Source organism: Porphyromonas sp. COT-290 OH860, assembly GCF_000768935.1.
Taxonomy (GTDB): domain Bacteria; phylum Bacteroidota; class Bacteroidia; order Bacteroidales; family Porphyromonadaceae; genus Porphyromonas.
Map to the genome: position 1 here is coordinate 1 of NZ_JRAR01000031.1, position 48,343 is coordinate 48,343.

Annotated in this window: 28 protein-coding genes; 12 read left to right on the forward strand and 16 right to left on the reverse strand. The window is 48.6% G+C overall.

The features are described from left to right. Positions 1 to 180: 180 nt before the first annotated feature. The 7 genes from mutL to HQ41_RS03175 form a co-directional block, all read right to left on the reverse strand. Positions 181 to 2,070 carry a DNA mismatch repair endonuclease MutL gene (gene mutL, locus HQ41_RS03145; RefSeq protein WP_044187816.1) on the reverse strand — a complete coding sequence of 630 codons (1,890 nt, stop codon included), beginning with the start codon at positions 2,068 to 2,070 and terminating at the stop codon, positions 181 to 183. 211 nt (positions 2,071 to 2,281) lie between these two features. Continuing rightward, complete coding sequence (locus HQ41_RS03150; RefSeq protein WP_081964737.1) at positions 2,282 to 4,360, reverse strand: OstA-like protein; 2,079 nt, start codon at positions 4,358 to 4,360, stop codon at positions 2,282 to 2,284. Beyond that, the gene (locus HQ41_RS03155; RefSeq protein WP_044187818.1) at positions 4,361 to 5,746 is read right to left on the reverse strand and encodes a peptidylprolyl isomerase; all 1,386 of its coding nucleotides are present in this window, start codon (positions 5,744 to 5,746) and stop codon (positions 4,361 to 4,363) included. Positions 5,747 to 5,819: 73 nt separating this feature from the next. Further along, a complete protein-coding gene (recQ, locus tag HQ41_RS03160) occupies positions 5,820 to 8,009 on the reverse strand; it encodes a DNA helicase RecQ (RefSeq protein ID WP_044187821.1) in 2,190 nt (729 codons plus the stop codon). Between the two features lie 72 nt (positions 8,010 to 8,081). Beyond that, complete coding sequence (clpX, locus tag HQ41_RS03165) at positions 8,082 to 9,293, reverse strand: ATP-dependent Clp protease ATP-binding subunit ClpX (protein WP_044187822.1); 1,212 nt, start codon at positions 9,291 to 9,293, stop codon at positions 8,082 to 8,084. After that, positions 9,286 to 9,963 (reverse strand): ATP-dependent Clp endopeptidase proteolytic subunit ClpP, encoded by a 678-nt coding sequence (clpP, locus tag HQ41_RS03170; protein ID WP_044187825.1) that lies wholly within the window; start codon positions 9,961 to 9,963, stop codon positions 9,286 to 9,288. Before clpP ends, clpX begins: the two co-directional genes overlap by 8 nt. A 363-nt stretch (positions 9,964 to 10,326) precedes the next feature. Next, positions 10,327 to 12,900 (reverse strand): zinc-dependent metalloprotease, encoded by a 2,574-nt coding sequence (locus tag HQ41_RS03175; RefSeq protein WP_044187829.1) that lies wholly within the window; start codon positions 12,898 to 12,900, stop codon positions 10,327 to 10,329. Between the two features lie 848 nt (positions 12,901 to 13,748). Between HQ41_RS03175 and mutA the strand changes: the two genes are divergently transcribed. From mutA to HQ41_RS03230, 12 genes are all read left to right on the forward strand, one after another. Continuing rightward, positions 13,749 to 15,608, forward strand: coding sequence for a methylmalonyl-CoA mutase small subunit (mutA, locus tag HQ41_RS03180; protein WP_044187832.1), 1,860 nt, complete (start codon positions 13,749 to 13,751; stop codon positions 15,606 to 15,608). A gap of 15 nt (positions 15,609 to 15,623) precedes the next feature. Continuing rightward, a complete protein-coding gene (scpA, locus tag HQ41_RS03185; RefSeq protein ID WP_044187835.1) occupies positions 15,624 to 17,777 on the forward strand; it encodes a methylmalonyl-CoA mutase in 2,154 nt (717 codons plus the stop codon). Between the two features lie 100 nt (positions 17,778 to 17,877). Then, positions 17,878 to 18,510, forward strand: a complete 633-nt coding sequence (locus HQ41_RS03190; RefSeq protein WP_044187838.1) for an L-threonylcarbamoyladenylate synthase — start codon at positions 17,878 to 17,880, stop codon at positions 18,508 to 18,510. A 23-nt stretch (positions 18,511 to 18,533) separates the two neighbouring features. After that, positions 18,534 to 19,766 (forward strand): nucleoside recognition domain-containing protein, encoded by a 1,233-nt coding sequence (locus HQ41_RS03195; RefSeq protein ID WP_044187884.1) that lies wholly within the window; start codon positions 18,534 to 18,536, stop codon positions 19,764 to 19,766. A 300-nt stretch (positions 19,767 to 20,066) separates the two neighbouring features. Further along, complete coding sequence (locus HQ41_RS03200) at positions 20,067 to 21,539, forward strand: monomeric [FeFe] hydrogenase (RefSeq protein WP_044187841.1); 1,473 nt, start codon at positions 20,067 to 20,069, stop codon at positions 21,537 to 21,539. Between the two features lie 26 nt (positions 21,540 to 21,565). Then, on the forward strand, positions 21,566 to 22,603 hold the full coding sequence (gene hydE / locus HQ41_RS03205; protein ID WP_044187844.1) for a [FeFe] hydrogenase H-cluster radical SAM maturase HydE: 1,038 nt from the start codon (positions 21,566 to 21,568) through the stop codon (positions 22,601 to 22,603). A gap of 52 nt (positions 22,604 to 22,655) precedes the next feature. Continuing rightward, complete coding sequence (locus HQ41_RS03210; RefSeq protein WP_044187848.1) at positions 22,656 to 23,705, forward strand: DUF4837 family protein; 1,050 nt, start codon at positions 22,656 to 22,658, stop codon at positions 23,703 to 23,705. A 20-nt stretch (positions 23,706 to 23,725) separates the two neighbouring features. After that, the gene (gene pdxA / locus HQ41_RS03215) at positions 23,726 to 24,829 is read left to right on the forward strand and encodes a 4-hydroxythreonine-4-phosphate dehydrogenase PdxA (RefSeq protein WP_044187850.1); all 1,104 of its coding nucleotides are present in this window, start codon (positions 23,726 to 23,728) and stop codon (positions 24,827 to 24,829) included. A gap of 43 nt (positions 24,830 to 24,872) precedes the next feature. Further along, complete coding sequence (locus tag HQ41_RS03220; protein ID WP_044187852.1) at positions 24,873 to 28,226, forward strand: exodeoxyribonuclease V subunit beta; 3,354 nt, start codon at positions 24,873 to 24,875, stop codon at positions 28,224 to 28,226. Between the two features lie 19 nt (positions 28,227 to 28,245). Further along, positions 28,246 to 28,380 (forward strand): hypothetical protein, encoded by a 135-nt coding sequence (locus HQ41_RS09930; protein WP_255327514.1) that lies wholly within the window; start codon positions 28,246 to 28,248, stop codon positions 28,378 to 28,380. A 499-nt stretch (positions 28,381 to 28,879) separates the two neighbouring features. Continuing rightward, positions 28,880 to 29,500, forward strand: a complete 621-nt coding sequence (locus HQ41_RS03225) for an HU family DNA-binding protein (RefSeq protein ID WP_052405259.1) — start codon at positions 28,880 to 28,882, stop codon at positions 29,498 to 29,500. 170 nt (positions 29,501 to 29,670) lie between these two features. Further along, positions 29,671 to 31,230 carry a T9SS type A sorting domain-containing protein gene (locus tag HQ41_RS03230; protein WP_081964738.1) on the forward strand — a complete coding sequence of 520 codons (1,560 nt, stop codon included), beginning with the start codon at positions 29,671 to 29,673 and terminating at the stop codon, positions 31,228 to 31,230. Positions 31,231 to 31,322: 92 nt separating this feature from the next. Here HQ41_RS03230 and HQ41_RS03235 read toward each other — a convergent pair whose 3' ends face one another. From HQ41_RS03235 to HQ41_RS03280, 9 genes are all read right to left on the reverse strand, one after another. Next, a complete protein-coding gene (locus HQ41_RS03235; RefSeq protein WP_044187889.1) occupies positions 31,323 to 31,808 on the reverse strand; it encodes a CinA family protein in 486 nt (161 codons plus the stop codon). A 14-nt stretch (positions 31,809 to 31,822) separates the two neighbouring features. Next, a complete protein-coding gene (gene tsaD / locus HQ41_RS03240; protein ID WP_044187855.1) occupies positions 31,823 to 32,869 on the reverse strand; it encodes a tRNA (adenosine(37)-N6)-threonylcarbamoyltransferase complex transferase subunit TsaD in 1,047 nt (348 codons plus the stop codon). A gap of 16 nt (positions 32,870 to 32,885) precedes the next feature. Next, positions 32,886 to 34,130: a 3-deoxy-D-manno-octulosonic acid transferase gene (locus HQ41_RS03245; protein ID WP_044187857.1), complete on the reverse strand. Its 1,245-nt coding sequence runs from the start codon at positions 34,128 to 34,130 to the stop codon at positions 32,886 to 32,888. Next, positions 34,130 to 35,653: a glutamate--tRNA ligase gene (gene gltX, locus HQ41_RS03250; protein ID WP_044187860.1), complete on the reverse strand. Its 1,524-nt coding sequence runs from the start codon at positions 35,651 to 35,653 to the stop codon at positions 34,130 to 34,132. Before gltX ends, HQ41_RS03245 begins: the two co-directional genes overlap by 1 nt. A gap of 394 nt (positions 35,654 to 36,047) precedes the next feature. Further along, entirely contained in the window at positions 36,048 to 38,678 is a 2,631-nt protein-coding gene (gene alaS / locus HQ41_RS03260; RefSeq protein ID WP_044187866.1) for an alanine--tRNA ligase, read from the reverse strand. Positions 38,679 to 38,778: 100 nt separating this feature from the next. After that, positions 38,779 to 41,109, reverse strand: coding sequence for an ATP-dependent helicase (locus tag HQ41_RS03265; protein WP_044187868.1), 2,331 nt, complete (start codon positions 41,107 to 41,109; stop codon positions 38,779 to 38,781). Positions 41,110 to 41,114: 5 nt separating this feature from the next. Continuing rightward, complete coding sequence (locus HQ41_RS03270; protein WP_044187870.1) at positions 41,115 to 42,497, reverse strand: SWIM zinc finger family protein; 1,383 nt, start codon at positions 42,495 to 42,497, stop codon at positions 41,115 to 41,117. A 40-nt stretch (positions 42,498 to 42,537) separates the two neighbouring features. Then, entirely contained in the window at positions 42,538 to 45,360 is a 2,823-nt protein-coding gene (uvrA, locus tag HQ41_RS03275; RefSeq protein WP_044187873.1) for an excinuclease ABC subunit UvrA, read from the reverse strand. Between the two features lie 37 nt (positions 45,361 to 45,397). After that, positions 45,398 to 46,732 carry a gliding motility-associated C-terminal domain-containing protein gene (locus HQ41_RS03280; protein WP_044187876.1) on the reverse strand — a complete coding sequence of 445 codons (1,335 nt, stop codon included), beginning with the start codon at positions 46,730 to 46,732 and terminating at the stop codon, positions 45,398 to 45,400. Positions 46,733 to 48,343 lie beyond the last annotated feature (1,611 nt).

Below are 48,343 nucleotides of genomic sequence, written 5' to 3' on the forward strand. Positions count from 1 at the left end.
GTGCGGATACCTCGCCAATCAACGCAAGCATTGATTTGGCGGAGAAAGGAGTGCTTCATACGGTCGCGACGAACCTGAGTATATACTTGTAGGAAGCTTGGAGCTGGTTCGGTTGGTTTGGTTGCCATGTCGATACAGTTAATTACATACTAAAGATAGTAATTATAGTTAGAGGCTTGATTATCGAAACTTTAGGTCGAGGTCGGACTCAGAGAGTGTGACGATAATTCGGTCGCCTAGGGGAGTTAGGTTGGGATCCGTTGTGGCAAAAAGCTTCGCCAATAAGTCGTCTACCTCCTTGCGATCTTGGGGGATTGTACTCTGGTGAGCATTCGCTTGAGCCATCAAGATAGCTAAGTGTTCGGTTAGATATTCACTTCCTGCTTGTCCAGTTTCAAGGCAGTCCGAGAGCAGCAGCCTTAGTATTTCTGTTGCTTCATTGACAATACAGCTTGGTGCGGCTGTGATGGTGTATTCGCCTGCCTCAGTTTCTTCGAGGGCAAACCCTAGGGTAGCTAGATCGTCTATAATCTCTTGTGCCAATGTATATTCCTGCTGAGTTAGAGTGAGAGCCTCTGGGAACATAACTTGCTGAACTTCTAGACTCGAGCAGGTGAGATCTTGTGTATACCTCTCGTACAGCACCCGCACTTGTGCTCTGCGGTAGTCTATTAGAGCAAGATTTCGTCTTAGGGAGGTAACGATGTAGCGACCTTTGTAGATGAAGTAGCCTGAGGAGGTAGTCTCTTGGGTTGTACTCATCTCTTTGTGTGTGAATAGTTCCTGTGTGTGGTCACCTTGCGATGTATGTCCTTGGAGTGGAGCTGTAGTACTGGCTTCGAAGCTAGCACTTAGGTCAGCCCAATCAATGTCGTAGGAGTTGGGCTGTGGATTCGGATTGGGAGAAGGTATTGGAGGAACGGAGTTGTTGGGGCCGATGAAAACACGTCGCCCGTAGCTGGTCGCAGTATTAGAGGTATAGTTAGAGCCTGAAGATGTTGGTGGTACTTGATCTTTGCGACCTGTGTAAGTTGGGATCTCAACAATAGACGGATTGTCGAAGTCGATGATGGGGACTGCAGCATGGGCACTGAGAGCCTCACGGACTAAGCTCTTGATCATTTGCCAGATGAACTGCTCATCAACGAAGCGTATCTCTGTTTTAGTCGGATTGATATTGACGTCGATATTCTCCGGTGGGAGCGTGAAGTAGATGAAGTAATTGGGCTGATGACCTACGGGTACGAGATTTTCGTAGGCAAGACTTATAGCCTTGTGGAAGTAGGGGTGCTTCATAAAGCGATTGTTCACGAAGAAGAATTGCTGTGCTCCAGACTTCCTTGCTCCAGCTGGCTTGCCTACATAGCCTTGTATCGTGAGAGTCCTACTCTCATAGTTGATTGGGAGCAGATCTTTCTCTAGTCGTTTGCCCCCGAGCCTAAGGATGCGATCCTTTAGCCCGGAAGCGGGAAGGTCGATACTTAGGTTGCCGTCTTTGTATAGCGACATGGCTACTTGCGGATTGACCAAAGCCACGCGCTCAAACTCCGTAATGATTGCCTTGTGCTCTCTGTCGCTAGACTTGAGGAAGCGTCTGCGAGCGGGCGTGTTGAAGAAAATATCTTTGACCCTAATAGAAGTGCCAGAGGGTGTGACGCAGGGCTGTACGGACTGCACTTGAGAGCCAGAGATAAAGAGCTCTGTCCCTAGGTCGCTATCGGCCGTACGGGTCCGGAGCTCCACTTGGGCGATTGCTGCGATTGCCGCGAGGGCTTCTCCACGGAAGCCCATGGTTATGAGCCGACCGAGGTCGTCGGCGGTACTAATCTTAGAGGTCGCATGCTTCTCAAAAGCCATACGAGCATCAGTAGGGCTCATGCCTCGCCCATTGTCTATCACGTGAATGTAGGCCTTGCCTCCGTCGGCTACTTCTAGTTGTATAGAAGTAGAGCCAGCATCAATAGAGTTCTCTAGCAACTCTTTGACAACATAGGAAGGAGCCGGAGCCACCTCGCCAGCCGCTATTTGGTTGGCAATTGTTTCGGGAAGTAGTCTTATGATGTCACTCATCGCAGGAAGTACCAGAGAACAAAACCTAAACCGAGGAGTACAAGCATGAGCTTAATCATACGCCTAGCACGTTCCTCGGAGTCTATTCCTCTCTGATGTTGGCGCATCAGATGCTCTGTGCCGTGGTGGAAAGCTCCACGTATTCGCTCCTCTCTAGCCTCGCTATGTGTGGCCAGAGGGAGCTCGTCTTGAGTTTCCGTTGTGGCTTCCTCTAGTTCTCCTTCAATTTCTCCGTTGGCAATGAGCTCACGTTTGATGCGCTCGACTCGTTTGTTGAGCTCCTCCTTACGAGGATCCCAGTAGATGGGCTTATGCTCAAATCCTCGGGGGCGTCTTTGCTTGTAAAAGGATTGTATAGCCATGATAGATTCGTCCAGTTTTGAGATTTATCTGTTTGAGCTATGCCCTCATCTTCTTCCTTGGGGCGTAGGACATATTCGTAGGTGGGAGGAGTACCCTGATTGGATTCTTTTTGTTTGGTACGAGCCTCCTCTTGTTGCTTTAGTCGGTCAGCTTCTTTTTGTTCATATTCTTCGTAGGCTCTCAGTGCAGCCTTGGCTCCGCTGAAGCGTTTAAGACTAGCTAGTGTATAGCCTCTACTAGTATCTATAGAAGTCGTGTCCTTGGGTTGAGTGATCACATTTAGTGGCGATTTTGGGCGTCGTTCATCTGCCCAGTCGAATCCTTCAAGGCGATTGACCTCTGCCCCTTGAGCCATAGACATTGGGTAGAGTTTGCCGTGTGCCTCTCCTTGCCAATGTGCCTTTTGGAGTACGCCAGAGTCAAGAAATACTTGCATTTGCTTACTTGTTATTCGATTGAGACCGTTGTACTGGTTGGTCTTATCGTCTTTCATGTAGAAAATCGACTCAACATCACCCGTAACATTAATTTGCTTGAGTGTAGAGTCTACAATGTAGGCCCTGAGGTTGGATCCTCGTAGCTGGTTGTAGTACTCAGGTGCATCGGGCATCTGCTCTATCGAGAATGTGTTACCGATCACATCAACGTAGTCAAACTGTTGGTTTGATAGATGGAATAGGATTGTGTCGCCCGAGAGCTGGCGTGACCCGCTCCACATGATAGGCTTTCGGTAGAACGCTAGTATTGAGTCTATCGATACATAGGTCATAGAGTCAGCCAGAGCTTGCACGTCGGTTTTGTAGATGCGTACATTGTGATAGGCTCTGATAAGTCTGGTCAGAGAGTCTGGCTGCTGATCTATCTCTTCGCTTCTGCGTTGCAGTTGGTTGGCTCTGATACTATCTGGTAGAGGAGTGCTTATAAGCTCTAGGGTATCTGCGCCGATATAGAGGCTATCTTTTTGGGAATAATCCAAAATATAGGATCGAGATGTGGCGAAAGCATAGTTGCGCTTATTCTCAAAGTATCCGTAGTCCCCGTATAGGTTTGCCTTTTGTAGAGTGTCCATAAGTTCCATTTTGCCAAAGGCCTCGCCATACTGGGTGGTGCCGTCGTAGTAGATAGAGTCCCCTGTCATGCTACGACTCCCCGAGCGTACCATTGACCTATCTAGTAGTATGCCCACATCTTCGTTGAGATCATAGACCCCACGCTGCGAAACAATGGTTCCAGAATCTGCTTTGATGAGGGTTTCGCCATCGAAGCGAGCGATGCGAGAGTGCGTATTATAGTAGAGAGTCTGAGTAGTCATTTCTGTACTATCATTGTACAGCCTGACGTCGTTTCTAAACTCAGCATCGTTCGTCGTGGGGTTAAATTGACCGTAAACTGAAGTAAGGGTATTCTGTTGATCCACTACACTGCCCCCTTCATAGTAGTAAGCCATATTGGCAACTCGGTCGTAGTCTAGCACGTCTGTATAGACAGTCGTATTTGGTTTGTCTAGCTTAACGTTTTCTCTGAGCTGGGCTAGCTTCGTCCGCCCATCGTAGTAGAGGTACTTGGCGTATATGTTGATCGTATCGGCCTGTACCATATGGACATTACCGAATGCTTCGAAAGTTTGGTCTGTGTCATTGAGATAGGCGCTATCGCAAGTCATTATTGCATTGCCGTGGCGGAATGACACATCTCCGATGAGCCTCTGTACTCCGGGGCGATACTGAGCGTCGTAAGTCAATAGGTTCGCATGCTCGAGAATGATCTTGGAGGACTGGCCTTTGTTTTTATTGTCGTTGGGTAGCTGATCCCAAGGCAACATAGCATAAGGTTTACTAACCATAGCACTCAAACCAAGATAACCACTGCCGAGAGATAGTACGGCAGTGGCTAGTGCTAGATATTTGGTTTTAGAGCTTGCTTTCATTTATTCCTTTTCGCGTACCCAACCTGGATAACGGAAGGTACAGTCTGCATAGTGGGAGTGGATGACGATTGGGGTTTCTTGCTGCTTGCGTCTGATCCACTCGTCAATGACACGCTCACGCTTCTGAGCCAGAGCCATCGCTTTAATGGTTCGGAAGTCCGTATTCATATTCGCCAAATGCTCTTCGTGTACCGCTTTTAGGCGGATCACCACGACCTCCTGCTGGCCATTGGGAAGCCTTTGGACGAATGGCTTGGAGATCTCTCCTTGCTTTAGTTCGTATGCTACTTTGGCGATGTCCTGTGGCAGGTCTTCGTAGCGGAAACTAGCAGATCCTTCAAACTCGCTTTCCTGATTTCTATTAGTCATCAGTCCACCATTGTTGTGAGTGTCTTTGTCGTCCGAATAGGCTTCTGCGGCTTGTGCAAAGGTAAGCTTGCCTTCGTTGATGTAGTTGCAGATTGAGTCTAGCCGTAGTGTGGCCTCGGTAAGTGCATCGCTATTTGGGATAGGACGCATCAAGATATGTCGGAAGTTGACCATATCTCCGCGCTTCTCTACCAGCTGTACGATATGGTAGCCTTCTTCTGTCTTGATAATTTGGGAGGCACGCTTGGGGTCGCTTAGGTTGAAGACAACATTTGCAAACTCTGGCTCAAGCGAGGCCTTGCCTACGAGGCCATATTCCCCGCCTTGAATGGCAGTGCGGTTATCCTCTGAGTACAGACGCGCTAGCGTAGTGAATTCTTGAGTGCCATTGTTTATTTGCTCTGCATACTCTCTAAGACGAGCCTTGATGCGGTCTATCTCTGCTAGGTTAATCTTGGGTTTGATGCTGATCTTTTCTACCTCTACCATTTTGGGAATGAAGGGGAGGCTGTCTGCAGGGATAATAGAGAAAAACTGCCTGATCTCGGACGGGGACACTTGTACGTTGCGAGTGATATTCTGTTGCATTGCACGTACAATCTCATTATTCCTAATCTGAATACGCTCATCCTCCTTGATTTGGCTGAGCTTCTTGTTGAAGTATTCTTCTAGCTTCTCCTTGGATCCTACCTGAGCGATTGCATTCTCCACCCACATATCTACATAGCGGTTTACTTGTTGCTCGCCTACCTCAATGCTGTCGATCTTAGCTTGATTGAGGAAGAGCTTCTGTACGGCGATTTGCTCAGGTATGAAGCAGTCGGGGTTACCATCGAAACGAACACCTTCACTCCTAAGACGTAGCTTCTGGAACTCGATGTCTGATAGCAGAATGGGTTCTCCACCAACCATCCAAACGACCTCGTCGGCCACATTTTTCTGCGCCTTTAGTTCATAGGGAGGCCACAGCGAGCCTGTAAATATGGTCAGCGTTAGCGCTACTATCTTTTTATTCATTATGTACTATGTCCTAAGAGTTGTTGTTCAACCACTATATCAACGGATAAATCCCTAGCCTTGGTATGTGCGGCTAGTTGGCCATCTCGGAGAGGAACTTGATACGCACGAGGCGAACTTCCTCCTCTGTGTAGTCATCTCCTAGCTCTGCGAGAGCCTCCTCGAGTGAGTCGGTTGTAGACTCCTTGAAGTATTCATAGATATCCTCCATGTGTTCCTCGTCCATCACATCAAGAATGAAGTAGGTGATGTTGATGCGTGTACCAGAGTAAACGATAGCTTCAATCTCCGATAGTAGCACATCAAAATCTAAACCGTGGCTGATGGCAATATCATCTAGGGCGACTTTGCGGTCGATCTGCTGGATGATGGTCACCTTCATCTTGCTCTTGTTGGGGAGGGTGCGTACTCGGAGGTCTTCTGGACGCTCGATGTCGTTGTCCTCTACGTGGCGTTTGATGACGTCGAGGAACTGCTGTCCGTAGCGAGCTGCCTTACCTGCCCCAACGCCTGGTATGTTTTGCAACTCGTCCATCGTGATCGGATAGAATGTCGCCATCGCCTCGAGGGAGATGTCTTGAAAGATCACGTAGGGTGGTACCTGATTTTGCTGTCCCATCTTCTTGCGCAAATCTTTCATGATTGCGAATAGTACTGGGTCTGCTGCACCTCCAGATTCGCCAGCTTGGCCACGTGGCTCGTCGCTCTCGTCTATCTCTTCCGACTCGTCTACGATCACGAAGCTTGTGGGCTTCTTGAGGAACTTCTTGCCCGCAGCCGTGATCTTGAGTAGTCCGTAGGTCTCCACGTCCTTCTCGATGTAGCCCGATACAAGGGCTTGGCGAATTACATTGTTCCATACGGTAGCATCATGTTCCTGACCGATACCGAAGCAGTCGAGGTCCTCATGCTTGAAGGACTCAATGTCCGAGTTGGTTTCTCCTCGCAGGATTTTGATGACGTAGTCTGTGTTGAACTTTTCTTTGAGTGTACCTATGACTTCTAATAGGCTTAATAGCAATTCTCTAGCTTCCACTTTGTTTTTAGGTGCCAAACAATTATCACAACATTCGCAATTTTCGTGTGGATATTTCTCCCCGAAGTAATTGAGTAGTAGTACTCGCCTACAGATACTGGACATGGCATAGTCCGCCGTTTCGCTCAGAAGCTGGCGAGCTATCTCTTGATCTGCTACGGGTTTGCCACGCATCAGCTTGTCCATCTTATCTAGGTCTTCTTGGCAGAAGTAGGCAATGCAATGCCCCTCTCCACCATCTCTGCCGGCACGACCAGTCTCCTGATAGTACCCCTCTAGACTCTTGGGCATATCGTAATGGATAACGTAGCGCACATCTGGCTTGTCGATCCCCATCCCGAAGGCAATAGTCGCTACAATGACATCAATCTCTTCGCTTAGAAAAGCATCCTGATTCTCAGAGCGCTCTTTGGCGTCTAGACCCGCATGATAGGGGCGTGCCTTAATACCATTGGCTTGGAGAACCTGTGCAAATGTAGTAACCTTATTTCGACTCATACAATAGACAATACCACTTTTTTTAGGGTGGGCAAGAATGAACTTGACGATATCTTTGTCTATATCTGCTTGTTTAGGTTTGATCTGGTAAAAGAGATTTTCTCGATTGAAAGAACTTTTGAATATTTCAGCTCCTTCAATCCCTAGGTTTTTGAGGATATCGTGCCCAACTTTTGGTGTGGCAGTAGCGGTTAGGGCAATGATTGGCCTGAGGTTGATTTCGGACACAATGCTACGTATACGGCGATATTCTGGTCGGAAGTCATGTCCCCATTCCGAGATACAGTGTGCCTCGTCTACGGCATAGAACGATACGGCTACCTCTCGCAAAAACTCCACATTCTCTTCCTTAGTCAGTGACTCTGGGGCTACGTAGAGCAGCTTGGTGTGTCCGTTTCTGACATCTTGCTTTACTTCTTCTAGTCGCCCTTTGGTTAGAGAGGAGTTGATGAAGTGTGCCACACGATCATCTCCGCAGAAGCCTCTCATCGCATCAACTTGGTTTTTCATCAATGCGATTAGTGGTGATATTACCACGGCTGTACCATCAAGGAGCATAGCTGGTAACTGGTAGCACAGGCTCTTTCCTCCTCCTGTAGGCATTAGGACGAATGTGTCCTTGCCTGCCATAATGCTCTCTATGATTGCTTCCTGATTGCCCTTAAATTGGTCGAAACCAAAGTATTTCTTTAGGGCTACTCGCAATTCCTTATTAGCTTCTCCTTCCATTGGGATTCGTCGTTTTGGTAATCAATGACAGAGTCGATCGTACGGATATTTGAGAGATACTCGACCGATCGTTTATAGACTTTGTTCGTATTTCTGCTTGGCATATTCTCGATCTATGACAATGCTTGCTCCTGCCTCGGTTGGCATATCAAACATTGTGTCGATCATAATGGCCTCTACGATTGATCTAAGACCACGAGCTCCTAGCTTTTGTTCCATAGTACGCTCTACGATGTAGTTGAGCGCATCTTCCGAGAAGGAGAGCTTAACGCCGTCCATGTCAAAGATCTTCTGATACTGTTTGATGATCGCATTCTTTGGCTCCGTCAGGATCATGCGTAGCGTTTCGGCTCTCAATGGATGCAGGTAGGTAATAACAGGCAGACGGCCGATAATCTCTGGGATCAAACCAAAGCTCTTGAGGTCACGAGCATCAACGTATTTGAGAAGCTCCTCGGCTTCCTTGTGTGCCATCTTTTGCCCGGGACTATTATAGCCTACCACACGAGTATTGAGTCTCTGCGCTATTTTGCGCTCGATACCATCGAAAGCTCCAGCGCAAATGAAGAGGATCTGGGTTGTATCTACAGGGATCATCTTTTGCTCGGGGTGTTTACGCCCTCCCTGTGGTGGCACATTGACTACCGCTCCCTCTAGAAGCTTGAGCATTCCTTGCTGCACTCCTTCGCCACTCACATCACGTGTGATGGAGGGGTTATCTCCCTTGCGAGCTATTTTGTCAATCTCGTCAATGAATACGATCCCTCGCTGAGCAGCCTCTACATCGTAGTCGGCTGCTTGTAGCAGGCGAGTAAGGATATTCTCAATATCCTCTCCCACATAGCCTGCTTGGGTAAGTGTCGTGGCATCTACGATAGCGAATGGCACGTTGAGTAGTTTGGCGATTGTTTTGGCTAGGAGTGTTTTCCCCGTACCAGTAGGGCCAAGCATCAAGATGTTGCTCTTCTCAATCTCGACGTCGTCTGCCTTGCTAGTAGCCTGCTCAAGGCGCTTGTAGTGGTTGTAGACAGCCACCGAGAGATAGCGCTTGGCTTCGTCTTGCCCCACTACATATTTATCTAGATGATCCTTGATCGCCTTGGGTTTGGGTAAGCTAGAGCGATCAAACTGCTCCGTCTGCTGATACTCTCTGAGTGCTTCCTTGAGTGCGGACGAACAGAGGTCAATGCAGTTGGGGCAGATTGAGGCATTCATTCCTCTGAGTAGAGCACCAGCGGGCTGTGGTTCGCCGCAGAAGTCACAGACGAGATTCTTTTTAGCCATTGCTGCGCACCTCCTTGCTAAGTACTCGGTCGATCATGCCGTACTCCAGAGCCTCTGGTGCTGTCATCCAGTAGTCACGATCGCTATCTCTCTCTACATCTTCGAAGGGCTTGCCTGAGTGCTTGGAAATAATCTCGTAGAGCTCTTTTTTGACCTTGAGAATCTCCCTGGCAGCGATCTCGATGTCGCTAGCCTGCCCTTGTATGCCTCCTAGGGGTTGGTGAGTCATGACGCGAGAGTGAGGCAAGGCAAAGCGTTTGCCTTTGCTCCCAGCCACGAGGAGTACAGAAGCCATAGAGGCAGCCATACCCGTACAGATAGTGCTCACGTCCGAGCCGATGTACTGCATCGTGTCGTAGATACCGTAGCCTGCATAGACAGAGCCACCGGGTGAGTTGATATAGATGGAGATATCCTTGCCGGGGTCGCTACTATCTAGGAATAGCAGCTGTGCTTGGATCACATTGGCCGTATAGTCATTGATCTGTGTCCCTAGGAAGATGATTCTGTCCATCATCAGACGAGAGAAGACGTCCATTTGGGCTACATTGAGGTGTCGCTCCTCAATGATTGTTGGTGAGATGTAGCTACTTTGTAGATTCATGTAGCTCTCTAGGGCTAGGGTATTTAATCCCAGATGCCCCGTTGCATATTTCTTAAATTCGTTCATACTATATTCTTGATAATAAGCCCTTGTACCCTCTCGGGGGGCAAGGACTTCAAACAAAGATAATAATAATTTGTCTTCATCTGGCAAATCAAAACTTATAGAACTCGTCCATAGAGATTAATGACATGTGTTAACTAGTTTGTGCAAAGACAAGGGGCTGTGTCGAAATTCAATCTCGACACAGCCCCTTTTAGGTGTTTCAGAATGCCCAAAATGCAAGATGCTAAGACAGAAGCTGACGACGAAGTCCGTGCAGAGCAAATGTCACAAGTAACACAGTAGTCTGCCTATTATGATGGACCTCCGCTTCTGGTCGATGCGGAGTGCTATGCCATAAGTCTTGAGTACTACACCGCCTCTACTTTAGGGTTTGAGTAGCTTGTCTATCTGGAGTGTTTGGTAGGCATAGAAGGCCTTATCCTCAGCTGTGCCTCCAGCTCCTGCGTAGAGAGAGCGAATGCGCTTGAGGTAGGATAGCATCATTGGAGCCGTTATTGCAGAGGGTAGTGTAGGTAGACCGAAGTTGAAGCGAATCGTGTACTCGTTTAGTTGGGTGTCTTGGTGCTGCCAGCACGCATGGCAGGCTGGCATTTCGTTCCCCTCTGTCAGGTCGTTCTCTCCCAGTGATAGTCTGTTTGCTGCGCTAGATTTTGCTTTGAGCCCACTACCGAAAGCTAGTGCCTCTATCGCAGCCGTCTGCATCACCTTGTCTTCTGGGCTCAGCTTCTCTCTCTTGAGTGTGCTGCGGAATAGCTCCTTGTATAGATCCTCCATGTAGGTTGGTAGGGTATAGTAGCGCTTGGCATCGAGTTCTCCGGCCTCGTGTATGCGTGCCAAGACAGTAGGGTCGTAGAGCGCATTGGTGATCATGGCGACACTACGCATAGCACGGCCTCGGTTGTACCCAATCCTATCAGTAAGCTCTCTAGGGTAGAGCCATTGGCCTACAGAGCGAGCTTGTCCCATCAGCCAGCGTAGAGCTCTCTGCTGCTCTGCCTTGCTGATGTAGTTCTTGGGAGCTAGCTCATCGCCTTGGCGTACCTCACGGTAGTCTATACCTCCTATGTATGGGAGTACATGCCCGATGTAGCGGTTGTACTGACTAACTAGAGATTGGTAGAGAGGTCTGATCTCTTTGTACTCCTCTCCTCTTTGGTAGCTCCATTGCTCTAGGTTGGTTAGGGTAATTTTGAGATTGCTGATGCCTAGGTCGCTGGCTTGTATGTGGTCGTTGCCTAGATCCTCGGTTTGATCTGTGGGGTCCACCGTTGCGAATACTTGTTGTGGCCCATAGGTAAACATCGGATTATTGGCCTTCTCCTCAATCCATTTGTTCAGTGTCTGTAGTTCGTCCTCTGGCTTTTGTGCTCCTGCGATTAGGCGATAGCCCCAAGCTATGGCGTAGGCATCGTAGACTCCGATGAGGGGTGGAATCATGCGTACACCACGCTCGTAGTCCCCGGGTTGAGCTACGTAGTTGTTGCGTGCATAGTCCATAATACTTGGGGTAGTGCCATACTTCTGGGTGAAGCTAGGGCTACGCAAGGAGTCGATAGGGAAGGAGTAGCTGGCGCCCATGTTGTGCATTAGCCCGAGTGTATGTCCAATCTCATGAGAGGCCACATAGCGCAGCGACTCACGCATCACTTCATCGTCGAAGGTGAGTTTGCGTACTCTTGGGTCTACGGCCGAGGTCTGTGCAAATCGCCAATCGTGCACGAGGGACACAACGTTGTGGTACCAGATGACATCAGCAGTGAGGATCTCGCCCGAGCGAGGGTCTACGTAGCTTGGTCCCATAGCATTGGGGATAGGAGAGGCTGCATACTTGAAGCAGCTATAGCGCATATCGTCTGGATCGAAGCTCGGATCGTTGGCTGGATAGTCGATAGCCCTAATAGCATCTTTGAATCCCGCATGCTCAAAAGCTTTGTTCCAGTCCTCAATACCCTCGCGGATAGTGCTGCGCCATTTGGGAGGGAATGCTGTATCTACATAAAATGTAATGGGCTTGGCTGGGGTTACTAGCTCTCCAGCCTCATACTTGGCGCGATCCTCCTCTCTGGGCTCGACTCGCCAGCGGTGAATGTAGACAAAGTCTTTGAGCCTATCGTGGCTGGAGGTAAAAAGCTCCTTGCCAGAGGAGAAGAAACCGATACGTTTGTCACCGAGGCGTGGCACCATTGGCTCCTTGGGTAGCTCATAGATAGAGCGGTGTAGCCCTACGGTATAGGATTGTTTGCCTTCTATCATATCGTAGCTTAGACGGCTCTTGATCTCCACATTCTTGGGAAAGGCCTTGACGCTAGAGATACTAGAGCCAGAGGCGTTGAATGCGGCTTTGATGCCACGACTTCCGCCGAACATCTTACTCATCGGGGTTTCCTTTTTGATTGGGCTGAGTAGAGCATCATTGCCAGCGAATAGAGCGGTCACGTCAATAGCTATCTTGTCGCCCTTGATCCCCCCAATCTTGAAGCCCCTGATGATTGGGTTGGTGAAGTTGCGCTCAAATGCAGGCTTGATTGGGTCTTGGTCAGCAACAAGGCTACTTGTCTGCACACTGTGTATGTAGACGCTGTGTTCGTCTTTGGAGAGGCGGATAGCGATTGGTCGGTCGATCATCTGCCCTGCCACATAGTCCTGTGTGTTGCTCGTTTCGGATACTCGGTTAGATAGCCCGTATAGAGGCCCAAAGTTCGCTTCCGAGAGTACCATAATCAGCTTGCCGTCTTTGCGTAGGTACATGTCAAATAGGCCTTCGCTTGGGGTTGCATCTTTGATGAGGTTCTCAAAGGCTTTGGTCTTGTCGTCTTTCGGAGGTGCAGCAGCGACAGCCCCTCTATTAGATCTCTTTTTTTTGATGATAGAGCAGGAGCTAGTAGATAGCCCTACGGACAGAAGGGTCATTCCTGCAATGATGCTAAATTTTTTCATTTTCTTATCTGTGGTTTGCGATGATCGCCTGCTAGGCTACGCAAAGCTAATCAAATTGTTAGTACTACCCTAGACATATTGTTTATTTGACGGGTTATAGAGGTTGCATAGTTCGCTCGAGGGGGAGGCTTAACCACGAGGGAGGCCTACTAAGTACCGCTAGAGTGCTTAACTATGGAGATTTAGATTTTAGACCAGATTTCAGAATGTTGATGGGAATACTCTCTTGAATATGGTACAAAAGGCATAAACCTCGTATTTGCCTCCTAGAAGGCTTCAGATTGCATTCTTTTTCTTTTGGGCACTCAACCCCTATTGGAGTGAAAAAAGATGTCTACCAGTGTCTGTTTTGAGTATGTTGGTAATCAGTTGTTTGTGTTTTATTTTTCGGTGGATTTGTGCATTTTCAGCTCTGGTTTTAGATTTTCTTCCCATCAATCTCCCAAGATTGGTGGACATATCGTCTAGTGTTAGACCTGAAACTGCCCCAAATCAATGGGAAGAAAAAGCAACTCCCACCCGGTAGACCTGCCAAGTATGTGGGGATGCCGTTGTGAAAATTTTACAAATTTGTTTCACTCTCGTGGTACCACCATCGGGTGGCAGTGACAAAAGCTAAGGCTTCGACCAGTCCTATGGATAAGACCTTGTCTTGTTGGTAATAGAATGATCTGCTCTTTGATGCCATACTTCCCTCCCAAGATGCTGTATATCGTCTATTAAATTCACTCTGTGTCCCCTCTCTAAGAAGTTTTTTGAAGAATAGGTATGGTGTATTGTAGGATTTAGTACCTTTGCGACATTGGAGAATTAAATGTGTATTTGGCAATTCACTAAACTATATAAATATGGCAAACCAGAAAGAACGGCTGCTGACCGAATTTGCTCCTATCTCGACTCAGGAGTGGATGGACAAGATCACAGCTGATTTGAAAGGCGCCGACTTCGCCAAGAAGTTGGTGTGGCGTACAAACGAAGGGTTCAATGTTAATCCGTTCTATCGTCGCGAAGACCTTGAGGGGCTCACTACTCCTCACATGATGCCAGCCGAGTATCCCTACGTGCGCTCGACTCGTATGGACAACGACTGGCTCATTCGCCAAGACATCAATGCCTCAGACCTCAAGGCTGCCAATGCCAAGGCTCTAGACGTGCTGGGTAAGGGGATCAATTCTCTTGGCTTCAAACTCAAGAAAGACCAGATCAACGTTGAGTCTTTGCAAGTTCTCCTCAAGGACATCTTGCCCGAGGCTATTGAGCTCAACTTCACTTGCTGTATCTCCGTAGCTGCCAAGCTAGCAGGCGTACTCACAGAGTACTTCGCCACTACGGGAGCAGATGTAGCTCAGTGCAAGGGTTCCATTGCTTTCGATGCATTCAAGAAACAACTCGTGCGTGGTATCTCCAACCCCAATTGGGTGGAGAACTGTAAGACTCTTCTAGAGGCAGCTAAGGGATTGCCTCAGTTCCGTGTGCTTACAGTCAATGCACTTAATCTAAATAATGCTGGTGCCTATATCTATCAGGAGCTAGGGTATGCCCTTTCTTGGGGTGCTGAGCTCCTAGATAAGCTCACGGCTGCTGGCTACTCACTAGAGGAGGTTACTTCTCGCATCAAGTTTGTCTTTGGTGTTGGCTCCAACTACTTCATGGAGCTGGCCAAATTCCGTGCTGCTCGCTGGCTTTGGGCCGAGATCGTAGGTGCCTATGGCGAGGAATACCGTGGCGAGGTAGCCAAGATCCACCAGCAGGCGGTGACCTCTACTTGGAATAAGACAATCTTTGACGCACACGTGAACCTGCTCCGTACGCAAACCGAGGCTATGTCTGCCACGCTTGGTGGTGTAGACTCACTGACAGTACAGCCTTTCGATGTTACCTATCAGGAGTCGGACGACTTCTCCGAGCGTATCGCACGCAACCAACAGCTTCTGCTCAAGGAAGAGTGTCATTTCGACAAAGTAATTGACCCTGCTGCTGGCTCCTACTATGTAGAGTATCTGACCAACTCTATTGCCACTGAGGCGTGGAAGCTATTCCTTGCCGTAGAGGAAGAGGGCGGATTTGCTGCGGCTGTAGAGGCTGGTTCTGTGCAGAAGGCTGTCAATACAAGTAACGACAAGCGCCACGCTGCTGTGGCTGCTCGCAAGGAAATCTTCCTCGGCACGAACCAGTTCCCCAACTTCACAGAGGTGGCTGCTGGTAAGATTAAGATTGAGGAAGAGGGGCCACACACTTGTGGCTGTGGTGAGGCAACGATCGAGAAGCTTAATTTCTCTCGTGGTGCTTCGGACTTCGAAGCTCTTCGTCTAGCTACAGAACGCAGTGGCAAGGAGGTGAAGGTATTCATGCTTACCATCGGTAACCTCGCTATGCGCCTTGCTCGCTCACAGTTCTCTAGTAACTTCTTCGCTTGTGCTGGCTACAAGGTCATCGACAACCTTGGCTTCAAGACCGTACAGGAGGGCGTAGATGCAGGTCTTGCCGCTGGTGCAGACATCATCGTGCTCTGCTCTAGCGACGACGAGTATGCAGAGTTTGCCCCCGAGGCGTTCAAGTATCTCGATGGTCGTGCTCAGTTTGTAGTGGCTGGTGCTCCTGCCTGCACAGACGACCTCAAGGCTATCGGTATCAATAACTTCATCAATGTGAAGAGCAATGTGCTTGAAACGCTCCGTGGCTTTAACCAAGTACTAGGCATTAACTAATAGCAAGCAACAGCAATGAAACCACAGTTTAAGAATATAGATATTAAGTCCGCTGGCTTCGCTAATACCGATGCTGCAGCTTGGGCTAGTAAACAAGATAATACCTCTGTTTGGCGCACAGCCGAGCAGATCCTCGTAAAACCAGTTTATACGGCTAGCGACCTAGAGGGTATGGAGCACCTAGATTATGCTTCTGGTCTGCCCCCCTTCCTCCGTGGTCCATATAGCGGTATGTACGCTATGCGCCCTTGGACGATCCGTCAGTACGCAGGGTTCTCTACGGCAGAGGAGTCTAATGCATTCTACCGCCGTAACCTCGCCGCTGGTCAGAAGGGGCTATCCGTGGCCTTTGACCTTGCCACACACCGTGGCTACGACGCCGACCACGATCGTGTAGTGGGTGACGTAGGTAAGGCTGGTGTATCTATCTGCTCGCTTGAGGATATGAAGGTGCTTTTCGATGGTATTCCATTGAACAAGATGTCTGTGTCTATGACGATGAACGGAGCAGTGCTTCCTGTCATGGCTTTCTACATCAACGCAGGTCTTGAGCAGGGTGCTAAGCTAGAGGAAATGGCTGGTACGATCCAGAATGATATCCTCAAGGAGTTCATGGTGCGTAATACATACATCTACCCACCTGAGTTCTCTATGCGCATCATCGCCGACATCTTCGAGTACACTTCGCAGAATATGCCTAAGTTCAACTCGATCTCTATCTCTGGTTACCACATGCAGGAGGCTGGAGCTACAGCAGACATCGAGATGGCTTATACACTCGCCGACGGTCTAGAGTACCTCAAGGCTGGTATCGCTGCTGGTATCCCCGTAGATAAGTTCGCTCCCCGTCTGTCTTTCTTCTGGGCGATTGGTATGAACCACTTCATGGAGATCGCCAAGATGCGTGCAGCTCGTATGCTCTGGGCTAAGATTGTTAAGCAGTTCAACCCCGAGAGCGACAAGTCTTTGGCTCTGCGTACGCATAGTCAGACCTCTGGTTGGTCCCTCACCGAGCAAGACCCCTTCAATAACGTAGGTCGTACTTGTATCGAGGCCATGGGTGCCGCACTGGGACACACGCAGTCACTGCACACCAACGCTCTTGACGAGGCTATCGCTCTGCCAACTGACTTCTCGGCTCGTATCGCTCGTAATACGCAGATCTACATTCAAGAAGAAACCATGGTATGTAAGGAGATTGACCCATGGGCTGGTTCATACTATGTAGAGAGCCTGACCAACGAGCTGATGCACAAGGCTTGGGCACACATTCAGGAGGTAGAGGAGATGGGTGGTATGGCTAAGGCTATCGAAACGGGTCTACCTAAGATGCGTATCGAGGAAGCCGCAGCTCGTACACAGGCTCGTATCGACTCTCGCCAGCAAGTGATCGTTGGTATCAACAAGTATCGTCTGGAGAAGGAAGATCCTATCGATATCCTCGAGATCGACAACACGGCCGTGCGTTTACAGCAGATCGACCGCCTCACTCAGCTCCGTGGCGAGCGTAACGAAGAAGAAGTGCAGAAGGCACTTGCTGCTATCACACACTGCGTAGAAACTAAGGAAGGTAACCTCCTAGACCTAGCGGTGAAAGCAGCTGCTGTACGTGCTTCACTCGGTGAAATTTCGGACGCCTGCGAAACGATCGTAGGGCGTTATAAAGCAATCATCAGAACTATCTCAGGCGTGTATTCATCAGAATCAGGCGAAGACTCAGACTTCGTACGTGCCAAGGCTCTGGCCGAAAAGTTTGCAGCCAAGGAAGGTCGTCAGCCTCGTATCATGATCGCTAAGATGGGTCAGGACGGACACGACCGTGGTGCTAAGGTGGTAGCGACAGGCTATGCGGACTGTGGCTTCGACGTGGATATGGGACCTCTCTTCCAGACCCCAGAGGAGTCGGCTCGTCAAGCTGTAGAGAACGACGTACACGTGATGGGCGTTTCATCTCTAGCAGCAGGGCACAAGACCCTTATCCCACAGGTGATCGCAGAGCTCAAGAAGCTTGGTCGCCCCGATATCATCGTTACTGCTGGTGGTGTAATCCCTGCACAGGACTATGAGTTCCTCTACAACGCTGGTGTTGCTGCTATCTTCGGTCCCGGTACTCCCGTGGCTTACTCAGCAGCCAAGGTGCTTGAGATCCTACTAGACGAGCCACAATAAGTAGGTTAGTTAAAACTCATCAATACAAGGAGAGCATGTCGAGATTTATCCGTCGGCATGCTCTCTTTGCTTTGATGGTATTATCTTTATCTTTGTGACTATGATGGTTAAACTATATGCAGATGCTCCCAACTACAAGGAGCTGGCAGAGGTCGTGCAGGCTCTGCGAGATGGAGAAGTGATTATCTACCCCACCTGCACGGGCTATGCTTATGCGTGCGATGCTCTACAAGCCAGATCCGTCGAGAAGATTTGTAGCCTCAAGGGCATAGACCCAAAGAAGAAATCTCTGTCTATTATGTTTGCAGGGCTGAGCGACGTGTCGGAGTACTGCAGGCTAAATGATCGTGCTTTTAAGTTCATCAAGGAGCATACGGGCAACTATACGTTTATCCTCCCAGCTGCAAGTTCGCTCCCCAAGATTTATAAGAATAGGAAGGAGGTCGGCGTACGCCTTGCCTCTCATCCAGTCGGGCGATTGATCCTAGAGGAGCTAGGCAATCCTCTTATTGTTAGCTCTCTGCCGCTCTCCGATGACGACGACCCAGAGTACGCATCAGACCCCGAACTAATTCAGGAGCGCTTCGGCGGGCAGATTGGCTGTATCATCGACGGAGGTATTGTGGAGATAGAGCCCTCTACGATTGTAGACTGTACAGAGGAGCCTTTTGAGATAATCCGCTTGGGGTCTGGACGTATAGACGCCGATGAGCCAGCACTCAGTCGTGATTGATAGTTGCTTATAAAGATAGAGGTATGGTGCTTAACTATATTTTTGTTGGCTTCTTTGTTATTGCCTTTGTGATGGCTCTAGGTCATCTGTTCTTGACGGGAGATTTTCTGATCTTTGAGCGGATTATGAAGGCTTGTTTTGACCAGTCCAAAAATGGGTTCGAGATCTCGCTCTACCTCACGGGGGTGCTTTGTCTTTGGTTGGGCTTGCTCAAAATAGCTGAGCGAACTGGGATTATCCAGACTTTGGCCTCTTGGGCTTCACCTCTACTTAGCATCTTATTCCCTTCGGTTCCCAAAAATCACCCAGCCATGGGGAATATCTTCATGAATATCTCGGCCAATATGCTGGGGTTGGATAATGCGGCTACACCTCTAGGGCTCAAAACAATGGAGAGCTTACAGTCGCTCAACCCCTGCAAGGAAGACCCTACCGATGCGATGCTGATGTTCCTTGGACTCAATGCTAGCGGCCTGACGATCATTCCTTCGTCAGTAATTGCCTTTCGAATGCAAGCAGGTGCAGCCAATCCTGCCGATGTTTTTTTGCCTATCCTTATGGCAACTACTGCCTCAACGCTCGTGATAATGCTCTTGATGGCGATGAAGCAGCGCATCAATCTCTGGCGTAGGCCTATGATTATGTTTCTGCTGGTGGTATTGTCCTTGTTTGCCAGTATTGTTTGGCTAGGTGCTCAGCTCCCTCCCGAGGAGTTTAGCCGTATCAGTACGGGCATCTCGTCCATGGTGCTTGTAGGGATTATTTTAGCTTTCGTCTTCGGTGGAGTGCGCAGACGTATCAACGTCTATGAGAGCTTTATCGAGGGAGCAAAGGAAGGCTTTTCTACGGCGGTTGGTATTATTCCCTACCTTATTGCGATGCTTGTAGGGATAGGTGTCTTCCGGGCATCGGGAGCCATGGATCTACTTGCCGAAGGGCTTTTGTCGCTTTTCGAGAGTCTTGGCTGGGATAGTCGATGGGTAGAGGCACTGCCTACGATGCTGATGAAACCACTTAGTGGCAGTGGAGCTAGAGGGCTCATGGTCGATGCCATGCAGACACATGGGGCAGATAGCTTCGTCGGTCGCTTGGCTTGCACAGTACAAGGTGCGAGTGATACGACTTTCTATATTATAGCGCTCTATTTCGGAGCTATTGGTATTAGGCGTACAGCCTATGCCTTACCATATTCATTGCTTGCAGACCTCGCCGGAGCAGTGACCGCTACTCTCGTAACTTATCTATTCTTTGCCTAGCTTTTACATAGCTTTTGTGAAACTAATAGCCTTCTTGATCAATTGAGAGGCCGTGGAGATATGGACATTTGTCGTGCTTTCCCTCCTTGTGCTACTTCCTTTCTGGGTAAATCCTTGCTCATTAGCAGGTAAATCAGTATTTTCGCACTGGATTTGTCAATTTCAAATAATAACGGATTACTAGACTTGTAAGTGGAGTATAGAGGAGCGTGCTTGAGTAGGGTTTATGCGCTCCGGTATTTCTTCATCTATTCTTCACGTTTTCATCAATCAGAGCAATACTAAACACTCTAAAGCACTATGGCCTTTACAAACAACGTGATGATTGTACGCCACCGTCTGCTGGCCGATCTCGTACGTCTATGGAAAGACGAAAAACTGGTTGAAGACGTTGACCGACTTCCTCTACGCCTTAGCCCTCGCAATGCTAAACCTCGTGGGAGATGCTGTATCCACAAGGAACGTGTAGTTTGGAAGTATAAATCCCTGCCCTTACTAGGCTACGATATGAGTGACGAAACAGATGAGCTGACACCTTTATCGGACTATGCACGTAGAGCGCTTGAGCGTAAGCAGGTAGAGAAGGATAATATACTTTGCGTGATTGATGAGGCCTGCTCGTCTTGCGTTCAGGTAAACTATGAGGTGTCTAATCTATGTAAAGGCTGTGTAGCTCAGAGTTGCTCGACCAACTGCCCCAAGGACGCTGTAGATTTCAAACGCAATGGTCAAGCGGAGATTGATCATGACAAGTGCATCAGCTGTGGTATCTGCCATAAGAGCTGTCCTTACCATGCCATTGTTTATATCCCTGTTCCCTGCGAAGAGGCTTGTCCCGTTAAGGCCATTAAGAAAGACGAAAACGGCATCGAACGTATAGATGAGAGCCGCTGTATCTACTGCGGCAAGTGTGTGAACGCTTGTCCCTTCGGTGCAATCTTCGAGATTAGCCAAACCTTCGATGTCTTGCAACGCATCCGCAATGGTCACAAGATGATCGCTATCCCTGCCCCCTCGGTACTCGGTCAGTTCAAGACCACAATCGACAAGGTCTATGGTGCACTCAAGGCCATTGGCTTCCACGATGTGATCGAGGTTGCTCAAGGTGCTATGGACACAATCAGCAACGAGGCTCACGAGCTACTGGAGAAACTGGAGGAGGGGCAACCCTTCATGACTACGTCTTGCTGTCCCGCCTACATTGAGCTTACAGAGAAGCATATCCCCGATATCAAGCCTTTCGTCTCTCACACTGGGTCGCCCATGTACTATGCCGCACGCATAGCCAAACAGCAGCATCCAGATGCCGAGATCGTATTCATTGGTCCATGTCTAGCTAAGCGTCAGGAGGCTAAGCGAGATGAGGCCGTAGACTTCGTTTGGACATTCGAGGAATTAGCTGCCATTCTAGATGGTATGGGTGTAGAGCTAGAGGAAGCAGATGGATTTGCTCCAGCGTTTACTTCCGTGCGAGAGGCTCATGGGTTTGCTCAAGCTGGAGGCGTTATGGGTTCGGTGCAAGCGTACCTCAAGGATAAGGCGAAGACTTTCACTGCACTCAACATCGCAGATATCGATCGCAAGAATATGACACTGCTTCGCTCGGCAGCCAAGACAAAGAAAGCTCCAGCGCAGTTCATTGAGGTAATGGCATGCCCCGGCGGATGTATCACGGGGCCTTGTGCTCACGGAGATACCGCAGCAGGCACTCGACGCCTTGTGGCAGAGCTAGCCAAGCGCAAGGAAACCTACGCAGATATGGAGACTGTTTAGCTCCAGACTATATAGATTCGATACATTTGGATCAACTAATCAAACGTCTTAGGGACGAGCAAACGCTTCCAGAGGAGGATCTCCGTATACTGCTTAGTGCAGAGGACGATGCTTCTTTGGAGGCGCTTTGTTTACAAGCACGCCAAGTCCGAGAGCAGTATTATGGGCTCAAGGTCTATATTAGGGGATTGATTGAGCTGACTAATATCTGCAAGAACGACTGCTACTACTGTGGTATTCGCCGTAGCAATCGAGATGTGGTACGTTATAGATTGAGCCACGAGCAGGTTTTGGAGTGCTGTGCGCATGGCTATGGGCTAGGGTTCCGAACCTTTGTTCTTCAAGGGGGCGAAGACCCTTACTGGACGTCGGATAGACTGGTCACTCTGATACAGGAGATACGCCAGAGCTATTCCGACTGTGCCATTACACTCTCTATCGGTGAGTGGAAGCGAGTAGACTACGAGAGGTTTTATGCCGCAGGAGCCAATAGATTTCTGCTGCGTCACGAGACATTCGACCCCGAACACTATGCCGTGCTTCATCCGAGAGAGATGTCAGCCGAGCATAGGCAGCATTGCCTCAGACAGCTTAAGGAGATTGGCTTCCAGACGGGTACGGGGATTATGGTCGGCTCACCAGAGCAAACCATCGATCATTTGATACGAGATATTCGCTTCATCGAGGAGCTCAAACCACAGATGATTGGGCTTGGTCCTTTCCTCCCACACAAGCAGACACCTTTTGCTGGCAAACCTGCTGGCTCGCTACAGCTGACGCTTAGGCTCCTCGCTATACTTCGCCTGATGCACCCCGAGGCATTGATCCCTTCTACGACAGCTCTAGCTACCTTACACCCTGAGGGTAGATTGCGTGGTATCCTCGCAGGGTGCAATGTCGTGATGCCTAATCTATCGCCACTTGAGCAACGAAAGAAATACGAACTCTACAATGACAAAGCCGCTCTAGGTGCCGAAGCCGCTGAGGGTTTGTCTCTCCTTGCCGATCAGTTGGCTTCTATTGGCTATGAGCTCTCTTATGAGAGAGGCGATAGCTTGAGGTAATTTCTTGTATCTTTGTTGCAATTGACACCCATCGGTGTATAAAGATTGAAATATGAATACATTCAATAGATGGACTTGTGTGCTGGCTCTTGGGCTAGCCTTGGGGGCTTGTAAGGGTAGTATTGGTTCTACGTTTGTGCAAGCATCGGGTCGCCCCGGAGAAGTAATGATCGTGATGGAGAATGAACTACTCGATAGTACACCGGGCGTACAGATTTTGCAGATGCTCGATCAGGCTGCTCCCGCCTTACCTCAGGAGGAATCTATGTTTACCATCGGGGGTAGAGTGCCAGCGCCGAGCTTCAAAGGTGCTCTGCGATACTTCCGCAATATCATCATCGCTACGGTAGACCCCGAGCGTTTCTCTACCACGGCGCTCAAGTACGGCTACGACGAATGGGCTAGAGGGCAGCTCGTCATACGTATGCAGGCTGCCTCAGCCGACTCTCTTCAAGCGTATATCACTCGCAACGAAGAACCCATCATGAATATGCTTTTGCGCCACGAGCTATATAGGTTTGGCTCTATCGTAGAGGAGGAGTTCAGCCAGAGAGCCACCGAGATGGTGGACAGTCTGTTTGCTCATAAAATCAATGTGCCTAGAGATATTAGACACTACAAGGTAGGGGATAACTTCCTCTGGATGAGTAATGCCAATATGCGTCGTCGTCACGATATACTTGTCTATAGCTTTCCCTACACCTCCAAGGCCGATATTGGGCTAGACCGTTTGGTCGAGGTCAGGGACTCTGTACTCAAAACCAATATCCAAGGTGAATTTGAGGGAACTTATCCCAGCACAGTGCGTACGGGACTTGTCTACCGCAAGGTAATGATACCCAACGCTCAGCCTAGAGGCGAGGTGCGTGGTCTATGGCAGATGGAGGGCGGCGCCATGATGGGAGGCCCATTCGTTTGTCATGCATACATAGATCCCAAGACCTCTCGTGTATATGTAGCTGAAGGGTTCGTGTATCACCCCAATGAAAACAAACTCAACCTGATCCGAATGATGGAGGGAGCCCTATACAGCTTCCGACCTAGAACTGAGAAGTTTGAAGCTAAAAGTATCCTAGAGAGTACCTATACCAAGGCGTTCTAGAGGAGTGTAACTAATAAAGTATGGAGAATAAGAAAATACGAGTGGCCATTAGCCACGGAGATATCAATGGTATAGGTTACGAAATCCTTTTCAAGATCTTTGCCGAGGAGCGTATCTTGGAGCTATTCACCCCCGTTATCTATGGTTCAGGCAAGGCTGCTGCCTTTTGGCGCAATCATTTGTCCCTCGAGGCCGAGCCTTGGCATTTGATACATCACGCCGACGAAGCTAAAGACGGTTGCGTCAATCTGATTGATTGTGCTGGAGAGGAATGTCATGTTGAGCCCGGTCAGCCTACCGAATATGCTGGTCAGTTGGCTCTGGCGGCTCTGGAGCGTGCGACCGAAGATGTAAAAGCAGGGCGTTGCCACGTGCTCGTTACAGCTCCAATCAACAAGAGCGTTATGCCACGTGATCGCTTCCCTTACAACGGGCATACCCAATACCTAGAAGCTGTAGCAGCGAAAGATGCAGGTAAGAGCTTGATGCTCCTGTCTTGTCTAGACTGCCGAGTCGCACTTGCTACGGGGCATATACCAGTATCTAAGATTGTGTCGATACTTACTTCAGAGCTTATCGCTGAGAAAGTACGGCTACTGGAGGCTGGTCTGAAGCGTGATTTTGGTATCGTCAAGCCTCGTATCGCAGTACTTGGGCTCAACCCTCATGCTGGTGACCGAGGCCTTATGGGTAACGAAGAGCAGACAATCATCACTCCTGCTATAGAGCAGTTGAGTAGTGAGGGGATTATTGTCTTCGGTCCTTATCCTGCCGACGGCTTTTGGGGAGGCGATCGTGCTGATGCTTTCGATGGCATTCTGGCTATGTATCATGACCAAGGTTTAGCTCCGTTTAAGGCGTTGTACATGAGCGAAGGTGTCAATAGTACACTCGGTCTGACCATTGTGCGTACCTCTCCAGACCATGGTACTGGCTACGATATAGCAGGTCAAGGCAAGGCTTCGCCAGACTCTATGCGAGCCGCTATCTATCAAGCTATTGACATCTACCGAGATCGCAGTGCTTACGAATACTCCAGACGCAACCCACTAAGACGTACCTACCACCACAGAGGTCACGACGACGAGAAGCTAGACCTTACAGCTCACGAGGAGGACTATTAGTCTACTAGTCTATCTTCGTTTCGGGGATAACACATACATCTATATGAGCCAACTAAAAGTATATGTGGCTAGTGCAGGCGCGGGTAAGACACACAGTCTTACCCGCGAGTACTTACGTCTAGCCCTACAAAAAGACTTTCGAAGCATACAAGCAGTGACCTTCACGAATAAGGCGACGGAGGAGATGAAGCAGCGTATCTTGCAGGAGTTATACGCCATTGCCACGCAGGAGGTAGAGCAAGGGAAGCGACGCTCCCCATTTTTCGATGAGTTGTGTGCCGACCTACACTATTCGCCTAGCGAGCTCAAGGAGCAAGCATCCGCTTGCCTACGTGGGCTATTGCTGGACTATAGTAGCTTCAGGATCAAAACTATTGATGCCTTTTTTCAAGAAGTTCTTAGAGCATTCGCTCGTGAGCTCAATTTGTCGGGAGGGTTTCGCTTAAGTCTAGAGAGTGAGCAAGCCCTTGATGAAGCTGTTGTCGCCGTATTGGCTGAGCAGGACACACTAAATGCCAAAGATGATGTTCAGCAGTGGATTATCCAGCTGGCACGTGAACTAATCTTGCGAGGCAAGGGACATAATCTGAAGGCAGCAATTGGCCGCTTGGCTAGAGAACTCAAGCGAGAAGATGTCAAGAAGCTAAGTACTGGCGGCCAGCTACCCTCTCGTGAGATGCTCAAGACCTTCAAAAGACTACTGGCTCGTAGAGAGCGAGAGCTGGAGCAAGCATTACTCAAACTTGCCGAGGTTGTACTAGAACACCTGAGTACTCTCGGGATTGTTGTCGAAGATTTAAGCTACACGACAGGTGGTGGGTTATCTCCTTTTTTCAAAATCCTAGATGCTGCTTCCGAACTTAAAAACTTAATCTCCTCTGAGCGCTTCGATCCTACGCCCAAGCGCTTTCTAGACGCACTCGAAGATCCTAGCACTCTGATCTCCAAGTCTAAAGCTGAGCTGCGTGACAAGCGTGCTCTCCTTGGAGCTGACGAAGAGCTACGTGGGCTCCTCCTTTTATATCAAGACAGTATCAATAAAATCAGTCCTGAGCTACTGAGCATATATAGCATGCAAGACTTACTAGATAGCTATGGGCTGATTGCAGAGGTGGATCGCAAACTCAAGGAGATACAGAGAGAGAACAACGCTATGCTGCTGATGGACGCACCTGCTTTCATAAACCGAATACTATCCGATCGCAGCGGCGTGAACTTCATTTACGAGAAGATAGGCACACGCATCGATCATCAGATGATAGACGAATTTCAGGATACGAGCCTACTGCAGTATGAGAATTTCTTGCCTCTGCTCGAGGATAGTTTGGCCTCGGGGCACGATAACCTAGTGGTGGGTGACGTTAAGCAGAGTATCTACCGCTTCCGCAATTCGGATAGTAGCCTCTTGGGCAAACGTGTTTTTGACGATTTTGTCAATACTCACAAGATTACTCTGGCGGAGAACTGGCGTAGTACACCCGAGGTTGTTGGGTTCAATAACCAACTGTTTGCCTCACTCGCTCGCCAGCTTACGGCTCATTATGCCGATCTGATTGCTGAAGTAGCTGCCCAAAACTCCACGATTAATCTAGAGCAGACGGCTCCCTTGGCTAACCTTTTTGTCGATTACTATGCAGATCTGGTGCAGAGCGTGCCCTCTGCTCGTGCCGATCGCAAGGGAGCGGTCGTCTTGCACCGCTATACACTTGTTGGCAACGAGCAACCCCAAGATCAAGATACAGACGCATACAGCGATGATGAACATACACAAGTAGAGGAGGCAAATTGCATCGAAGAGCATCTCTTGAGCTATCAGCTCCCCAATATGCTCATTGACCTACAGAAGCGTGGATATAAGCCTAGTGATATAGCTATTCTAGTGCGCAACCAAAGCGAGGCAACTGCCATCGCCGAATTGCTTGAGCAGGCCAGCGAGGAGTTGCTTGAGGGCGGTCTATACTCCTTGGATCTACTATCGGCTGAAGCGCTCTTGCTGAGCAATGCGCTCTCAGTGCGCCTAGCTATTGCAGCACTTGGCTACATCTCTGCTCCCAACTCCAAGGAGGCTTTGTTCCTATTGCAAGAGGTACACCACCAGCTCTACCCAGAGAGCGGAGATAGCCGACAGATAGATCCTAAGATACTTGAGGCTATACAGCAGGCTGGGCGCAAGAATTTGTACGAAATGGTTGAGAGCATTTTCTCTATCTATCAAGATCGACTTGATGCTGGCGAAGTCATTCATCAGATTAAGTTGCTTGATATTGCCCTAAACTTCCAGCAGGATCTCTCGGCTGATGTAGCCGATTTCCTCAAGATGTGGGCTAGGCGAGGGGATCAATATAGGCTTACTGTACCAGAAGATGAGCGTAAAATACGTCTAATGACTGTGCACAAATCCAAAGGGCTAGGCTTCCCCGTAGTACTATTACCCTTCCCATCGTGGGAGCTGATACCACGAACATCTAGCAAACAACCTATACTCTGGTGTCGAATGCCTCTTTCCTTGGGCGAAGATTTGCCCGAGTATGTCCCAGTACAGTACCGTAGGTTGCTGCTGAAGACTCACTTCGCCAAGGAATACCTTGTTGAGTCGATCAATATGTCTTTGGACGCACTCAATCTATTTTATGTTGCTACCACAAGGGCCAAAGCTGAGCTACATATTTGGTTGCCTGACCAGCAAACCTCCAATGAAAAGAAGCTCAACCACCTACTAAGGAGCAAGTCTGGTAGTCCGCTGACGATTTTAGCTCTGCTAGAAACAGCTCTAGGCGAAGAACTCCCTTGCATAGAGCGTCTGTTGGATATGCCTCTAGAGCTACCTAATATTTCTCAATACTATTGGTCCAATCAAGCTGAGCAGACTGACGAAGGCTTCGTACATCTAGACCAACTCCATACCTATCCTATCGGTGAGCGTATAGAGATTTTGCGTGAAGGCCTGAGTTACTTCGACGAAACGAACCCCCGACTCTATGGTTCGCTCATGCACTATGTACTCTCAGAGATCGGTACAGCTGATGATATTCCTCAGGCACTGCTTAGGGCAGAAGGGCTCGGATTGATGCGAGCGGAGCATCGAGAGGCATATACGCACGACCTAAACCAATGGCTATCTGGGTTGGAGCAGCAACGTTGGTTCGATGGCTCTGCACGTGTTTTGAGAGAGCTACCTATCGTAGGGGGAGGCATAGATGGTAGTAAACGTCCTGATAGGGTAATGATTTACCCCGATGGCTCTGCCGAGATCGTCGATTATAAATTTGGCAAATCGAGATGGCAGTACCGCAAACAGCTCCAGACCTATATGGATTTGTTGAGTAAAATGGGTTACAATCCCGTCCGTGGCTACGTTTGGTATCCCATAGAAGGACGAATAGACCCGATCGAATAGCTAATAATATGGAGGGGCTGTGTCAAAATTCATTTCTGGCACAGCCCCTTTTAAGATGTTTAGAATGCGCAAACTACAAGGTGCTAAGACTGAAGCTGACAGGAGCATACTGAAGTATGTGACCGAAGCTGACGACAAAGTCTGTGCGGAGTAAATATCGAAAGCAATATAGAAGTTTTTGTATTATGAAACACCGCCTTTTTATATACTTCCAATTCAGCTACTAATAATGGATAAAACACTCTGTCTTCATCGGATAGGTCATCATATATATAAGCCAAGAATCTAAAATCCCTTCACAAAGATTAATACGCCATTATATAGCTTGATCTTATTTAGTTTAACAGAGGAGGTTAGATATATTAGACTGATAACCTACTAGAATAACTTCATTTATTTAGAGGAAAAAGTTCTATTAGTTATAGAAAAAACTTGTATATCTAGTATCTAAAACTATATTTCTAGCCTTGAAATGTATATTTCCAATCTTGATTTATATGTTTCTAACTTTGAAATATATATTTCAAGGCTTGGTTAGAAATTTTAGTTCTTATGTTTGCAACTTTTTCTAGTATGTTTTGTAACTTTATCTTCTAATAAAAACAGGTTTTTTGTGTTATAAATCTACTAATAACCTAAATTAAATAAGTAATATGGCTAAATATATTATGCAAGAAATGCCGAGTATGAATGGCGATAAGGACGTGATACGCTACCCAAGAATGCTAATTGAGCATCATTGTAGTGTGAAACAAATTGCTCAAGAAATAGCTGATATTACAAGCTTTAGTAAGGGAGAAATTGAAGGATTAATCTACTCTATAACTGAGCATATAGCTGATAAACTGGCTCAGGGATATTCAGTCAAGATAGATGGATTAGGTATTTTCTCAACTAAACTTAGACTTCGTCAAGGGTTTGAGCCAGAGAATATAGAAGGAACTAAACGCAATGCTGCAAGCCTAGAGGTTTCGGGTGTTAGTTTTCGTTCCAATAAAGAGTTCGTCCGACGTATCAATCAATCTTGTCACCTAGAACGTGCTCAAACACCTACATACAAGAAGCATACCCAAGGGCAGGATCAACGCCTTGAGAGGCTTCGTGCCTATCTATCAGATCATGGTTTCATTAAGGTTAGGACTTATGCTAGTATAATGGGGTTATCTCGCTCATCTGCTAGTCGAGAGCTTCAAGCCTTTCGGAGGGATAAGCATATCGTTAGTGTAGGCTATTCCCCTCATAATTTCTATATACTGCCCAAGAATCAAGATTAGAGGCTCTAGAGCTCTAGCAAGAACCTTCGTAGATACTAGATTAGGACTTAAGATTAAGACGCCTTAATCTCATTGCTAGATAGATGATTTTTATTGTTTTTTTGAGAATATATCTATCTTTGTTATGAGCGAATTTAGAAAACTGTCACTCACCTAAAATTTAACTTATTATGAAACTAAGAAAACTATTAGCTTGGAGTATGGCTATGTTCATTCCCCTTTGTCTGTACGCTCAATCACCTAAGGTTGATATGCTCAAGACAGGTATCCCATGGGCTCCTATGGGGGTTTCGTCTAATGGCAGATTTATCTGCGGAACGAAGCAGTATCAAGAAGCATATATTTTCGACTCACAGACTAAGAAATTGCATAAGGAGGCATGTAATGGGAGCAAGTCTCAGCTTCTTTTCCGTAGTATAACTAACGATGGTACCGTTGCAGGCTTGACAGATGACGGCCAGCCCGGTTTGTTTAAAGAAGGGAAGTGGTTTTTGCTCCCAACTCCAGCTCCCATTTTTGGCGATGCTTCATCTATTTATGCCATCAATTCAGACGGAAGTAAGATCCTTGGGCAAGTGGCAGTTAAGCCAGATATTAGTAAGCCTTTTGAAGTTATCCCCACGCTTTGGACGCGTCAGAGCGATGGTACTTATAAGCATGAATCTCTTCCTCAGCCTGATAATGTCATAGAGGGTAAGCCTCAGTTCGTTTCCCCTAGGCAAATGTCCGAAGATGGAAACACAATTTTAGGCTTGGTCGTAAGCAAGTCGGGCAAGTATTATCTGCATATCCTATACGAACGCCAGCCAGATGGAGCATGGGCATATAGCATTCCATTTTTATCTATTTTCTGTGACATGAGTAAGTACGATCAGATTGTGTCGAAAAAACCTGATATAAAAAAAATTATTACGGCTAAGCTAGGCACTCCGGAGTACTTCAAGCAGATTGAGGAGTTTCAGAAGGCAGATGCTAAGTGGAATTACGAGATGTTTACAGTCTGGCAAACAGGTAAAGAAGTCTATCCCTTACCAATTGTTATGAGTGAGAATGGTCGATATATTGCCTCTGCTTGGGTACAGAAAACTTATAAGTATAAAGAAGGAGACATTAAACTGGAGAAATATCAAGAGAATTATCCTGTCTTGTACGATATCAAGGAGAAGGTATTCATTCATTTCCCAAGCCTAAAAGACTACTCGCCTATCAGAGTAACTAACGATGGAATGGCTATGGCAGTAGATAATAAGGTCGTTTATATCATTGATCCGAAAGAGCCTGACGAACCCCAACTTCTAGAGCAATGGGTCAAAAACAAGTATAACTTCGACCTGATGGGCAAATTGCCTAAACAAACCAAGTATATACGCGAGCCAATTATCAATGGAAACGGTGATATCATCGCTTGTAAGTACATCACTATGGGACCAAACAATAAAGTAGCCCTGCAAGATGTCTTCTGTCTCAAGTTGAATAAAGAGTCCTCTGTCGATCGAGTAGAAGAGAGCCTCGTCCTAAAAGCAAGTCCTAATCCAACGAAAAATATAATACAGATAGAGGGTGCAAAGCCTCAGACAGAGGTAAGTATCGTCACAATGCAAGGTGTCGTGGTGCTGGTCAAGCAGACGGATGAGGTTGGTGCTGCTACGATTGACTTGTCTACTCTGTCATCTGGTCTATATGTATTGCGTACAGACGGTAGCAAGGGTATTATGATTAAGAAAGAGTAGTTACGCCGAAGTCATTTCAAAGTAAAGTCCCCATTAGAACGCAATCACTTCTAATGGGGGCTTTATTTGAGGCTAATAGTATCTAGAGCGACTTATTCATCGGCTAGAGTTTGAAGCATTTGTCGCAGCTCTGTGAGCAACTCGTGGCAGGTTTGCTCTATAATTTCAGCCCTATTACCAGAGAGATGTAGCAGGCGGCTTGAGGTTTTCTCTCGATAGTTTAGGGCAATCCAGACTGAGCCGACGGGTGTTTGTTTCGTCCCTCCAGTGGGCCCTGCTATACCCGTTGTTGCCAAGCCAATATCTGCCTTGATGAGTTGGGTTACACCGCAGGCCATAGCTTCTGCCACTTCGCTGCTGACGACAGTGTGTTTTGTGATCAGATCAGCTGACACACCGAGCAGAGAGGTCTTGCAGTCGGCCGAATAGGCTATTACTCCCGAGCGAAAAACATTAGACGCACCAGAGATAGAGGTCAGCAAACTAGCCAAGCGACCGCCTGTACAGCTCTCTGCTGTGGCTAAGGTTAGCTTTGTTTTCAGGCAAAGCGTGTGGATACGTTCAATCAATTCCTCCATCTTGGGCATTCGTATTACATCGTTACTCTAGCGAAAGGTACTGCGTCCATGGCTGTCGTTTGACCAGCCTTGAGGCTAAAATAACCAGTCATAGCGACCATAGCAGCATTGTCGGTGGTGTAGGCGAACTTGGGAATGAATATCTTCCAGCCATATCTGCGGGCATGATCTTCAAAAGCTGCTCTCAGACCAGTGTTGGCAGATACTCCGCCCGCTAGAGCAACTTGCTTGATGCCTAGCTCTTTGGCGGCAAGGCGGAGCTTCTTCATTAGGATCTCGATGACGGTGGCTTGTAGCGAAGCGCATAGATCAGCCTTACGTTCCTCCACGAAGTTGGGATTCTTCTCTATTTCGTCGCGTAGGGTGTAGAGGAAAGAAGTCTTCAGACCGCTGAAGCTATAGTCATAGCCCGCCACATTTGGTCTAGCGAAAGCAAAGGCTTTGGAGTCGCCTTCGTTCGCTAAGCGGTTCACGATTGGGCCGCCGGGGTAGCCAAGTCCCATTACTTTGGCGCACTTGTCGAAGGCTTCGCCCGCTGCATCGTCGATGGTTTGCCCTATGATCTGCATCTCCTCTGGACTTTTGACGAGAATGATTTGCGAATTGCCACCCGAGACGAGTAGACAAAGGAAGGGGAACTCAGGCTCATCGTGCGTCTCGCCTTCCTCCTGAATGAAGTGCGCCAGCACATGAGCATGCAGATGATTGACCTCAACCATTGGGATTCCGAGCGATAGTGCGAGGCCTTTGGTATAGTTCACGCCTACGAGAAGAGAGCCTAGCAGACCGGGTCCACGAGTAAATGCGATTGCATCAATGTCCTTGAGCGTCAGCCCGGCTCTAGATACTGCTTCGCTAACTACTGGTACGATGTTCTGTTCATGTGCACGAGATGCCAATTCGGGTACTACACCTCCGTAAGCTGTATGTACCGCCTGCGAGGCAATGACGTTGGAGAGGAGCGTATGCCCACGCAGTACGGCAGCAGAGGTGTCGTCGCATGAGCTCTCGATGCCTAGCACTACGAGGTCATTGCGCCTTGTATCTATGTTTTTTTTCATTTGAGTTTTGCGTCTTTTAGTAACCAATCCCGGTCAGAACTTTGTTCGTTGCGCCAGTTTTGCTACGCACATAGCTCCCAGCGGCAGCTCCTGCATGGGCACATACTTGTTCGCAAGCGAGCAATTCGTCTAGCACTTTGGCTAGATCTGCAGCATCATTGACTATCTTGGCTCCTTCACAAGCAACTAATTCTTTGGCTTCTACAAACTTGTCGATCCTTGGGCCGAAGAGTACGGGAATACCGTATACGGCAGCTTCTAGTGAGTTATGAATGCTTCGCCCGAAACCTCCACCGATGTACGCTATATCCCCATACCTATATATAGAGGATAGTAGGCCAAAGCAGTCTATGATTAGGCAGTCGGGTTGCACCTCTGCACTCCCCGCCGGCTCACGGCTCTGCTGCTGTGTATAGCGTGCATAGGGGCGCTGGAGCTTTGCCTCTATGCTCTGTAGATGCGTTTCGTCTATCTCGTGAGGAGCGATGATCAGACGCATCTTGGGCGTTCGGTTGAAGTAGTTAATCAAGATGTCTTCGTCCATAGGCCACGTACTCCCAGCTACGAGGATTGTGCCACCTGCCTCCCTGAAGGCTGATGCCGAAGCAATATCCTTAGCCTGTGCAGCAATATCTACCACTCTATCGAAGCGAGTATCTCCAGTAGTACTAACATGACTAACACCATGAGCTTGAAGTAGAGCCTTAGACTGATCCTCTTGCACGAAGATATGCGTAAACATCTTCAAGAGGCGCAGGTACCAACGACCTAGTGGGTGGAAGAAGAATTGATCTGAGCGGAAACTTGCCGACACCAAATAGGTCGGGATATTTCTTTGTTGCAGGGTACTTAGCATCGTCGGCCAGATATCATACTTGATGAATATCGCCACATCGGGTCGTGCTAAATCGAGGAATTCATTGACTCGTTGGGCATAATCAGCTGGTAGATACACCACTGCATCAGCTCCCGAATAGCTGTGCCGTACGTTGTAGCCCGACGGACTGAAGAAGCTTACGAGTATTTGGCACGCTGGATCTCGTCGCCGAAGCTCCTCCATCAGCGGACGCCCCTGCTCAAACTCGCCGAGAGAGGCTGCGTGAAACCAAATGGTCTTGCCATTGGGATTGATCCTATGCTTAAGACGTTCGGCTGTCTCGCCACGTCCGACTATGATTTGCTTGGCCTTGGGATGCCATAGAGCAGCCAAACGCATCCCAAGATGAGTAAGAATCCCCGTTAGACTGAATAGGGCCTTCATTATCCCAATGTGCGAACTGCCTGCTCTAGGCGTGCGATCGTTTCTTCACGACCGAGCATCGCCGTAATATCAAACATGTGAGGGCCTTTGGCTTCTCCTACGATAGAGAGGCGGAAGCAGTTCATCACAGCGCCCAGACCATACCCAGCCTCTTTGATCCATTGCTTGACCTTAGTTTCAGTTTCCTCCGTAGGTAGCGCTTCTGGGAGTGTCAGTAGCAGATCTCTAAGCTCAAGCATTTGCTTAGCGCTATCTTCTTTCCAGCGCTTTCGGGCAGCCTTTTCGTCGTAGCTCGTGGGGCGCACGAAGAAGAAGCTAGACTGCTCCCATAGTTCGGGGATTAGCTGGCAGCGTTCTTTTACTAGAGCCACAGCCTTAGCTACATAGTCTAGATCAGCCTGTATGTTATGCTCGGCTAGAGTAGGGGAGAGTAGCTCGGCGAGTAGGCGATTGTCGGCACTCTGAATGTAGTGGTGGTTGAACCAACGCCCTTTGTTGTAGTCAAACTTAGCACCTGCCTTGCTACATTTCTCTAGACTAAAGAGCTTGATTAGCTCGTCCATAGATAGCACTTCACTGGCTTCGCCACCCGGATTCCAGCCTAGTAGCGCTACGAAATTGACCACAGCCTCGGGTAAATAACCACTCTCACGGTAGCCCGATGATACCTCCTCGGTCTTAGGATCTACCCAGCGAAGAGGGAATACAGGGAAGCCTAGACGATCGCCATCACGCTTGGATAGCTTACCGTTGCCGTCGGGCTTGAGCAGTAGAGGAAGATGTGCAAAACGAGGCATCGTATCTTCCCAACCGAAAGCGCGGTAGAGCAGCACGTGTAGCGGAGAGCTTGGAAGCCATTCCTCACCTCTGATTACATGGCTGATCTTCATCAAGTGGTCGTCTACGATATTAGCCAAGTGGTAAGTCGGTAGATCGTCGGCACTCTTGTAGAGCACCTTGTCGTCTAGGATCGAAGAGTTGAAGGTAACCTCGCCTCGGATAATATCACTTACGACAACCTCTTCGTTGGGCTCGATCTTAAAGCGTACAACGTACTGCACTCCCGAGGTGATCAGGGTATCAACCTCTTCTTTAGGCATAGAGAGAGAGTTGCGCATAGATAGTCTGGTGGAGGCATCGTACTGGAAGTTGTCGATCTCCTTGCGCTTAGCCTCTAGCTCCTCTGGTGTGTCGAATGCAATGTATGCTGCACCTCGGTCTAGTAGCTGCTGTACATAGACACGGTAGATATCTCTGCGCTCACTCTGACGATAAGGGCCATTTTCGCCCCCGTAGCTAACGCCTTCGTCGAACTTGATTCCTAGCCACTCCAGAGCCTCGATGATGTATTCCTCAGCTCCCGGAACGAAGCGTTGGCTATCAGTATCCTCGATACGTAGGAGCATATCGCCTCCGTGACTACGAGCGAATAGGTAGTTGTATAGGGCTGTACGTACACCTCCGATGTGTAGTGCGCCAGTTGGGCTAGGCGCAAATCGTACTCTTACTTTTCTATCAGACATAACTATAATGTTCTTTTTCTATGTTGTATGCTTGGTTCTTATAAACCACGCAAAGGTACTGATATTCTCTCAACTTTGACTTTAGGATACAAAAAGGGACTGTGGCAAAAACTAATTTGCCCACAGCCCCTTTCCTTTATCTTGGTTCTAGGTTTGTTGCAAGGTCAAGGTAAAACCTTACTGAAGCACCCAATATTGGGTGCTTCAGCACCTATTATAGTGTGCATTTGCACCCAGTATAAGGTGCAATACGATGCTTTTTCCTTTCGAAAAATAGCGTTAGAAGAAACACAATCTGCATAATTTATCGGGATACCAACTCTATAGTTTCGATAAGGGGCCGCGCCAAAAATGAATTTTGACACAGCCCCCTGATAAGTAGTGAGATGTTGCCTTAACTCTTGAGCCCTGTATCTAGAAGCACTTGCTCAATGGCTGCACCAAGGCCCTCGGGGTTCTTGCCTCCCGCAGTAGCGAAGTGGGCTTGACCGCCCCCCCCGCCTTGTATATGCTTGGCGACAGAGCGAATAATGTTAGCAGCGCTCCAGCCTCTTTGCTCTACCAAATCTTTGCTTAGCATCAATGTAAGGCTACATTTGCCGTCGGGAGTGCGATTGCCCGCTACGAAGAGGAAGCTCTCCTGTAGTTCACCCGCTAACTGGAAGGCCAAGTCCTTGATTGCATCGGCAGGGAAGTCTTCACGCACGATGAAGACACGCACACCAGATAGCTCTTCTCTTCGCTCCAAGAGAGTGGCCTTATACTTAGCAATTTGAGCCTTAACAAGGTCTTGGACCTGTTTGCCTAGCTCGGCATTTTCCTCTACAGTCTTTTTGATTGCTGTGATGAGCTGTGGGCTATTATTGAAAAGCTCCCGAATTGAGCGCAGGGTATCCTCTACTTCATAGAGTACTCGCTCAGCACCAGCTCCAGTAACAGCCTCAATACGTCGAACTCCAGCAGCCACAGAGCTCTCGGAGAGAATGCGGAAGAATCCAATCACACCTGTAGCACTTACGTGTGTACCACCACAAAGTTCAATCGAAGTTCCGTACTTGAGGACTCGTACTTCCTCTCCATACTTCTCACCGAATAACGCCATAGCACCCATAGCTTGAGCCTCTGCGATGGGGACATTTCTAAACTCCTCACGTACCATATTCGCACGAATACGAGCATTAACCAAACGCTCTACTGTACGGAGCTGCTCTGGCTCTACCTTGGAGAAGTGAGCAAAGTCGAAGCGCAATACTTCTGGCGAAACGAATGAGCCTTTCTGCTCCACATGCTGGCCAAGCACTTCCCTTAGAGCTTCGTGTAGTAGGTGAGTAGCAGTATGGTTGGCCTCTGCTGCACGTCTGCGCTCTAGATTGATATGGGCAGTGAAGTGAGCCGTTACATCTTCTGGGAGTTTCTTCATCAGATGAACAGCGAGATTGTTCTCTCTCTTAGTGTCGAAAACTTCGTACTTATTCGTACCGTCATAGAGGTAACCGCTATCTCCTACCTGTCCACCCATCTCGGCATAGAATGGAGTCGCAGAGAGCACGACCTGATAGTATTCTTTGTTCTTCTGACTTACCTTACGATAGCGTAGGATCTCGGTATCAATCTCTGTAAAGTCATAGCCAACGAATTGAGTTTCGCCCTCACGCACTATATGCCAGTCCTCGGCATCTATAGCTGCGGCATTGCGAGCACGCTCTCTTTGTTTCTGCATCGAGCTCTCGAAGCCTGCTTCGTCTACACTCATGCCATGTTCCTGTAGGATCAGAGCGGTGAGGTCTAATGGGAAGCCGTATGTGTCGTATAGGATAAATGCATCTTCGCCAACCAAAACCTTTGTGTTGGCTTCCTTGGCTTCTTCTATTTTTTTGTCGAGCAAACGAATCCCCGTTTCGAGTGTGCGCAAGAAGCTCTCTTCCTCTTCTTTCATCACACGCTGTATAAGGTCACGACCTGAGATAAGCTCTGGATAGGCGTCACCCATTGTTTCGATGAGAGCAGGTATAAGCGTGTACATAAAGGCTTCTCTACGCCCAAGGAATGTATAGCCATAGCGCACCGCACGGCGCAGGATACGACGGATTACATATCCAGCCTTGGCGTTGGAGGGGAGCTGACCGTCTGTAATGGCAAAGGCAATAGTACGGATATGGTCTGCAATCACACGCATCGCAATATCCGTTTCCTTGGTCTGTCCGTATTCGATGCCCGTGAGAGTCGCAATGGTTTGGATAATCGGGGTGAAGATGTCGGTATCGTAGTTTGAGGTCTTGCCTTGTATCGCCATACATAGGCGCTCGAAGCCCATGCCCGTATCAATAACCTTGTTGGGTAGACTATCTAGTGAGCCATCTGCTTTGCGATTGTACTGCATGAAGACGAGATTCCAGATCTCAATGACTTGAGGGTGGCTTTGGTTCACCAATGTCAGGCCATCGACCTTTGCACGTTCCTCGTCCGAGCGAATATCAATATGTATCTCGGAGCATGGACCGCATGGGCCTTGATCGCCCATTTCCCAGAAGTTATCCTTCTTATTGCCATTGATGATGCGCTCGCTGGGTAGGAATTGTGCCCAGATAGAAGCGGCTTCATTATCTCTCTCTAGGTTGTCCTCGGCAGATCCCTCGAATACAGTCACGTAGAGTCGGTTCTTGTCTACACCTAGTACTTCGGTGAGGTACTCCCAAGCCCACTCAATTGCTTCACGTTTGAAATAGTCACCAAATGACCAGTTGCCAAGCATCTCAAACATCGTGTGGTGATAGGTGTCGTGTCCTACCTCCTCTAGGTCGTTGTGCTTACCGCTAACTCGAAGGCACTTCTGAGAATCGGCAACACGTGGATATTTGATGTCTGCATGTCCGAGAATGATATCCTTAAACTGATTCATGCCAGCATTGGTAAACATCAAGGTAGGGTCGCCTTTGATTACCATAGGAGCACTAGGCACAATCTGGTGGCCCTTGCTCTGAAAAAATGCTTTGTACGATGCCCGGATTTCCTTTGACGTCATCATATATTTATATCATCCGTAATTTATTCGTTATACAATAGTTTTAAGCCACAAAAGTACATCTTTCGGAGCAATCCTCAACACATTCATTCGTCTTCGTGTACTACTCCACAACGCTGATGTTGAGGAAACGCAAAAGGAGCTTACGGGTATTGCCATCGTCGAAGCATATTGTCGCCGTGGCTTCGGTTCCTTGCTCGATGTCTAGGATCTCCCCTTGACCAAATCTTTTGTGCAAAACACGCATCCCGACCTTGAAGTTCCCGAGCTCTCGATACTTCGTTGGGGCGGGATCATCTGTAGTCCTACGCCCGAGGTGCTTCATGCGTCCGCCATTTGTGGGCAGGAATGATTGCCCAGTGGTGAAGGTCTTGGGTAGAGGTGTTCCCTCTTGCTTGTTAGGGCGTTGGCTCCAGAAGTCATTCTCTCGCTCCTGCTGCACGGCTAATGTACTTCTAGCTGCAGCATTGCGACTAAGTAAATTTGGAGGAAGCTCTCGGAGGAATCGACTAGGGCGTACAAATGTCGTCTGCCCATTGATGAATCGCTCGCGCACATAGCCAATATGGCAAGTCTTCTCGGCTCGGGTTAATGCTACATAGAATAATCGTCGCTCCTCCTCGAGGTCGTCTAGATCTCCCTGCTTAGCCGAGGGGAATAGCGGTTCGTCTAGACCTACTATAAATACGTGTGGAAACTCTAGCCCCTTGGAGGAATGCATCGTCATAGCCGTGACGCCGACTTCGTCCTCCGCATTAGCATCTTGATCCGTCATAAGCGAGATTTCACTCAAATAGCTTTCCAGAGAAGGCTCTGTGCCTGCCTCAAGGTTATTGAGTTCGTACTCTTTGATGCTTGCCAGTAGCTCTTTGACGTTCTGCTGTCGCATCTTCCCTTCACTACTATTATCGCTCATCAGATCAAGGGGGATACCCGTACGGGTAATCAGCTGCTGAGCTAAGTCGAAGAACTGTAGCTCACTTTTCATAAGCGCACGCATATCCTCTAGTAGCTGGTGGAAGCTCTGGAGTTTGGTAAGAGTCCCCTTGTTGAATGCTAGCCCCACAGCTTCTGGATCTCTTAGCACATCGACTAAGGGAGTAGCTTGTGGGTTAGCAGCTTGTTGTAGTTTCAGCACGGTAGTATCTCCGATACCTCGACGTGGATAGTTGATGATCCGCAGGAGCGACTCACTATCGTAAGGGTTAATCATTAGGCGTAGATAAGCGATGACGTCCATAATTTCCTTGTGATCGAAAAAAGATCGTCCGCCGTAAATACGGAATGGGATACTTAAGCGACGAAATGCCTGCTCTAGAATACGGCTCTGTGCGTTGGTTCTGTATAGGACAGCAAAATCTTCGTACGATGAGCCATACTGTTCTCTTATCTGCTCAATCCTTTTGCATACCCACATAGCCTCTAGGTCTGCAGAGTAAGTTTCGTGTAGCTCTATGGGATCTCCTATGGCACCAAGTGAGAACACTTCTTTGGGGATTTGATTCTGATTGTGAGTAATGAGGGCACCAGCCACCTGCACGATCGTTTGAGAAGAACGATAGTTTTGCTCTAGTTTGAAGGTCTTGGCCTTTGGGAAAGTTTTCTTGAAGCCAAGCATATTCTCTAGGTTAGCTCCTCGGAAGGAATAAATGCTTTGGGCATCATCGCCGACCACGAAGATTGCCCCCTTGTGTTGCATCAGCTGTTTGGCAATCATATACTGGGCGAAGTTGGTATCCTGATACTCGTCAATAAGCAAATAGTCTATTCGCTCTTGCCAATGGGCTAGTACATCTGGGTAGTCACGAAAGAGTACATTGATCTGGAAAAGCAGATCGTCGAAATCCATCGCATTGTTTTGCTTGAGCTCGGCCGAGTACCTTGTATAGATTTCACTAAGGCGTGGCATCTGAGCCTTGGCATCGGCACTAAGCAACTCGGTCGTCGAGCGATAGACCTCTGGGCTGATGAGGCGATTCTTGGCTGATGAGATACGGTTGAGCACGACGCCCGGCTTATATACCTTGTCGTCTAGTCCCATGAGCTTCATGATTGCTTTGATTCTATTCTTGCTATCGGTCGTATTGTAGATAGAGAACGAAGGGGTATAGCCTAGTAGCTCGGCATGGACACGTAAGATCTGCATGAAGATAGAGTGGAATGTCCCCATACGTATGAAGCGTGCTTGCTCTGGAGCATATAGACTGATGCGCTGGCGCATCTCACGTGCTGCCTTGTTTGTGAAGGTTAGAGCCATGAGCTTGTAGGGCGCATAGCCACAGCGAATCAGGTGCAGGAGCTTGTAGACCAGTACACGTGTCTTGCCACTGCCAGCGCCAGCAATGACCAGCGCAGGGCCATCGTTGTAGACGACAGCCTCGCGCTGAGCAGAGTTGAGATCATTGAGGTATTCTAAATCAATAGGGTCTTGCATCTAGTCTATAATGAACTTAGTCTTTCTTTGAGTATCTGGCAGGCGTCTGGATCCTCGAGTACGGAGAGAAGGGACTGGACGAATAGATCGGCTTTCTCTTGGCTCGTCATGTTCTTTACGTCCCTAGTGGTAGCGTCCATATCAGTCTGAGGAATACGTATAGACTGGGCCACAACCTCTGTGCAGAGAGTGATATACTTCAAGGCCTCCTCTGGCATATTGCTGCCGTCGTCTAGTAGAGGGAAGACTGGGCGATACTTGTGAATGAACTTGTAGAATGGTCCGATAACGAACGGACTAATATGCTGCAAGATCGAGGATAGCTGTACGGGGGTGAGTTTGCGTAGCGTATCAATGCGCATGAAGAGATGCTCTATATGCATCTTCTTGATCGTCACAGATACATTGTTTTTCCACTCCTTGAGCCGGTCGGCATTGTCCACGTACACGAAGGTTGTAGCGGGGTGATCTACTAGAGGTAGCGCAGCAAACTCGCTAGAGGTCAAGATGCGTATGGGTAGCTGTGCAAACTCTTGATAGAGCGACATAATAGACCTCCATAGGCTAACCTCAGCCTCATTGTCTAGGACTACGTACCCCTGATGGATCTGCTCCACTCCTTGGTAGACCTCTTCAACGAGCCGGGCTACTAGGTGTGCGAAGTTGGGAGATTTGGCACCTACCATTAGGCTACAATGTCTGTAGCATAGCTGGTAGAGAAGCTCTTCCATATAGCGATCTTTAGCCGAGTACTCGACACGATCCCAAGGTATCATGCCTTCGGGGAAGCTGTTGCGTAGCTCCAAGCGCCATGTCTCCTCTCGAATGTATTCACGGACAAACTCCTCTACATCTTCGTAGCAGCGGAAGGTGTTGGAGATAGCTCTCGCCTGCTCGCAAATCTCAGAGAGTAGATGATAGTTCTCGGGAGGTAAAATGCCTTCTTCGGTGAAGTACTTCTTGTAGAGCTGTAGATACTCCATGGTAAACTGATCACCAAGACGCATTCTGATGCTCCGCCCTCCCTTATAGCTGACGTATATGGACGAATAGGGTGGGTTATAGGTCATACCCGCCCATGGGTAGCCCTCCACATGTTCTTGCAAATATAGTGCTACAGCCTCTAGATGCTTGCAAGTACCTAGCCCATTGGTGCGGAAGTCGAGGCAAGAACAAAAGTTCCGATCGCTACGTACTCCTCTGAATGCAGTTCGGTAGCGCCCCGATCCACTACTAACCAAATAGTCCCCCCAGATACGGTTGTCATCGAGGTGCTCTACAGAGAAGTCTGCTTGCTCTGCATGTTCGCGGCGCAAGGCTACCTGCCAGTCCTCTATAGACATGCCCTCGGGGCAGATCTTATTGGATAAACGACTCTCTATTTTCATAGTTCAAATACTGTAAATACATCCATAGTTACTAACTCAATCATTTTGCACTCAACTCGGCTTTGAGGAAAGGAGCAGTTTGGCTGTGCTTGCACTCTGCCAAACCCTCTGGAGTACCAGAGTAGACTAGCTGTCCACCTTCTCTTCCTCCCTCTGGGCCAATCTCTATTAGGTAATCTGCACACTTGACGACGTCAAGGTTGTGCTCGATGACTACTATCGTATTTCCTCTCTCAACCAAGCGATTGAGAATACCTATCAGCACACGTATATCCTCGAAGTGTAGTCCCGTAGTAGGCTCATCTAGTATATACATCGTACGTCCCGTATCTCGCTTGGATAGCTCTGCGGCCAGCTTGATACGCTGGCTCTCGCCTCCAGAGAGTGTGGTCGAAGACTGCCCCAGCTTGATGTAGCCTAAACCGACCTCCTGTAGTACGAGTAGTTTCTTGAGGATATGTGGCACGTGCTCAAAGAACTCTACAGCCATATTGATCGTCATGTCGAGCACGTCCGCAATAGACTTGCCCTTGAAGCGTACCTCAAGAGTTTCTCGATTGTAGCGCTTGCCATGACACACTTCGCAAGGAACTAGCACATCGGGTAGGAAATTCATCTCTATACTCTTATAGCCATTTCCTCTGCATGTGTCGCATCTACCTCCCGATACATTGAAGGAGAAGCGCCCAGGCTTGTATCCTCGCATCTTACTCTCTGGTAAATTTACGAATAGATTGCGAATATCCGTAAATAATCCCGTGTAAGTAGCAGGATTGCTGCGTGGAGTACGTCCGATGGGTGCCTGGTCGACAGAAACAACCTTGTCGATGAGCTCAATGCCATCAATGCCATCGTGTGGCATGGGTTCTTCCATGGAGCGGTAGAGCCTCTGGCTAAGGGCAGGGTAGAGTGTCTGGTTGATCAGCGTACTCTTGCCACTACCAGATACCCCCGTCACACAGATCAGTGTCCCGAGAGGGAGCTCTACATCGATACCTCGTAGATTATTGCCCCTCGCGCCTCGTATGCGTAGTACCTCTCCCGATCCTTGTCTTCTTACAGTAGGAACTTCGATAGACATATCTCCACTGATATACTGCGCCGTGATGGTGCGAGCTGTCATCATCGCTTTGGGGGTACCTTGAAATACTACCTCGCCTCCCAAGCGACCAGCCTTGGGCCCCATGTCGATGACATGGTCGGCTTGTAGCATCATGTCCTTGTCGTGCTCCACAACGATGACTGTATTGCCTAGATCTCTTAGCTGCTTGAGTGAATCAATCAAGCGCATATTATCTCTCTGATGTAGACCAATGCTGGGTTCGTCTAGGATATATAGTACCTCAACGAGCTGCGTGCCTATCTGTGTCGCTAGGCGAATGCGCTGGCTCTCGCCCCCAGAGAGTGTGGCGGCAGAACGGTTCATTGACAGGTACCCTAGCCCAACATCAAGCAGGAAGGAGATACGTTTGCGAATCTCTTTGAGCACCTCGGTGGCGATGGTACGTTGGGCTCCACTTAATCGCTGCTCAATGCCCTCGAGCCAAGTGGACAGAGTGGTGAGTTCTAGCCCACCAAGCTCGCCGATGTTTTTGCCATCTATATAGTAATGTAGGGCTTCTTTGTTTAGTCGCAGCCCCTCGCACTCTGGGCACACTTCAGTTTTCATAAACTGCATGGCCCATTTATTGGCGTTGTAGTCAAACTCCTCTCCGCTTAGCTCGGGCAGGTATTCGGCTAGGCCATTATAGTTTACCGAAAACGTCCCCGTACCGTAGAACTCCTTGTGGTCGATGGCGATGCCATCGGTAGTCCCATATAAAATCTCCTCAATCAAACCCTCTGGAAGGTCACGGATTGGTGCTTTGATATCGGCCTCGTGGCGAGCAAAAAGTCCCTCAAGGAGCCTGAAGACAAGGATTCCTCTGTGTTTACCTAGAGGAGCAATCCCTCCCTTGTAGACACTCAGACTAGGGTCAGGTATCATAGCCTCTCGGTCTAGGATCTTGACCTCGCCTAGCCCTCTACAGTGTGGGCAGTAGCCGTTGGGCGAGTTGAAGGAGAAATTGTGTGGGGCAGGCTCGCTGTAGGCAAGCCCCGTATCAGGACACATCAGCTTACGGCTGTAGTAGCTCATCTCCCCAGTTCCTATATCCATTACCATCATCACACCATCGCCCTCTCTCATCGCCAAATTGACGCTGCTGGCTAGTCGGCTTCTGTGCTCCTCGTCTACAACGAGTTTGTCGGTTTGCACCTCTACGCTATGTAGCTTATAGCGGTCGAGCTTCATTCCGTAAGTGATCTCACGGAGCTCGCCATCGACACGTACGGATAGGTAGCCTTTTTTGCGTAGGTGCTCAAAGAGCTCCTTGTAGTGCCCCTTGCGTTGCTTGACCACTGGTGCTAGCAGTAGTACCCTGCGCCCTTGGTAGCGTGCTATGATAAGGTCTAGTATTTGAGCCTCGGTGTAGCGCACCATAGGTTTGCCAGAGAGATAAGACACGGCCTCGCCAGCCCTAGCGTAGAGCAGACGAAAGAAGTCGTAGATCTCAGTCACCGTACCCACGGTAGAGCGGGGGTTGCGGTTCGTCGTCTTCTGGTCAATCGAGATTACTGGGCCCAACCCTTGTATATCATCGACGTCGGGCCGCTCCATACCTCCACCCAGAAATCCACGGGCGTAGGCACTGAAGGTATCTATATACCGCCTTTGTCCTTCGGCGAAAATAGTGTCGAAGGCAAGGGACGACTTACCACTACCGCTCAACCCAGTAAGCACCGAGAGCGAATAGCGTGGTATGTGAGCGTCTATGTTTTTGAGGTTGTGAACTCTAGCTCCTCTTATTTCTATATCTTGCATCTAAGTCGTAGTCCTGTATTCTTACCCTAATAGGGTGTTATCTCTGAGGTTTGGGCTCAGAGCCATCGAAATCGCTTTTGAGAATGCTGATTGATCCCTTGCGATTGTACTTCACGCCGTCCGATCCCTCGGCTGTAATCACGTAGTAATAAACCCCAGAGGGTACAATATGCCCCCGATAATGTCCGTCCCAGCCACCATTGGGATCCCCCCAGCGATAGATCTCTTGGCCAGAGGGACTGAAGATGCGTGCATCGAAACGAACAAGCGACCGAGCGAATACCTTGAAAACATCATTAATCCCCGGGCTAGAACCGGGACTAAAGGCATTGGGAACCTCCAAGCTCGACTCTGTGATACGAACAACTTGCTCGAAACTATTGTCGAAGCAAGTGCCCGATCTGTTGCTAACATCTAGTCGGATGCGGTAGCGCCCTGATTGATTGAAGGTGTAGGTCGCCTCTGCGCCCGTGTAATTGAGTAGGGGAGCATTGTCCTCCATGCGCTCTATACGCCACTGATACTTGGCGGCAGCGGGCTCGTTACCAATGGCCGCTAGTCGTAGAGTAGCTGGTGCCGATAAGTTCTCCCAGTCTACTTCTTTGCCTCCGTCCTGCCCCTCAACCTCTATGTACGGCCGAACAGCCAAACGATAGCCCTCTACCACGGAAGAGGTAATGGGGCGATAGTTTAGTCCGAAAGATTTGATCCATTTATCTCCCTCTAGCGTATAGGGGGTGTCGGCAAGGGAAGCCTCTAGCTCAATGTGATTATCCTGTGCCTCAGCTATGCTCCTCTGCTGTTCTCTCTGGTAGCTGCGAGAGGCTTCGTCCCAAACCAACTGATCGTAGCGCAGGGATAGCTCTCGTGCTAGAGTGTGCGGCACTCCACTAGGGGTATGATAGGTAAGCATTGGTATGGAACCCTGAGCGGAGAGTCGTATGCGAGAGCAGGGGTCGCTAGGGTGTGGCTCCGCCGACAGAGAGGTAATCTCTAGTGGTGTAGCAGCGTAGTCGATCAGGTAGTAGTAGCGAGGCAATCCCTCTGTTGGGCGGATAAAATAGCCGTAGCCAGCCTCTGGTTGATTGATGAGCCATGCCCCAAGATCTGCGTTGTAGACAGCACTCGGTAGGGGCTCTGCTTGTAGCGCATCTTTGCTATATCGCCAAGCACTGGCTGTCGCTGCTCCCGCTAGGACCAAGCGCTCAGCTCGTCCCATAAGCACATAAACGTCTAAGCGCTCAGGGGCATTGCTCTCGGCGAGTTGGTGCTGTACCCCCTCAATCCGAAAAGACTGAGCTCCACCCCATTGCCAGGGGAGGAGCAGTATCGAGGCAAATATCAGCTTCTTGAATGAATTGAATATACGCATCTCAGTAAAAACACTCCGACTTGAGTGTTTGACACAAAATTACAAAAATCCGTCAAATTAGACACATTCTCAAGCCGAGAAATCATAAAAAATGTACAATCCCGATAAGGTCGTTTGGGTTAGAGAGCTCCGTGGCCCCATTTGGACATCTATATCATCGCCTCTAGAGTACGATGTGCTCACTTCTAGATAGTGGCTCAAGCTCTCCGCTTGGGCTGTCTTACCCTTGCTCTCTTTGGGCTCTGATGATATGCCTTTTTAGACAATGGCGTTAGTCTCGAGAGACTCCTCGGCCCAAGAGCTAGCTCTACGTATAGAGCCTACCGTGATAGCACCCGAGGCTGAGATAGGCCAAGGGTACCTCCCCATACAGATAGGCCTGAGTAGTAAGAAAAAACACTTTGAATGTGAACATGATAATTCTTCCATTTCATTGTACTATTCGTCGGGTAAAAGATAGAGCAACCATTAGATGTAATCCCGATTACCACTCTCATGATCCTCAATATCTACACTGCAAATATACCCAAGATCGTTATTGATCAAACTATTAGGCAGAGCATATCCCAAGCCCTTGCATTTGTCAATATCGTTAGTAGCCCATTTTCTAGACATAGTGTTAAGAATTGTTAATCTTTAGCCTAGGATTTAGACGACTATAAGGTGTTTTCATGGACAGTGAAGAGGCTTCTTTGTGAAAATTGAAGGACTGATTTTGTTTAGTTGTAGGACTGATTCATTCCGGTGTGTCCATCAATCTCAACGGATTGATGGGGAAAAAGTAGGGATAGAGTGCCTTAGAAGCAGAAAATCTCCTAATTGATTGGTGTATCTATTTGTTTTTTAGTGTTTTGGTTTTATGGCGTTTTTGAGGCGGTTTTGGGGTCGGGTGGGGGCAAGATGCTCATGCGAAGATGAACGCAATCTAGAGCCTCCTAGGGGGCAAATACGACCTTTGTATCTTCTGCTCCATATCCGCATAGTATTCCCACTAACATTCTGAAAACTGATCTAAAATATAAATCTGGGTTAGTGGACAATGACAGAGAGAGCTACTTGATTTGTGTGAGACAAAATCCATTAGAAATGGTTATCCTCTCCCCTTGTTAGCCTGATGCCTCTAGTGGGTTCCTCTATGGATATTGTGCAATAGTTTCCTTTGTGTTACCCACTCGGGCGCTAGGCAGGTTAGACTGCACAAGGTCAAACTACAGGTTGAGGGTAACTATGTACTGCTTGCCGAGTTGATTGATGGTGCCGCTCCCAATCCGTTCAATGNTAGGCAGGTTAGACTGCACAAGGTCAAACTACAGGTTGAGGGTAACTATGTACTGCTTGCCGAGTTGATTGATGGTGCCGCTCCCAATCCGTTCAATGCCAAGGGACAAAGGATTGACGACCTAACGGGACTGCAGCCTATCCAGCCAAGAAGTAAGCTTCACTAGATTGAGACCGTTGCACGGCATTTTGCCTCTTTTCGGTTAGATGTGTTGCATATACCTCTGATTACTAATATCTTTAATATGTAATTAACTGTATTGACATGGCAACTAAACCAACCGAACCAGCTCCTAGCTTCCTACAAGTATATACTCAGGTTCGTCGCGACCG

Excerpts from the sequence above, each read along its gene's own strand:
- mutL (WP_044187816.1), bottom strand. The coding sequence starts at position 2,070 with ATGAGTGACATCATAAGACTACTTCCCGAAACAATTGCCAACCAAATA.
- HQ41_RS03150 (WP_081964737.1), bottom strand. The coding sequence starts at position 4,360 with ATGAAAGCAAGCTCTAAAACCAAATATCTAGCACTAGCCACTGCCGTA.
- HQ41_RS03155 (WP_044187818.1), bottom strand. The coding sequence starts at position 5,746 with ATGAATAAAAAGATAGTAGCGCTAACGCTGACCATATTTACAGGCTCG.
- recQ (WP_044187821.1), bottom strand. The coding sequence starts at position 8,009 with ATGGAAGGAGAAGCTAATAAGGAATTGCGAGTAGCCCTAAAGAAATAC.
- clpX (WP_044187822.1), bottom strand. The coding sequence starts at position 9,293 with ATGGCTAAAAAGAATCTCGTCTGTGACTTCTGCGGCGAACCACAGCCC.
- clpP (WP_044187825.1), bottom strand. The coding sequence starts at position 9,963 with ATGAACGAATTTAAGAAATATGCAACGGGGCATCTGGGATTAAATACC.
- HQ41_RS03175 (WP_044187829.1), bottom strand. The coding sequence starts at position 12,900 with ATGAAAAAATTTAGCATCATTGCAGGAATGACCCTTCTGTCCGTAGGG.
- mutA (WP_044187832.1), top strand. The coding sequence starts at position 13,749 with ATGGCAAACCAGAAAGAACGGCTGCTGACCGAATTTGCTCCTATCTCG.
- scpA (WP_044187835.1), top strand. The coding sequence starts at position 15,624 with ATGAAACCACAGTTTAAGAATATAGATATTAAGTCCGCTGGCTTCGCT.
- HQ41_RS03190 (WP_044187838.1), top strand. The coding sequence starts at position 17,878 with ATGATGGTTAAACTATATGCAGATGCTCCCAACTACAAGGAGCTGGCA.
- HQ41_RS03195 (WP_044187884.1), top strand. The coding sequence starts at position 18,534 with ATGGTGCTTAACTATATTTTTGTTGGCTTCTTTGTTATTGCCTTTGTG.
- HQ41_RS03200 (WP_044187841.1), top strand. The coding sequence starts at position 20,067 with ATGGCCTTTACAAACAACGTGATGATTGTACGCCACCGTCTGCTGGCC.
- HQ41_RS03210 (WP_044187848.1), top strand. The coding sequence starts at position 22,656 with ATGAATACATTCAATAGATGGACTTGTGTGCTGGCTCTTGGGCTAGCC.
- pdxA (WP_044187850.1), top strand. The coding sequence starts at position 23,726 with ATGGAGAATAAGAAAATACGAGTGGCCATTAGCCACGGAGATATCAAT.
- HQ41_RS03220 (WP_044187852.1), top strand. The coding sequence starts at position 24,873 with ATGAGCCAACTAAAAGTATATGTGGCTAGTGCAGGCGCGGGTAAGACA.
- HQ41_RS03225 (WP_052405259.1), top strand. The coding sequence starts at position 28,880 with ATGGCTAAATATATTATGCAAGAAATGCCGAGTATGAATGGCGATAAG.
- HQ41_RS03230 (WP_081964738.1), top strand. The coding sequence starts at position 29,671 with ATGAAACTAAGAAAACTATTAGCTTGGAGTATGGCTATGTTCATTCCC.
- HQ41_RS03235 (WP_044187889.1), bottom strand. The coding sequence starts at position 31,808 with ATGGAGGAATTGATTGAACGTATCCACACGCTTTGCCTGAAAACAAAG.
- tsaD (WP_044187855.1), bottom strand. The coding sequence starts at position 32,869 with ATGAAAAAAAACATAGATACAAGGCGCAATGACCTCGTAGTGCTAGGC.
- HQ41_RS03245 (WP_044187857.1), bottom strand. The coding sequence starts at position 34,130 with ATGAAGGCCCTATTCAGTCTAACGGGGATTCTTACTCATCTTGGGATG.
- gltX (WP_044187860.1), bottom strand. The coding sequence starts at position 35,653 with ATGTCTGATAGAAAAGTAAGAGTACGATTTGCGCCTAGCCCAACTGGC.
- alaS (WP_044187866.1), bottom strand. The coding sequence starts at position 38,678 with ATGATGACGTCAAAGGAAATCCGGGCATCGTACAAAGCATTTTTTCAG.
- HQ41_RS03265 (WP_044187868.1), bottom strand. The coding sequence starts at position 41,109 with ATGCAAGACCCTATTGATTTAGAATACCTCAATGATCTCAACTCTGCT.
- HQ41_RS03270 (WP_044187870.1), bottom strand. The coding sequence starts at position 42,497 with ATGAAAATAGAGAGTCGTTTATCCAATAAGATCTGCCCCGAGGGCATG.
- uvrA (WP_044187873.1), bottom strand. The coding sequence starts at position 45,360 with ATGCAAGATATAGAAATAAGAGGAGCTAGAGTTCACAACCTCAAAAAC.
- HQ41_RS03280 (WP_044187876.1), bottom strand. The coding sequence starts at position 46,732 with ATGCGTATATTCAATTCATTCAAGAAGCTGATATTTGCCTCGATACTG.